Genomic DNA, 56807 nt, shown 5'->3' on the forward strand with positions numbered 1-56807 from the left:
TCGTGCCGCATTCGGTGAACCCGGCGCTGGAGGCGCCGACCTCGCCGTGGTCGCGCAGCAGGTTCACGTAGAAGTTCGCCGCCTTGGTGAACTCCGGGCTAGTCAGCTTCGCGTTCCAGTCCTTGTCGAACCATTGCGCGCCGAAGGTGTTCGCGACCGTGGTGAACGGCGCGAGGCTCTCGCCCCAGCCCGGCTTGCCGCGCAGGCAGATCCCGGAGATGCCCGCCTGCTTGTCGTCGAGTTTCGCGGCGAAATCGGCGATCTGCTGCCACGTCGGATGCGCCGGCATGTCCAGCCCGGCCTTCTGGAACAGGTCCTTGCGGTAGACCACAAAGGACGATTCGCCGTAGAACGGCACCGCGTACATCTGGTTCTCGTACGACAGCGACTGCCGGATGCTCGGGATGAAGTCGGCCTCGTCGTATCCCGGCGTCGCCTTCATGTGCGGTTCGAGGTTCTCCAGCCAGCCGTTGGCCGCCCACTGCGGAGCCTCGTAATTGCTGATCATCACCACGTCGAACTCGCCCCCCTGGGTGGCGGTGGACGCGGTGATCTTCGCCCTGGCCTCGTTTTCCGGCAGGGAAACGAATTTGAGCTTGATCCCGGGGTTGGCCTGCTCGAACTCGCCCTTGAGCGAGATGGCGTCCTTCATCTGCGGATTGGACACGATCGCGACGACCAGTGTCCGCCCGCCGGTGCCGAGCGCCCCGGCTCCGGCGCATCCCGTCACTAACAACGCTGTCGCGGCAAGGAGGCACAGGAGTTTACGCACGGCCGCCACCTCCGGGCAGCACCTGGATCTTGAGGCCGGACCCGCTGCGCATCTTCGCCAGCGCCTCCGGGTACTGCTCCAGCGGCAGAGTGTCGGTGATCAGCGCTTCGGTGTCGATGTAGCCGTTCGCGACGAGGTCGAGCGCGTTGCCGTAGCTGTTCAGCACGGCCATCGAGCCGACGATGGTGATTTCGTCGTTGTAAATGCGGAACGGCGAGAGCGCGACGCGTGCTTCGGCCGGAGCGACGCCGAAGACGAGCAACCGGCCACCGCGGTGCAGCGCGTTGAAAGCCGCCTCGATCGCGGGTGCCGCGCCGGTGCAGTCCACGGCGGCGTCGAAGCGTTCGTCGTCCAATTCGGACACGTCGGAGGCGACCGCGGTCGCGCCGAGATCAGTCGCCCGAGGAAGCCGTGCCGCATTGCGGTCGACCATCGTCACGTGTGCGCCCGCGCGAATCAGGAGCTGCTGCATGATCAGGCCCATCGTGCCCGCGCCGACCACGAGGAAGCGTTCGCCCGCCTCCACGCCGATCCGGCGCACGCCGTGCACCGCGCAGGAAACGGGTTCGACCAGCGCGCCCTGTTCCCAGGTCATCGAGTCGGGCATCTGGTAGCAGGTGTCGGCGGGCACCGCGACGTACTCGGCGAAGGCGCCGTTGACGGTGTCGCCGGTCGCGTTCCAGTTCGCGCAGAGATTGCCGTGCCCGGACCGGCACGGGGTGCAGTATCCGCAGTAGATCGACGGGTCGACCGCGACCCGGTCGCCGACCTTCCACTCGGCGGGCACGTCCGCGCCGAGTTCGACGATCTCCCCGGAGAACTCGTGCCCGGGGACGATGGGATACGGGGTCGGCGGGAAATGCCCGTCGGCGATGTGCAGGTCCGTGCCGCAGATCCCGCAGGCACCCACCTTCACGACGACCTGGCGCTCCCCGGGCTTCGGATCGGGAACCTCGCCGACCCGGATCTCCCCGGGCCGGTCCACGATCGCGGCGCGCATGCGTCATCACCTTCCAAGATGCTCGTTTGAGCGATTTTGACTTATGCCGTAGGTAAGATGCGTAGGCATTAGAGGCCGCTGCCTGCGGATCCGTCAACCGGCAAAGCTCATTTTTGCGCTATCCTGCTCATGTGAGCAGGAAAAAGGGGCCACTACCGCTGACCGAAACGCTGCTGCTGGCGACCATGGCCAGGCGGTTCTACGTGCAGGGCGCCTCGAAGCTGGAGATCGCCGACGAGTTCGGCATGAGCCGGTTCAAGGTCGCGCGGATGCTGGACACGGCGCTCGAGTCCGGGCTGGTGCGGATCGAGTTCGACCTGCCAGCGCCGATCGACGTCGACCTGTCCGACGACATCCGCCGCGCCTACCGGCTGGACCGCGTGCTCGTGCTCGAACGAGCATCCGAAAAGGAGCCGAGGGAGGTCGTCCGCAAGCAGGTCGGGGCGCTGGCCGCCCGGCTGCTGGAGGAGATCGCGACCCCGGACGATGTCATCGGGCTGTCCTGGGCGCGGTCGGTCAACGCGATGACCGAGGCGATCCGGACCCTGCCGCGCTGCCCGATCGTGCAGTTGTGCGGGGTGCAGGCCGGAATGGACATGCGCGGCCGTTCGGTGGAGACGGTCAGCCGCGTGACCTCGGTGTCCGGCGGCGATTCGTACCCGATCTTCGGCCCGCTCGTGCTGCCCGACCGGAGGACCACCGAGATCCTGCGGCACCAGCCGGGCATCGCGGAAACGTTCGCCCAGTTCGGGAAACTCACCAAAGCCGTGGTGAGCATCGGTTCGTGGGAGGCCGGTGAGTCCACCGTGTACGACGCGCTGGACGAGGCCGAACGCGCCGCTATCGCCGCCCGGGGCGCGACCGCCGAGGTCGCCGCGCGGCTGTTCGACTCGGACGGCAACTCGCTCGGCACCGGGCTGGCACACCACGTGCTGGCGATCAGCCACGAGGAGCTGATGGCAGTCCCCGAGGTGATCGCGATCGGTTACAGCAGGCCGAAAGCCGAAGCGGTGGACGCCGTACTGCGGTCCGGGCTGGTGTCGACGCTGGTCACCGACGCCGCGGCGGCCGTACCGCTGCTGGAACTGGCGCGGGCCAGGCCACTGCCCTCGTGAGTGCTGGCACCGGTTAGAACCGGCATTGCCACTCGCGACACCCGAGCCTGGGCCTCCACCACCCGATCCCCGTACTCCGCCGCCCACCTTCCGAAGCCCTCGATCGGCCCGAGGAAACTCACCCCCAGCTCCGTCAGCCGGTACGCCCCCTCCGCGCGCTCGACGAGCCCGTCGCGTTCCAGCTTGCGCACCGCCTCGGTGAGCACCTTCGCGCTGATCCCGCCGATGCGCGTGCGCAGTTCGCCGTGCCGCAGCGGGCCGTTCTTCAGCGCCCACAGCACAACTGGATGCCAGGTGTTCGCCACCAGGTCGAACGCGAGCCGGGTGCGGCAGTCGGCGATGAACTCCATGGTTACCTTTCGGTTCCTGCCGTGGTCCATAACGTCGCGTCCGTACAACCACGCGACGACAGGAGACCTTCCCATGCGCATCGCTCTCTTCGGCACCGGCGGCATGGCTTCCGCCCTCGGCAGCCAATGGACCCGGCACGACCTGACCGTTTCCGGCCGCTCCCCCGCCAGCGCTGCCGCCTTGGCAACCGAACTCGGCGCCGAGGTCGCGGACTGGGCCGACGCCGCGGCCCGAGCGGAAGCCATCCTGCTGGCCGTCCCCACCACCGCCCTCGAAGCCCTGCTCACCCCGCTCGACCTCACCGGCAAAGTCCTCATCGACTGCACCAACACCCCCGGCGCGACCGGCGAACCCGTGGCCGCCCGGATTGCCGGATACGCCCCCGGCGCGTCGGTGGTGAAGGCGTTCAACCTCGCCCACGTGGACGTCTGGCGCATGACTCCGCCGCTGTTCGAGGGCCGTCCGCTCGGGGTTCCGCTGTGTGGCGCTCCGGACGCCGTCGCCGTGGCAACGGAGCTGGTCCAAGACCTCGGTTGCATTCCCCTGCCCGCCGGCGGCCTGGAGCGAGCCGCCCTGCTGGAAGCTGCCGCCGGACTGGCGATCGGCTTGTGGGTCGACGGCTTAGATGCGCGTTCCATGCTCATGAGCGCCTGAATCGCCCTATCCTGGCTGGGTGCCCACAGGTGGATCAGCGATAGTCGTCGGCGGCGGAATCGGCGGCCTGGCCGCGGCCATCGGATTGTCGCGGGTCGGCTGGCAGGTCACGGTCCTCGAACGCCTGCCCGGCGAACTGGACGACGCCGGTTCCGGCATTTCCCTGGCCGCCAACGGCGTCCGAGCGCTGGACGCGTTAGGAGCCGGCGACGCACTCCGCGCCGCCGGCCGCTTCCAGCGCACGGTCAGCACCCGCAACCCGCGCGGAGCCTGGCTGGCCCGCATGGACGGAGCCGAACTCGAACGCGTCGCCGGAACACCGATCGTCGGCATCGCGCGGTACGAACTGCATCGGTTGTTGCGTTCTTTGCTGCCCTCGCCGGTGGTGCGAGCCGAGGTCACCGCCGCCGAGGGCAGCACCGTGGTCACTTCATCCGGCCGCCACGAAGCTGACGTGGTCATCGCCGCTGATGGCGTCAACAGCCTGCTGCGCAAGCACTTCTTTCCCTCGCACCCAGGACCTGTCCACAGTGGATCTTCGGTCGTCCGGGCCATCACCGCGCAACCGGTCGAACTGTCCTCTTCGGACTTCAACCTCACCTGGGGCCGCGGAGTCGAGTTCGGCCACATCGCCGTGGCGGACGGCCGAGCCGAATGGCACGCGGTGTTGACTGTTCCACCAGGCACCCGATACCCGGATCCACTGGCCGAAATGCGCCGCCGCTTCGGCCCCTGGCACGAACCGATCACCGCGTTGCTCGACGCGACCGACCCGGAATCCGTGCTGCACCACGATGTCTACGAGCTGGTGACCCCGCTGCCGTCCTATGTGTCCGGTCGCGTCGCCTTTCTCGGAGATGCCGCACACGCGATGCGACCAAATCTCGGCCAAGGTGCCTGCCAGGCGTTGGAAGACGCTGTGACACTGGCTCACGCTCTCTCGTCCGCGGACCTCGACACCGCACTCGCCCGGTACGACGCCGAACGCCGCCCGCGCAGTCAAGCCGTTGCCCGCGCTGCTCGGCAAACCGGCCGGATGGGCCAGCAGTTGACGAACCCCGTCGGGATCGCGGTGCGGAATGCGATGTTCCGCGCCATGCCGACATCGGTGATGGCCCGGTCGATGCTGCGCTACACCCGTTGGCAGCCGCCTAAGCTGCATTCCTGATCCTGGCCGAGTAAAACGACGAAGGGCCGCCGAACATGATCGTCCAGTGGTGCGTGAAAGGGCTGCACCTGGAGAGCGATGAGAAGGCGAAAGGACTGATCGACAACCACGGCGGCCTCCTCTGCAACTGGTGGCGGAAAGTGGGCAGAATCCGCCCCAGTCAAGTCAGGGACAAGCTGACGGCCACGGCACTCGACCGGCACATCAATCACTTCGACGAACTTGACCCGGTCACCCGAGTTCCCTTCAGCGAGGACAGCCCCTTCATCTCGCTAACATCCGGCACCGTGGAGCGCGACGCCTTCGCCGCCACGAATCATGTGCGGCGGGCACGCGACACCGCTCTGTGGTTCGGCACTGAATACGGTAAGCACGAGTTCGCCTACCTGTACACCTGCTGGGTGCTGCTCGCCCCGAGACCGGCTGTGGAAGTCGAAGGAGTCGCCGAGGAGGTACGTGATCTCAACGCCTACCGGCGGTACTCCGCGTATCAAACCGAAGGCGAAGTGACCGCCAAGATCATGGTTCCCGGCAATCAGATCAAGTCGTGCGAAAAGTGGGAGCTGAACCGCTCGAAGAAGGCCTTCCACCGGACGTTGGTCCATCCGAATCCACGATTCACCGAGCCCGAGGCGCTGAGCAATGTCCGGGAGCTGATCTGAAATGAACGGCGAAGACCTGCAAGCGCTCGGCCTCTCCATCGGGCAAGTGCGCAGTGCGGCCAAGTTTCACGAGGCCTGCGCGCAAACCTCGCTCACCGAACTGAGAACGATCGCACGCCAATCTCAGCCCGCTGAACAAGAGCGCCTCAACGACATCCAGTTCATGCTTCGAGCTAACGCGGCCAGCGCACTGCGCGAGGCCGCGCAGTGGCGACTGCTCCTGAGTCCCGCGAGCGCGCTGTCCCGCCTCAGCCAAGCCGGTGCGCTCTTCCAAGCACTCGGGCAACCGTTCGGGTATTACCTGAAATCGATGGCGGGATCCCTTGACAAGCAAGACCCGGGCCGGATCAGCGACCTGATGTACGTGATGTACGCCGAGCTGACCGGAGAGCCCCTGGACCTGCCAGAGTTCCTCGGCATTTCTGAAATCCGGGCACACCCTCAACAACAGGCCTACTTGATCGTCACCGCAAGCAGCCTAGAAACAAGGACGGCCCGACAATTCACGCAGGCCGCCGCGCGCCGGTCTCCCCACCGCTCCGGCGTCATCCCTGTCGGAAGCCTGGGCACCCCGATCGCCAAGTACTGGTCAGTCGCCAGCCATCTCCTCGGCGGAGAGCCGGATGACGCGTTCGCCATCGCCAGGCTTCTCCACTCGATGTGCCGGGTGTACGGCGAAACGATGGAGATGGCCCGGTCCAACGAGTACTTGTGGACGAATGCCTCGGCCCCGGTAGACGTCGCCGACCTCGATATCTCCGGTCTGACCGCCTTCTCCGTCCGACGGTTCGGTCCCTCGACGATGGCAGACATGTTCGCGGAGACCGGTCGACTCGATCCGCTCGCCCGCATACCCCTGGACCTCGGAGTATCCCTCGCCCGGCTGAACCCTAGCGATCAGGAGTAGCCGAAATGGACACGAACATTGTCATCCTGATCCTCGGCGTACTCGTCGTGGCCGGTGTCCTGGTGCTGCTGTGGCGAGGCCAGAAAGGCACCCGGCCGAGCACCCTCAAGCTCTCCCTGGCCGACATCTTCAAAATGGATCTGTCCCTGTCCCCGCAAAACACGGCACAGGCACAGGAAGACATCAGCGAGGCCGAGAAGACCAAGCCCGCTCAAAGCTCCCCGCGCGCACTTCCCGAACTGGGAGCGACGAGCGCGCTGGCCCGGGTGCTCTGGATCGACGACCATCCGGCCAACAACGTCTACGAAACCCTCGCGCTGGAGCGTCTCGGAAAGCTCGTCACCGCGGCGACCACCAGCGCGGCCGCGCGCATTTACCTCAGCCGGATGGACTTCGCCGCCGTCGTCACCAACCTCGGCCGCGACGACGACCCGGAGGCGGGCACCCGGTTCATCCAGGAACTCCGGTCCGCGGGCAATCGGATTCCGGTCGTGGTCTACACCGCGAACGCCAGTTCCAGCGCCGCAGCCGCCGCGAAGGCCGCGGGCGCGGACGCGGTGGTCGATCTCCCGCATCTTCTTGTCCAGGACATCGAAACCCGAGTCACGAGCAGCCGACGGAAGCACTGAATGCGCGCCGAGCGGCCTAGGCCCTCAGAGCTGGTTGACGTCCACGATCCGCACCACCGCGCTGCCCACCTCGTCCGAGGCGCGCAAATCGACCTCCGCGCTGATTCCCCAGTCATGGTCGCCGGCCGGATCGTCGAAGATCTGCCGGACCCGCCACACATCCGGCTCCTGCTCGATCAGCAGCAAAGCCGGGCCGCGCGCGTCCGGGCCGATTCCGAGGGAATCGTGTTCGTCGAAGTAGTCCTCGATCGCGTCTTCCCAGGCGTCCGCGTCCCAGCCAGAGGCGGCGTCCAGCGAGCCCAGTTCGTCGTACGCCCGGCGCGAAGCCAGCTCCACGCGGCGGAACAACTCGTTGCGCACCAGCACCCGGAACGCCCGCTCGTTGCGCGTGACCGCGGGCGGTTCGGCCGGCGGGCGATGCGACACCGGGCCTTCCTCGTCCGGATGCCGCAGCGCTTCCCATTCGTCCAGCAGGCTCGAGTCGACCTGGCGCACCAATTCGCCGAGCCATTCGATGAGGTCCTGCAGCGGTTCGGTCTTCGCCTCGTCCGGCACCGTGTGCCGCAACGCGTCGTAGGTGTCGGCGAGATAGCGCAGCACCAGGCCTTCGGAACGCGCGAGCTGATAAAAGCCCACGTATTCCACGAAGTTCATCGCGCGCTCGTACATATCGCGCACCACCGACTTCGGCGACAGCTCGTAATCCGCCACCCACGGATGTCCAGCGCGATACGACTGGTAAGCCGCGTTGAGCAGTTCCTCCAACGGTTTCGGGTACGTGACGGACTCGAGAAGCTCCATCCGTTCGTCGTACTCGATCCCGTCGGCCTTCATCGCCTGCACGGCCTCGCCGCGAGCCTTGAACTGCTGCTGCGACAGCACCGGCCGCGGATTGTCCACTGTGGATTCCACAATGGACACGACGTCCAGCGCGTACGACGGGGACTCCATGTCCAGCAGCTCGATCGCGGCCAGTGCGAACGGCGAAAGCGGCTGGTTCAACGCGAAATCGAACTGCAGGTCCACCGTCAGGCGGACAATGCGCCCCTCGGCATCGGGTTCGGGGAGCTTCTCCACGACACCGGCGGCGAGCAGCGAACGGTAGATCTCGATCGCCCGCAGGATCAGCTTCCGCTGCGTCGGACGGTCCGAATGGTTGTCCTCCAGCAGATGCCGCATCGCGTCGAACGCGTTGCCCGGCCGGGAAATCACGTTCAGCAGCATCGAGTGGCTGACCTGGAAGCTGGACGTGAGCGGCTCCGGATCGGCCGCGATCAGCCGGTCGAACGTGCTCTCGGTCCAGTTGACGAAGCCCTCCGGCGCTTTCTTCCGGACGATCTTCTTTTTCTTCTTCGGGTCGTCGCCCGCTTTCTCCAGCGCCTTCGCGTTCTCCACCACGTGATCCGGAGCCTGCACGACCACGTAACCGTCGGTGTCGTACCCGGCCCGGCCCGCGCGTCCGGCGATCTGGTGGAACTCGCGCGCCTTCAGATGCCGCTGGCGCACACCGTCGTACTTAGTCAGCGCCGAGAACACCACGGTCCGGATCGGCACGTTGATGCCGACGCCGAGAGTGTCCGTCCCGCAGATCACCTTCAGCAGCCCGGACTGCGCCAGCGTTTCGACCAGCCGCCGGTACTTCGGCAGCATGCCCGCGTGGTGCACGCCGATGCCGTGCCGCACGAGCCGCGAGAGCGTCTTGCCGAATCCGGCGGAGAACCGGAAGTCGCCGAGCAGGTCGGCGATCGCTTCCTTCTCCGCCTTGGTGGTGACGTTGATGCTCATCAGCGTCTGCGCCCGTTCGATGGCCGCGGCCTGCGAGAAATGGACGACATACACCGGCGCCTGGCCGCCGTTGAGCAGCTCGGACATCGTTTCGTGCAGCGGCGTGAGCGCGTACCGGAAGGTGAGCGGCACCGGCCGCTGCGCCGAAGTGACCACCGCGGTCGGCCGTCCGGTCCGCCGGGTCAGGTCCTTTTCGAAGAACGAAACGTCGCCGAGCGTGGCCGACATGAGCACGAACTGCGCGTTCGGCAGTTCGATCAGCGGGACCTGCCACGCCCAGCCGCGGTCCGGTTCCGAGTAGAAGTGGAACTCGTCCGCGACGACCTGGCCGACCGGGGCGCCGGCGCCGTCGCGCAACGCGATGTTCGCCAAGATTTCCGCGGTGCAGCAGATGATCGGCGCGTCCGCGTTGACGCTCGAATCGCCGGTCATCATGCCGACCTGATCAGCCCCGAAGATCTCGATGAGCTGGAAGAACTTCTCCGAGACCAGCGCTTTGATGGGCGCGGTGTAAAAACTGCGTTTGCCGTGTGCGAGCGCGGTGAAGTGCGCGCCGACCGCGACGAGGCTTTTGCCGGAGCCGGTCGGCGTCGACAGGATGACGTTGGCCCCGGAGACGACCTCGATCACCGCCTCCTCCTGCGCCGGGTACAGCTCGATGCCCCGTTCCGCCGTCCACGTCGTGAAGGCTTCGAACAGGGCATCTGCGTCGGGATCCGCTGGCAGGAGGTCGGTGAGAGTCATCGTGCCGCCCATCGTGCCATCCCCGTGCCGCCCGCAGGTGCAGGGGAGATCGCGGGTGCTTGCCCTAACCCGTAGGCTTCCGGTACCGCGCGCTGCCGGAGGGGACGGAAAGGCGGGCGCGCACACGGGCGGTACTCGCGGAGGATTCGGCAATGGCACAGGACATCATCCCGATCGAGCTCGGGCTGCCGCAGGGCGACGTGGTCACCCTCTGGGCCCCGCGGTGGCGGGAGGACGGCGAGGAGTGGGAAGCGTTCCTCGGCGACGAGGACGACCTGTACGCCTTCCCGGACGCCGCGCACCTAGCCGCCTTCGTGCGCACGGCCGAGCAGCACGACCTGCTCGACCACCCGGCGTGGGACGCGGTGCCCGCGCTGAACGTGCCCGAGCTGATCCCGGACGACGACCACTCGTACGACCTCGTCGGCGTGCCCGAACTGGTCGCCGAGGAGCCGGACTCGTGGACGATCGGCGAACTGGCCGAGATCGTCGGCATCGTGCGTTCGCTCGCCGACGTGTGCGAGCTGGACGAGGTGCACGAGGTGCTCGACGCCTACGAGGGCTTCTCGCTGCTGGAGCAGGGCCGGCTGCCGTTCACCGGGCGCGAGGGCGAAGCGCTGTGGAACGACCTGTCGAAGGCCGTCTCCGAGAAGTGGGACACCGTGCTCGACGCGATCGACAACCTGGTGACGGTGCCGGAGGTCGACGCCGCGGTGCTGGAGCAGACCGCCGAAGAGCTGGCCGCCTTCCACGAGGAATCCGCCGAGGCGGAGGCCGGTGAAGAGGACGGCGGGCCGGAAGACCTCGAAGCGGTCGACGCCGAGGACGAGGACGCCGAGGACGAGCCGGTCGGCTTCTGGGGCGAGGTCGGCATCGACCCGATCAAGATCGTCACCTCCGGCGCGGAGTACTACACGCTGCGCTGCTACCTCGACGACAAGCCGGTGTTCCTCGGCAACGAGGGCGAGATCGACGTGTTCAGCTCGCCGAAGGCGCTGCTCAAGGCGATCAAGGCGGGTGACGAGCTCGCCGACACCGACCTCGCCGGGGTGTCCACTTGGGACGAGGTGCGCGAGAAGGCGGCGGCAGGCGAGCTCGAGATCGAGGTCGACACCGACAACACCTACGTCTTCCCCGGCCTCGACGAGGACATCGCCGAGGGCCCGGAGTCGATCGACCCGACCCAGCTGGAACTGGCCGTCGAGCTGATCACCGACGCCGCCGAATGGGCTGGCGACGACACCGTCGAAACCGCGCTGGCGGCCAACGAAAGCCTCGGCTGGCTGGTGTCGTTCGTGCTGCGGCCGGACCCGAGCCGGCTCGAGCCGAGCGCTCCGTTCGACACCGAGCAGAGCGCCTGGCGCAAGCTGGTCGAGGACTTCGAGAACCGCCTCACGGTGGTCTGAACCTCTGAGACCTGCTAGAGGGCGTCGAACACGCTCTCGGCCGAGTCACCGGCGGAGAACATCTTCCAGGCGACGCCGGCGATCGCATCCGGATCCAGGGTGTGACCGCCGGCGTCGCCGTATTTTTCCCGCTGCGAGACGACCATCCGGTGAATGTCGCCGCGTTCGACCAGACCGCCGATGATCAGGCTGCCCGCGTACACGCCGGTGCCGGCCAGCCCCTCGTGCAGTGTCCGCGCGTAGTTCCGCAGCGCCGCTGACGACACCGCGAGCGCGCCGAGCGCGGGCATCGGCCGCACCGCGCTGAGCCCGCCGGCGAACAGGAATCCGCCGCTGCCGCGTTCCAGCATGCCCGGCAGCAGTTTGCCCACCACCTCGACCGCCGGATACACCCAGCTCATCGCCTTCTCGACGGCTTCGGCGGTCGCGTCGGTGATGTCCGTAGGCATGCTGTCCGGTTCGATCGCGGCGGGGCCGTAGTAGGCGACGTCGATGACCCCGAACCGTTCGGTGATTTTGTCGAGTGTCGCTCCGATTCCGTTCCGGACGTCGCCGGCGAACGCTTCCGCGTTGTCGAGTTCGGCCAGGTAGGCCGGGTGCCGCTCAGCGGTACGCGAAACGAGCGCGACGTTGTATCCCTCCCCAGCGAACCGGCGTGCCATGGACATTCCGAGGCCGGGTCCGACTCCGAGAACGACAGCGGTCGGGCGAGTGGTCATGACTTGGCTTCCTTCCCCAGCGATAAGTCGAGGGCACCCTCGACTTTGCTCGCCAAGCTACCACAAAACCCGAGGGCGGCCTCGACTTTGTACGATGGGACCCATGGCCACCGGATCGAAGCCGTTGCGCGCGGATGCCGCCCGCAACCGCGACAAGCTGCTGGCCGCCGCGACGCGCGCGTTCGGCGAGCACGGCCTCGACGCGCCGCTGGAGCAGATCGCCCGCAGCGCCGGGGTCAGCATCGGCACGCTGTACGCGCACTTCCCGACCCGGGACGCCTTTGTCGACGCGATCCTGCCCGCGCAGATCGCCGCGCTGGACGAACTGGCGACGAAGGCGTTAGCGGAACCTGACCCGTGGCAGGGGTTCACCGAGTTCCTCGACGGGCTATTCGCCTTGCAGGCCAAGGATCACGGCCTCAACGACGCACTCGCCCGGCGGATGCCGTTGAGCCCGGCCGTGCTGGAGGCGTGCCACGCCGGGTTCGTACACGCGGCGCGAGTTTTGGACCGGGCGAAGGAATCCGGTCAGCTGCGCGCGGATTTCGAGCCAGAGGATCTCGCCCCGCTGGTTTCCGCGATGTCGCCGCTGATCCATGAACCGACGGCAACCTGGCGGCGGCATTTGGCGTTCTTCCTCGACGGGCTCAAGGTCTCGTGAGTGGCAATCCCGGTTCTAACCGGGATTGCCACTCACGACCCCTACCCCTCCGCACTTTCCGCCCGCACCGGCACCAACCCTATTGCCAGCAGCGGGAAAATCGCCGCCACGCAATACGCCAGCGCATACCGGCTGTCCCCGATCACCAAGCCCAGCAACGGCGGCGTCGCCGACGCGGCGATGTTCTGCGCGGTGTTCTGCGTCCCCATCGCGCGACCCGACCATGCGACCCCGGCCAGCTCAGCCGATGCCGTAAAGCCAAGACCGTTGTCCGCCACCGTGATCACCGCCGCCAGCACGAGCGCGGCCAGCACCAGCCAGAGCCAAGTCGCGTCCCCGACCGCGACCAGCAGCATCACGACCACACTCGCGACGGCGAGCTGCCGCATCGGCCGCAACCGGCTGCCGACGCGGTCCGACCAATACCCCGACGCCAGCCGCCCGAGCGCGCCGAGCACCTGCGCCACCGCGACGAACACCCCGGCCTGCGCAGCGGTCCACTGATGCTGCGACACCAGATACACCGGCGCGAACGCGGACACCGCGAACTGCGGCACCACCAACAGCGCGCTCGCGCCGTGCACACGCCACAGCCACGGCTTGCGATACGGCGACGGCGGCCGCTCCCTCTTCGCCGCGCGCGGCGGCCGCGGCGGGTCCACAACGAACAGCGCCACCAAGAGCGCCACGCCGACCGCCAGCACGGCGGGGAGCAGCATCGCCGCCTGGAACCCCCACTGCGCGGCCAGCGGCGGCAGCCCGAGCGCGGCCACTCCGACCCCCAGCGGCTGCGCCGTCTGCCGGATCCCCATCGCGACGCCGCGCTCGGATTTCGCGAACCAGCCCATCACGACCCGGCCGCTCGCCGCGTTCACCGAAGCCGTGCACGCACCGGCTACGAGAAACACTCCAAAGAGAAGTCCGACCGGGTGGTGCCACAGGGCGGCGTACACGAGGAGTAACCCCGATACGCCCAGGCCCAGCGCCATGATGAGGCGCTCGCCGTAACGGTCCGCAGCCGCGCCCCACGCGATGAGCGTGAGCAGCAGGCCGATGCTCGGCGCGGCGACGACCGTGCCCGCCTGCGCCAGCGTCAAATGGTCGGCCTCGCGCATGGCGGGCACGAGAAACGGCAGCCCGTAAAGGAACGAGCAGCTGGCGGTCTGCGCGGCGAGACCGAGCGCAAGGATCAGCCACCGCCGCGAGCCGCCTTTTTGCCGCACCTGCTCCCCGGTCTCGACCTGCGCCATTCCGTCCACCGTCTCATTAGTTGAGAAGTATGTCTTACATAGTGAACGATAGTTGGCATGGCTAACGAACGCAACCGCCTTTCGGGGCGGCCGCGTCCGAAGGGCCGGGGCTCAGCTGAGCGCCGCGTACCCGGGTTTAACGACCTTCTCGATCAGCTCGAGCCGCTCGTCGAAATCGAGGAACGCGGATTTCATGGCGTTGATCGTGAACCAGCGGAAGTCGTCGAGGCCGAAGCCGAACGTCTCGGCCAGCGCGGCGAATTCACTGGTCATCGTGCAGCCGCTCATCAGCCGGTTGTCGGTGTTGACGGTGACGCGGAAGCGCAGCCGGGCGAGCAGGCCGATGGGATGCTCGGCCAGCGACGGCACGGTTCCGGTCTGGACATTCGACGAGGGGCAGATCTCCAGCGGGATCCGCCGGTCCCGGACGTAGCCCGCCAACCGTCCAAGATGGACATTTCCGTCGGCGTCGGCGGTGATGTCCTCGACGATCCGGACGCCGTGCCCGAGCCGTTCCGCACCGCAGTACTGGATTGCCTCGCCGATCGACGGAAGTCCGAACGCTTCGCCGGCATGAATAGTGAAGTGTGCATTGTTCCGGCGCAAATAGTCGAATGCGTCCAGATTTCGGGTGGGCGGGAATCCGTCCTCCGGTCCGGCGATGTCGAATCCGGCCACCCCGGCGTCGCGGTAGCGCACCGCGAGTTCGGCGATCTCGAGCGCGCGGGCGTGCTGGCGCATCCCGCACAACAGCGTCCGCACCCGGATCCGCCCGCCGCCCGCGGCTACCCTCCGCATCCCTTCCGCGAAACCCTCTTGGACAGCCTCAACCACTGCATCGAGTGACAGCCCGCGTTCCACGAACAGCTCCGGCGCGTACCGCAGCTCGGCGTAGACGACCCCGTCCGCGGCCAGGTCTTCCACTGCTTCAGCGGCAACCCTGACCAGCGCTTCCTCCGTTTGCATGACCCCACACGTATGGGCGAACGTCTCGAGATACGACACGAGGGAACCGGAGTCCGCCGCGGCGCGGAACCAGCGGCCCAGTTCGTCCGGATCCGTCGCGGGAAGGTCCCGGTAGCCGAGATTCTCGGCGAGTTCGGCCACCGTGCCGGGGCGCAACCCGCCGTCGAGGTGATCGTGGAGCAGGACCTTGGGGGCGCGGCGCAGGATCTCCGCGCTCAACGGGGTTACGTCCGACATGCTCCAACGGTAGCCTCGCTGTCATTCCCCTACCTGGCCGTAACCGAGAGCACCGGAACAACCCTCTGCTCAGCACTGTGCGCAAGGAATCGGCCATCCGGGTGGCGCGCCCCTTATCCGCGTTCCCCGGGGGCCATACGCACAGCAATTTTCTTCATCGATAAGCTCGGGTCAGTCCCTTCCATTTTCCCCGCCGACGAAGGACACCGCAGTGACCACTGACAACCACATTGCCGCTCCGTCGTTCGACCGGATGCGCAACATGCTGGTGCGCGCGGCCGAGGTTCGTGAGAGCGAGCAGCAGCAGATCTTCGACGCGCTCGACGACATCTACGCCCGGCTCGCGCCGGTGGACTCCCTGGGCGCGGTGCGCAAGCGGCTGTCGGAACTGCCGGACCGGACCGAGGTCGGGGTGCTGGCGGAACGCCTCGACGAGGCGATGACGCGGCTGGAGTCCCAGGACAACGCGATCGCCGCGCTCACGCACGCGGTGGAGAGCATCGTCGACAAGCTGGCGAAGCCCTTCGCCCAGCTCGACGGACGCCTCGACGGCGTGGCGGCGCGGTTCGAGGGCGTCGCGGGCCGGATGGACGGGCTCGAGGACAAGCTGCAGAACATCCACCGCCGCCTCGACGAGCTGGGCGGGCACCTGGACAAGCAGGACGCGAAGCTCGAATCGCTGCCGCAGGCGACGCAGGGCCCGATCCGCGACCGGATCGAGATGGCCGAGACGTCGCTGCGCGAGCGGATCGAGACCACGGACCAGGAACTGCGCTCGCGCGTGGACGAACTGGACCGCGCGACGAAGGAACGCATCGCGACCGCGACCGACGCGCTGAAGAGCGCGGTCTCCGACACCGGCGAGATGATCGACCCGGCCGCGCGGCTGGACTCGGTGGGCACGAAGCTCGAAACGATCACCCAGCGTCTCGACGACCTGTCCAGCCGCATCGACAAGGTCGAGGACGACGTCACCGGCCGCATCGGCGACCTGGACGGCTCGGTCCGCAGCGGTCTGTCGAAGGTCGAAGGCACGCTGTCGAAGCAGCCGGACACCGACGCGGTCGACTCGCTGGTGCGCCGCAGCAACGACGAATCCGTGCGCCGCATCGGCGGCCAGCTGGACGAAGCGATGGCGACCTTCGCGGAACTCATGCTCGGCGGCGGACCCGCGGTGCAGCAGATCGCCCCGCCGCCGCCCGCCCCGCGGCAGCCGCGCCGCAGCTCGCGGAACGGGCGTTCGCCCAAGGCCGCTGACGCCAAGGCGAAGGCCGGCGGCGACTCGGACGAGTCGACTGACTGACGCTCTTTGCACGAAGCCCCCGTCCGGGATCCGGACGGGGGCTTCGTCGTTCAAGGCGTCAAGGCCGAACCGTGTCCAGCACGATCCCCGTCGCAGCAGGTGCCTCCGCACCCACCGAGAACCCGCCTTCCAAAGCAGCAAGAGCAGCAGGCAAGGCATCCGGAGTGTCCGTGTGCAGTTCCAGCAACGGCTCCCCCTCCACCACCGCGTCGCCTGGCTTCGCGTGGCACAGGATTCCCGCCGCGGCCTGCACCGGGTCTTCCTTCCGCGCCCGACCGGCCCCGAGCCGCCAAGCCGCGACGCCCACCGCGTAGGCGTCCAGTGAGGTCAGCACCCCCGAAGCAGGCGCCGGGACGACGTGCACCGTAGAAGGACGCGGCAACTCAGCCGAGGGATCCCCGCCCTGTGCGGCGATCATCCGGGCCCACACTTCGTAAGCCTCACCGGACGCCAGCACCTCGGCCGGATCGACGGAAATGCCCGCCAACGCCAGCATCTCCCGAGCCAGCGCCACCGTCAGTGCAACGACGTCAGCGGGGCCGCCACCGCGGAGGACCTCAACCGCCTCGGCAACCTCCACCGCGTTCCCGACGGCCCGGCCGAGCGGCGTGCTCATGTCGGTGATCAACGCGGTGCAAGCCACCCCGTGCGCGGTGCCGATGTCCACGAGCGTCCGCGCCAGCAGTTGCGCGTCCGGCACGGTCTTCATGAACGCCCCGGAGCCGGCCTTCACATCCAGCACCAGCCCCGAAGCGCCTTCGGCGATCTTCTTGCTCATGATCGAGCTGGCGATCAACGGCACCGACTCGACCGTCGACGTGACGTCCCGCAGCGCATAAAGCTTCTTGTCCGCCGGAGCCAACCCCTCGGTCGCCGCGCAGACCACGGCGCCGACTGAGTTCAGCTGCGCCGCGATCTCGTCCAGAGACAAAGCCGCGCGCCAACCGGGAATCGACTCCAGTTTGTCCAGCGTCCCGCCGGTGTGGCCGAGCCCGCGACCGGACAGCTGCGGCACCGCGGCACCGCACGCGGCGACCAGCGGAGCCAGCGGCAAGGTGATCTTGTCCCCGACTCCGCCGGTCGAGTGCTTGTCCACGGTCGGGCGCGCGACATCCAGCGAAAGCCGCGAGCCCGAGTCGATCATCGCGCCGGTCCAGCGCGCGATCTCGCCGTCGTCCATGCCACGCAAGAAAATCGCCATGGCCAGCGCGGCCATCTGCTCTTCCGCGACCGCTCCGTGGGTATAGGCGTCGACGACCCAGTCGATCTGTTCGTCACTCAGCTGCCCGCCGTCCCGCTTGGTCCGGATGACGTCTACCGCAGTGAAAGTCATGGCAGATCCTCCGGCCCGAACGCGTCCGGCAGCACCTCCGACATCGGCAGCACTCCGCGAGGAGTGTCGACCAGGCAAGAGGAACCGCCGAGCTCGAACAGGATCTGCCGGCACCGTCCACAAGGCATCAACAGCTCACCCGCACCGCTACGGCAAGCCACCGCAACCAAACGGCCGCCGCCGGACAGTCGCAATTGTCCGGCCATTGTGCACTCGGCGCACAAACCCAAGCCGTACGAAGCGTTTTCGACGTTGCACCCGGTCACCTGCCGGCCATCGTCCACAATGGCCGCCACGCCGACATGCAGTCCCGAATAAGGCGCATAAGCGTGCGAAGCAGCCGAAACCGCGGCCGCGCGCAACGCTTCCCAGTCCACTTCGGACATCAGTCGCCCTCACCTCGCCGATACTGCGCACCATCCGCCTTCGGCGGCCGAAGTCGTTGCGACGCAACGGCTAGCACGATCAGCGTCACGAAGTGCGCGGTGTACGGGATCAAGTCGCTCGGCAGCGTGTCGTTGGTCCAGTAGATCGCGTACAGAATCCCAGCGCCGACGACGCCGAGCGCAGCCGCGATCCAGCGCTTCCGGATCAGCTGCACGATCACGATGATCGCCAGCAGAATGACCGCGCCGTACAGCAGCGCCAGCACCGCGTCGCCACCACCGGCGAGTTGCAGACCGTCGGAGTACCCGAACAACGCGGCACCGCCGAGCAGCCCGCCCGGTCGCCAGTTGCCGAAGATCATCGCGGCCAGGCCGATGTACCCGCGGCCGTTCGTCTGGTTTTCCAGGTAGTCCGCCCCGCCCTTGAGCAGCACCAGCGAGGCGCCGCCCATGCCCGCGAACCCGCCGGAGATCAGCACGCCGACGTACTTGTAGCGGTACACGTTCACGCCGAGCGACTCGGCCGCGACCGGGTTCTCGCCGCACGAACGCAGCCGCAGGCCGAACCGCGTGCGCCAGAGAATCCAGTAGCTCACCGGGATCAGCACGATCGCGATCATGGTCAGCGGCGCGACTCCGGTCACCAGCCCGCGCAGAATGCCCGCGACATCGGACAATCCGACGCGCTGCTGGTCTTCCAGCGACCCCAGCCAGTCCGACAGCCCGGCCGCCGAATAGGTGTCGAATTTCGGCACCGGCGGCGACTGGCGCGGGTTGCCCGACAGCGGTTCGAAAATCAGGTTCGCCAGATACTTCGCGACGCCGAGCCCGAGCAGGTTGATCGCGACACCGGAGACGATGTGGTTGACGTTGAACGTCACCGTCGCCACCGCGTGCAGCAGTCCGCCCAGCGCGCCGAACGCGATCGCGGCCAGCAGGCCGACCCACGCGCCGCCGTAATAAGCGCCCCAGGCCGCACCCCAGGTGCCGAGGATCATCATGCCTTCGAGGCCGATGTTGATCACGCCCACGCGCTCGGCCCACAGCCCGCCCAGCGCACACAGCAGGATCGGCAGCGCCAGCCGCAGCGCGGTCGACGCGGTGTTGCTGGACGTCAGCGCCGAAACACCGGTTGCGTACGACGCGGTCGACATGACCGCGATCGCGACCACGGCCCAGATCACGCCGCGCAGCCAGCCGGGGATCCGCGGCCGCTTGCGCTTGATCGGCATCGGCGTCCCGGACTCCGGACCCGGCCGGGAGAACTCCGTCGTGGTGGTCACACCGCACCGCCTTCCGCGACCGAGGCGCCCTTGCGGCCGTTGCCGGCGAGCGCCCTGCCCACCCTGCGCTGTTCCGCGGCGAGGTCGGCCCGGCGCACGATCTCGTACGCCACGACGACCGAGAGCACGATGATGCCCTGCATGATCGTCGCGATCTCCTTGGACACGTTGATCTGCTCCAGCGACACCGCGGAGGTGTCCAGGAACGCCCACAGCAGCGCGCCGAACGCGATGCCGCCGGGGTGGTTGCGGCCGAGCAGCGCGACCGCGATGCCGGTGAAGCCGTACATCTGGGTCGCGGTGATGCCGTAGCTGTAGTCACGGCCGAGCAGTTCCGGCATGGCGACCAGACCGGCCACCGCACCGGACAGCAGCATCGCGATGAGCGTCATCTTCTTCGCGCTCACGCCACCGGCCGCGGCCGCCGTCGCGGACTCGCCGCTCGCCTTCAGCTCGAAGCCGAACCGGGTGCGGTTCAGCATGAACCAGTACGCGCCGCCGATCACGATCGCGATGAACACGAACCCGAACAGCGTGCCCGACCCCAGCGGGATGCCCGGGATCCGGCCGGACGGCGCGATCACCCTGGTCCCGATGTTGTTGCCGGTCTGCACGCCGAACTGGTCGGCGTTGATCAGGAACGCGATGATGCCCGCGACGATCGAGTTCAGCATGATCGTCGAGATGACCTCGCTGACGCCGCGGGTCACCTTGAGCACCGCCGGGATCGTCGCGTACAGCGCCCCGGAAACGATGGCCACCAGCAAGATCACGATGGTGTGGATGACCGGCGGCAGCTGCAGCGCCCCGCCGATGATCGCGGCGACCACCGCGGCGAACCGGTACTGGCCCTCGACGCCGATGTTGAACAGGTTCATCTGGAACCCGATCGCCACCGCGAGGCCGGACAGGTAGTACACCGTCGCGAGGTTCACCGTGTCGACCGCGGTGGAACCCTTGAACAGCTGGCCGATCATCGTCCCGTACGCCTGCAATGGGTCGGCACCGGAGATGACGAGCGCGATCGCGGACAGGATCACTGCGAACGCGATCGCGAGCAGAGGCGGCAACAGCCGCGTGCGCCACGAACTCATGAGTCTTCACCTTCTTCGGCGCCGGTCATGGCGGAACCGAGTTCCTGCGGGGTGACGGTGGCCGGGTTCGCCTCGCTCACGAGCCGCCCGCGCAGCATCACGCGAATGGTGTCGGACAACCCGATCAGCTCGTCGAGGTCCGCGGAAATCAGCAGCACGGCGAGGCCGTCGGCACGTGCCTGGCGGATCTGCTCCCAGATCAGCGCCTGCGCGCCGACGTCGACGCCGCGCGTCGGATGCGAAGCGATCAGCAGCACCGGGTTGCCGGACAGCTCGCGCCCGACGATCAGCTTCTGCTGGTTGCCGCCGGACAGCGCGGCGGCCGGAACGTCGATGCCGGGCGTGCGGACGTCGTACTCGCGCACGATCCGTTCGGTGTCCTCGCGCGCGCCCGCGATGTTGAGCAGTTGCCCGCCGGACACCGGTTCCCGCGTCTGGTAGCCGAGAATCCGGTTGACCCACAACGGTTGCGTGAGCAGCAGGCTGTGCCGCGTGCGGTCCTCGGCGATGTAGCCGATGCCCGCCTCGCGCCGCGCCAGCGTGCCCAGCTTGACCAGGTCGTGCGTCTCGCCGTCCGGCGGCGTCAGCTCGATGTGGCCGCCGCTCGCCTTGCGCATCCCCATGATCGTCTCGACCAGTTCGGTCTGGCCGTTGCCCTCGACGCCCGCGATGCCGAGCACCTCGCCCGCGTGCACGGTGAAGGAGATGTCGTCGAGCACGTTGCGCTCGGACCCCTCGGCGGACAGCCGCAGCTCGCGTACCCGCAGAACCTCGCGGTCGGTCACCGTCGACTCGCGCGTCTCCGGGCTCGGCAGCTCCGAACCGACCATCATCTCGGCCAGCTCGCGGCTGGTGATCTTCTTCGGATCCGCGGTGCCGACCGTGGTGCCGCGCCGGATCACGGTGACCGTGTCGGCGATCGCGCGCACCTCGTCGAGCTTGTGCGAGATGAAGAGGAAGGTGTAGCCGTCGGCCTGCATTTCGCGGACGGTCGTGAACAGCGCGTCCACTTCCTGCGGCACGAGCACGGCGGTCGGCTCGTCGAGAATGATGATTTTCGCGCCGCGGTAAAGGACTTTGACGATCTCGACGCGCTGCCGGTCGGCGACGCCGAGTTCCTCCAGCAGCGTGTCCGGCTTCGCGTGCAGCCCGGTCCGCTTCGACAGTTCCGCCAAACGCGCTCGCGCCGCGCGGCCGATGCCGTGCAGTGCCTCCGCGCCGAGGAACACGTTTTCCGCGACGGTCAGATTGTCGGCGAGCATGAAGTGCTGGTGCACCATGCCGATTCCGGCGCGGATGGCGTCCTGCGGGTTGCGCAGTCTCACCTCGCCGCCGTTGATGGCGATGCTGCCCTCGTCGGGCTGCTGCATCCCGTACAGGATCTTCATCAGGGTCGACTTGCCCGCGCCGTTCTCGCCGCACAGCGCGTGCACCTCGCCCGCCGCCACGGTGAGGTTCACGTCGGAGTTCGCGACGACGCCGGGGAACCGTTTGGTGATCCCGGTCAGCTGGACGGCCGGCACGCCCCGGTCGGGGACGGCTTCGGCCTCGATCTCGGTCATCGGAGGGGACATCCCGTTCTGTCGGAAACGCGTGAGGGCCCGGAAGGAAGATCCTTCCGAGCCCTGCCGCGTCATGAGCGTTACTTGGCCGGCTTGTCCGAAACCTTGATGGCACCGGAGACGATCTGGGCCTTGTACCCGTCGAGCACGTCCTTGATGTCGTCGACCTTGCCGCCGGAGGTCGAGTAGCCGACCCCGTCGGACTTGAGGTCGAAGCGCTTCGGCACCGTGCTCAGGTCGCCCTTCGCGACGGCCTGGAGGTACTCGAAGACCGCGACGTCGACGCGCTTGATCATCGAGGTGATGATGATGTCCTTGTCGGCGGCGACCGTCTTCTGGTTGTACTGGTCGGAGTCGACGCCGATGGCCAGCGCGTTGTTCTGCTTCGCCGCGTCGAACACGCCCTTACCGGAGGCGCCGGCAGCGTGGTAGACGACGTCCGCGCCGCGGGAGATCTCCGCGGCCGCCTTCGCGTTGCCCTTCGGCGGGTCCTGGAAACCGGAGAAGTCGCCGGCGGGCGTCAGGTACTCGTCCTCGATCTTGATCTTGCTCGAAACGGCCTTCGCGCCCTGCAGGAAGCCGGCCTCGAACTTCTGGATCAGCGGGGTGTTCACGCCGCCGACGAAGCCGACGTGGCACTTCTTGCTCTTGTACGCGGCGGCGACGCCGGCCAGGAACGAGCCCTGCTCCTCGGCGAAGACCAGCGGCGTGACGTTCGGGAGGCTGATCGAGTCGTCGTCGACGATCGCGAACTTGGTGTTCGGGTACTTGGTGGCGACGGCCTTGACCGACTGCGCGTACGCGAAACCGACCGCGACGATCGGGTTCAGGCCCTGCTGCGCCATCTGCTCGAGCCGCTGCTGCTTGGCGGCTTCGCTCTCGCTCGCGCTCGCGGTGCTCTCGTTCACGGTCGGGACGCCCAGGTCGGACTTCGCCCGGTCGGTGCCCGCGGCGGCCGCGTCGTTGAAGGAAGCGTCACCGCGACCGCCGACGTCGAAGGCCAGGCCGACCTTGAGCTTGCTGCCGTCGACCTTGCCCGAGGCGGCGCTGCTGCTCGTGGCGGCGGCAGGCGCGGCGGGCGGCTTCGGGGCGGTGATGCAGTTCGAGCCCGCGTTGCCGTCCGAACCGGACGCGTTGTTCTTGCTTCCCCCGGTGTCCTTCGCGCACCCGGCCAGTGCAAGCACCCCAGCCATGGTCGCGGCGGCCAGCGCGGTTCCACGCATGCGACGCAACGTGTGTCTCCCTCCCCGCTGATCCAGCGGACGATCCAGGAACGGCCCGGTCACGGTCGCCGGGCTCAACTGGCAGACCGTACCCAACCGCCGGGTAACCGCCATAGGAACGGCACGCTACGTAACACAAACGTTTACTCGGAGGGTCGATCCGCGACCAATCCGGCGCCGACCGTGATCAAGAGCCGCCTCCCTGCCCGCCGCGATCACTCACCGTGGCCTCGCTTTCGCCCGGGAAACGTCCGTGAAGGACTCCTTGAGGGAATCCGATTCCCGGAAGGAGTCCTTCACGGCCAGCTCAGACGTGCTCCAGACCACACGTCCGAGTGGTCTGGCGTGGTCACCGGTGTCTGGTCTGTCACAGAGAGGAACCCGGAGGTGAGCCGCGCGTATGGGTCGGGTCTAGCATCCATGCATCCACGCTCGATGGCCCCTGATCTCGGCACCGTCGCCGGAGTTGTCCCCAGTGGACCGACCCCGGCCGCGGGTGCGGACCTCACCGGTCACCCGGGCACGACAGTCATGACGTTGGAGGCCGTTCACCGATGTCCACCACGGCGAGCACTGCCACCGAAAGCGGGGCAGGAGCTAGCGATCGGGCGGGTGCCTCACGCCGGCAGGGAACTTTCTACCGGGGCGACCCCGGCATGTGGTCCTGGGTGCTGCACCGCATCACCGGCGTGCTGACCTTTTTCTTCCTGTTCGTGCACGTGCTCGACACCGCGCTCGTGCGCGTGTCGCCGAACACCTACGACCAGGTCATCGAGACGTACAAGACGCCGATCGTGAACCTGCTCGAGGTCGGCCTTGTCGGCGCGGTGCTGTTCCACGCGCTCAACGGGCTTCGCGTCCTGCTGGTCGACTTCTGGGCCAAGGGCCCGAAGTACCAGAAGACGATGCTCTGGGTCATCGGCGTCGTGTGGGTGGTCGTGATGGTTCCGGGTGCGTTCTTCATGCTGAAGCGCACCGTCGAGACGCTTTTCGGGGGTGCCTGATCCCATGGCCGACGCTCTGATCCTCGACAAGCCGCGCTCGCCGCGGCGCCCGTCCGCCCGGCGCAGCAACTTCGAGCTCTACAGCTGGCTGTTCATGCGCATTTCCGGGCTCGCGCTGATCATCCTGGTGCTGGGCCACCTGTTCATCATGAACATCCTCGACGGCGGCGTGCACCGCATCAACTGGGGCTTCGTCGCCGGCCGCTGGGCCTCGCCGTTCTGGCAGTTCTGGGACCTGGCGATGCTGTGGCTCGCCGAGATCCACGGCGGCAACGGGCTGCGCACGATCATCGACGACTACGCGCGCAAGGACTCCACCCGGTTCTGGCTGAAGATCCTGCTCTACGTCTCGATGGTGCTCATCCTGGCCGTCGGCACGATGGTGATCTTCACGTTCGACCCCGAGATGCCTGCCTCCTAAGGGCGCACCCACCACTAGCTAGCGGAGTCTTTCCCTATGCAGTTCCACAAGTACGACGTGGTGATCGTCGGCGCGGGCGGCGCCGGCATGCGCGCGGCCATCGAATCCGGTCAGCGCGCCCGCACCGCGGTCCTCACCAAGCTGTACCCGACCCGGTCCCACACCGGCGCGGCCCAGGGCGGCATGTGCGCCGCGCTGGCGAACGTCGAAGAGGACAACTGGGAATGGCACACCTTCGACACCGTCAAGGGCGGTGACTACCTGGTCGACCAGGACGCCGCGGAGATCATGGCCAAGGAGGCCATCGACGCCGTCCTCGACCTGGAGAAGATGGGCCTTCCGTTCAACCGGACGCCCGAGGGCAAGATCGACCAGCGCCGGTTCGGCGGGCACACCCGCGACCACGGCAAGGCCGCGGTGCGCCGCGCCTGCTACGCCGCGGACCGCACCGGGCACATGATTCTCCAGACGCTGTACCAAAACTGCGTCAAGCACGGCACCGAGTTCTTCAACGAGTTCTACGTGCTCGACCTGGTCCTGTCCGAGGGCGAGGACGGCAACCCGATCGCGTCGGGCGTGGTCGCCTACGAGCTGGCCACCGGCGAACTGCACGTGTTCCAGGCGAAGTCGATCGTGTTCGCCACCGGCGGCGCGGGCAAGATCTTCAAGACCACCTCGAACGCGCACACCCTCACCGGCGACGGCCTCGGCATCATCTTCCGCAAGGGCCTTCCGCTGGAGGACATGGAGTTCTTCCAGTTCCACCCGACCGGCCTGGCCGGCCTGGGCATCCTGATCTCCGAGGCGGTGCGCGGCGAGGGCGGCATCCTCCGCAACGCCGACGGCGAGCGGTTCATGGAGCGCTACGCCCCCACCATCAAGGACCTCGCGCCGCGCGACATCGTCGCCCGGTCGATGGTCCAGGAGGTGCTGCAGGGCCGCGGCTGCGGGCCGAACAAGGACTACGTCGTCCTCGACGTGACCCACCTCCCGGTCGAGGTCCTCGAGACCAAGCTGCCGGACATCACCGAGTTCTCCCGCACCTACCTGGGCGTCGACCCGGTCAAGGAGCCGGTGCCGGTGTTCCCGACGTGCCACTACGTCATGGGCGGCATCCCGACGAACATCCACGGCGAGGCGCTGCGCGACAACGAGCACGTCATCCCGGGCCTGTACGCCGCGGGCGAGGTCGCCTGCGTGTCGGTGCACGGTTCGAACCGGCTGGGCACGAACTCGCTGCTGGACATCAACGTGTTCGGCCGCCGCGCGGGCATCGCCGCCGCGGAGTACGCGCTGGCGCACGAGCACGTCGAGCTGCCGGAGAACCCGACCACCCTGGTCGAGGAACAGCTGGAACTGCTGCTGTCGGAACACGGCGACGAGCGCGTCGCCGACATCCGCAAGGAAATGCAGCAGACGATGGACTCGCACGCGTCGGTGTACCGCACCGAGGACACGCTGAAGCAGGCGCTGACCGACATCCAGGCGCTCAAGGAGCGCTACCAGCGGATCACCGTGGCGGACAAGGGCAAGCGGTACAACACCGACCTGCTCGAGGCCGTCGAGCTCGGCTTCCTGCTGGAGCTGGCCGAGGTGCTGGTCGTCGGCGCGATCGCGCGCAAGGAGTCCCGCGGCGGCCACGCCCGCGAGGACTACCCGAACCGCGACGACACGAACTTCATGCGGCACACCATGGCCTACAAGCAGGGCGAGGGGCTGTCGGCCGACATCCGGCTCGACTACAAGCCGGTCACCTTCACCCGCTACGAACCGATGGAGCGGAAGTACTGATGACGACGGCCACCCCTGAAGCGCCTTCCTCCAAGGCGTCCGACGAGCACACGCCGATCCAGGTCACGCTGAAGATCCTGCGGTTCAACCCGGAGGTCGACCAGGAGCCGCACTGGGAGTCCTACGACGTCCCGGCGCAGCCGACCGACCGCGTGCTGAACCTGCTGTTCTACGTCAAGGACTACATCGACGGCACGTTCTCCTTCCGCCGCTCGTGCGCGCACGGCGTGTGCGGTTCGGACGCGATGCAGATCAACGGGATCAACCGGTTGGCCTGCAAGGTGCTGCTGAAGGACCTGCTCGAGAAGAACGGCAAGAAGACCGAGATCACCATCGCCCCGATCAAGGGCCTGACGACGTTGAAGGACCTCTACGTCGACATGGACCCGTTCTTCGAGGCGTACCGGGCGATCAAGCCGTACCTGATCACCTACGGCAACGAGCCGACCCGCGAGCGGATCCAGTCCCAGGCCGACCGCAACCGGTTCGACGACACCACCAAGTGCATCCTGTGCGCCTGCTGCACGTCGTCCTGCCCGGTCTACTGGAACGACGGCTCGTACTTCGGCCCGGCGGCGATCGTCAACGCCCACCGCTTCATCTTCGACTCCCGCGACGAGGGCGCCGAAGAGCGGCTGGACATCCTGAACGACGGCGAGGGCGTGTGGCGCTGCCGCACGACGTTCAACTGCACCGACGCCTGCCCGCGCGGCATCCAGGTGACCAAGGCGATCCAGGAAGTCAAACGCGCGCTCCTCTTCAAGCGCGTCTGATCTTTAGCCAGGAAAGCGGCCCTCGCCCCGAGCAGTCGGGACGAGGGCCGCTTTTTGGTGCTGCGTCAGTGAACTGCGTCCAGCGCGTTGACCAGGCCGCGCCCGTAATACGAGTTGTTTCGCGCCGAGCCGGAGCACGCCGACACATCACAAGCCACCGGATCCGCCTCCGCGGTAAGCAAAGCCGTCAAAGCACGCGGCGGCGCGTTCCGATGCGTAGACGCCAACAACGCAGCAACCCCAGCCACGTGCGGTGAAGCCATCGAGGTGCCGCACTTAGTGCCGTAAGCACCGTTGAAGATCGTCGACAGCGGGCATCCCGCCCCTTCCCCGGCAGGCGGCATCTGCCCCGAATCCCCGCCCGGTGCGGTGACGGTGACCGAGCCGTAGTTGGAGTAGTAAGCCTTCGTCCCCGCGTAACCAACCGCGGACACTGTCACCACACCGTCGATCGCCTTCGGCAGGATGCCGCACGAAGAATCAATCTTGTGTGGACGGTTCGGGTCCACAGTCTGCTTCGTGACGTCGAAGCCCGAGTTGCCCGCGGCAGCGATGTTGAGAGTCCCGCGCTGCGTCGAGTAAGTGACAGCGCGCCGTACGGCCTCGTACGCGGCAGCGTCGCCCGCCTCGTTGCGGCAGTAGAACATTCCGGGGTCGATGTAGTAGCTGTTGTTCGTCACCTGGAAACCGTGCTGTGCGGCCCAGACAAAGCCGCAGACGGCTGCCTCCGGGAAGATGTAGCCGTCGTCGTTCACCACCTTCACCGACGCCAGCCGCACGCCCGGCGCGATGCCGGTGAAGCCGCGTGACGGGTCCTTGCCCGCGATGGTGCCTGCGACGTGCGTGCCGTGGTCGGAGTTCGTCGGGGCCCAGGCGGAAGCGTCAGGTGCGCCGGTGACACAGCCGGTTGAAGACTGCGCGTCTACCGCGTGCGCGAGCGCGGGGTGCTTGGCATCGATGCCGGAATCCAGCACGCCGACGGTGACCGACCGCGAACCGGGGTTGATCTTGTTCGCCTCGGGAGCGTGAATGGCCCGCATGTCCCACTGCTGAGTCGACAAATCGTCACCGGCGGCGACGCTCTCCGTCTGCTCCAGCATTCCGATCGCGGAGCGCAATCCGGCGCGGGCGGCGGCCTTCGCGGCGACGTCCTTGCCCGCCGAGTACGCCCGCTTCACGCCGAGCCGATCGGCGAAGTCCGCGTTGCGCGAGCTGGCTACCGCGACGCCGATCTCCGGGTAGTACGCGATCCGCTTGCCGCATTTGGCGGTCAGCTCCGCGTCGACCGAACGCTGCTTCTCGCCCGGTTGGTACAGCACGACGTAGCTGTACTGCTTGCTGGCGGTGTCGCACGACGGCGCGGGCGCGGCGAACGCGGGCACGGCCACCGCACCGGCAGCGACGCCGGCTACCGCGACCGGGACGAGCAATCGACGTAAACGGGACATTTAGCCTCCATGGTCGGTCGCCCGAAACTAAGCCAGCCCGGACGCGCCCCGCCACCGACCAAAGGACTCATCCCCGCATCAGGTGTTCGCGCGCTCCTTCGAGGTCGCCCGGATGCCGCGCCAGCCGAGCACCCCGATCGCGGTGCCGAGTACGAACGAGACCACAGTCAGCACCGCGTGCACGATGAAGTACCCAGTGGGTGAACCGTCGGCCGCCCACGACTGGTTGCTGGCCCACAGATTCTTGGCGAACGTGATCCAGATGATCCAGGACCAGATGCCGAAAGCGAACAAGGCCATCGCTGTACCTCGTGAAATGCGCATGTCTCGAGTATGCCGCCGGACCATCGGCGCTAGATTGCGTGGGTGCACCCCGCTTTCGCCCGGTCGCTGCGAGCATTCGCCGCGACACTCGCCGCAGCCCTCGCAGTCGTCGCCGCGCCCGTCGCCCTCGCCGCACCGGCGCTGGCGGAGCAATGCACCGAACACGCCGCGCCGCCGCCGCCAGTGGACACCTCGGAGAAGCCGAAGCCGGGCCAGACCGTCCCGCCGCCGCTTCCGGTGCCCGCCCAGCCGGTCGGCGGCGACCGCTTGGGCGGCTGCGGCCCGATCCTGCCGCCGGGCGCGCCCGCGCTGCCTCCTGGCGACACCTCGGCGTCGTGGGTCCTCCAGGATCTCGACACCGGTGCGGTCGTCGCGGCGAAGGACCCGCACGCGCGCGAGCGGCCGGCGTCGCTGATCAAGACGCTGCTGGCGCTGGTGGTGGTCACCGAGCTCAAGCCGGACCAGGTCATCGTCCCGACGAAGGAGGACGCCGAGCAGGAGTGCACCTGCGTCGGCATCACCGCGGGCGGGCACTACACGGTCGACCAGCTGCTGCACGGCCTGCTTATGCACTCGGGCAACGACGTGGCGCACGCCTTCGCGACGGCGCTGGGCGGCGTCGACGCGGCAGTCGCCAAGATGAACGCGCTCGCGGCCCGCATCGGCGCCACGGACACTCGCGCGGCGACCCCGTCCGGCCTCGACGGGCCGGGCATGTCGACCTCGGCGTACGACCTGAGCCTGGTCTTCCACTACGCGATGAAGCAGCCGGAGTTCGCCAAGGCGGTCGCGACGAAGACGTACACGATCCCGGCGATCGACGGGAAGCCGCCGATCCCGGTGTTCAACGACAACAAGCTGCTCGGCGTTTATCCCGGTTTCCTCGGCGGGAAGACCGGCTTCACGGACGACGCGCGGCACACGTACGTCGGCGGCGCGGAACGCGACGGCCACCGCCTCGCGATCGTGATGATGCGGGCCGAACAGCGCCCGACGAAGGTGGTCGACCAGGCGGCGAAGCTGCTCGACTACGGCTTCGCGCTGGAGAAGAACGGCGCGCAGCCGGTCGGTCAGATCGCCTACCAGCCGCTGAGCTCCGACGCCGCCCCGATGTCGGACAAGGAAGTCACCCCCGCGGGCGCGACGACCGCGGCGGCGCAGAAACCGGACCCGTTCGGCGCCACCGGCTGGGTGCTGACCGTGGTGGTGCTCGTGATCATCGTGGCCGGGTTTGTCATCAGCTATCAGCGGAAGCGCAACGTCCGCTCGTGACGACCACGGAAAAGGGCCTCCTTGATTCGCTCAAGGAGGCCCTTTTCCGTCTCAGCCCTTTCGCCTGCCCAGCCAGGCCAGCAGCGCACCAGCGCTGAACGCGCCCGCCACGGAGCCGAGCCCGAGCCCGTGCTGCACCGTCACCCGCGGCTCCAGCAACACCGGAGCGGGCGGCTGCACGACGCGTCGCTGGTTCTCCCGCGCGGTCGCCGTCCAGGCTGTCACCAGCAGCAGGAAGCGCGACACCAGGTTCGCGAACACCAGCAACCCGATCACCGGCCCGAACAGCGCGAACGACGGCGATTTCGTGACGCTCGCCAGATAAACCGTCGCGACCTGCTGCAGGATCACGAACCCGACAGACGCGATAATCGCGCCCTTGACCGCGCTCCGCAGCGCGACGTGCTCCCGCGGCAGCCGGGCGATCACCCACAGGAAAACCAGCGCGTTGGCGATCAGGCTGAGCACGATCGTCGCGACGTGCAGCAGGAACTTCGCCCACCCCTGGCCTTCCAGCCCGACCAGCTTCAGCAGCAGTTCGCCGACGCCGCTGCCCGCCGCGGTGAGCGCGAACGACACGATCAGCGCCAGCCCGAGCCCGAGCAGCGACAGCAGGTCCTTGATCGTCCGGCCGACGAACGGTTCCGTTTTCTTCTCCTGGCCCCACTGCGCGGTGAGCGCGTCGCGGAGGTTGCCCATCCAGCCCACGCCGGAGTAGAGCGCCAGCAGCAGCCCGAAGACCCCGATGCCGCTGCCGGACTTCAGCGCGGTGTCGGTGATGCTCTTGACCAGGTCGCGCAGGCCCTCTGGGACCGAAGTATCGATCCCGTGCGTGATCTGGGCGATCACCGCTTCGTTGTGCCCGAGCACCATGCCGACGATCGCGAACGCCACCATGAAGATCGGGATCACCGACAGCACGCTGAAGTACGTGATCGCCGCCGCGTAATGGTTGCCGTAGTTTTCGTTGAAGGAGTCGTTGGCGCGGATCAGGTGATCCAGCCACGGGTACTTCCGCCGCAGCCGGGGCAGCAGCTTTTCCTTGTCACCGGTCTCTTTCGCCACCGGAAAACGCTAACCACAGCAACCAGGCCCCGCAACGCGAGCGTGCCCGCGCGGTTACTGCTCGTGGAAGGCGGAGATCATCTTCTGGGCGGCGGGCACCAGCAGCCGGGTCGCGTCCGCACCGCTGATGCCGTCCGGTGCGGCGTTGTGGTCGGCGAGGTAGAGCTTGAACACGAAGCGGCCCTTGCGGAACAGCACCTCGCCGTGGGCCTGGCCCTTGCTGTGCACCTGCCCCTCGTCCCCGACCTGGGCGGGCGCGGACTGGCCGTCGTTCGGCGCGGAGCCGAGATAACTCTTCGCCGCTTCTTCGCTGAGGAAGCTGATCGCGGTCAGGTGCAGAGCGCGCCGATCGATGCCGTTGTCGTGACCGGTGCCTCGCTCGCAGTCGATCTGCACGTAGTTGTGCTGGGTGCTGTTGGTCATGATCATGTCGCCGACGGCGGTGCCGGGGGTTTCGGCGACCATCGGCGAAGCCTCGGTGCCGATCGCCGGGGTCACCGCGTCGGGCGTGAGCATCGGACAAGGCTGCGCGACCGATTTCGGGAATGCCGCGCTGTCGTAATCGATGACGTTCGCCCCGGCCGGCGCGCTCACCTGCTTCGCGAAGTTCTCGGCGACCTTCTTGCCGAGTTCCTGCAGCTTGCCCGCGCTCTTGCCGGCCTTCAGCTCGAAGTCCAAGTCGACCAGCGTGTCTCCCAGGACCAGCACGGCGTCCCCGGAAGCGTCCGACGGGCTGTCCGTCTTGCGGCGCTTGGAGAAGATCTTCACCGGACCGACGGTCAGGCTGGGGTCCGCGTCGTCGAGGTAGGGCTTGGTGTTCACGGTCGGCACGTAGGCCGGCTGGGACACCGCGACCGCCAACCGCTCCTGTGTTTGATTGCCCTGGTTGTCTTCCAGGCTGTACACACAGTGATTCACGCCCGAGGTCAGTGCCTTGGCGTAGGTGTTTTCGGACGACCGCAGCGGTCCCGAACCGTCGCCGACCAGGTAGCGGCGCTCGAAGGTGGCCCCGTTCGGGTCCGGCCGCGATTCGGCTCGGATCCCCAACGCGACAAGGTCCCCGATGGTCAGCAGGTTGCACGCCTGGATCACCGGCTTGCCGCCGATCTGCACCGCTTGCGGGTTCGGCTTTTCCTTGATCGGAGCGGGGTCCGGATACTGCGAGTTCGCATAACCCGGCCGCTGCACGGTCTGGCCGTCGCCGTTCGGGTCCTTCGCGTTCTCACCGTCCGATCCGGACATTCCGCTGCACGACGTGACCAGAAACAGCGTCGCGACACTGATCGGCCACAACCCAGTTGTGAATTTCACGCTATTTCGTCCCCCCCGGACTTTGTTGTATATGCCTCGTTCAGCCGGCAGGCAGGAACCCGATCCGCTCGTAGACCGACGCGAGCGTGGCCGACGCGACCTCGCGCGCCCGGTGCGCACCCGCAGCGAGGATCCGGTCCAGCTCGGCGACATCGTCCAAGTAGGACTGGACGCTCTCCTGCAGCGGCGTGACCCAGTCGACGAGCACCTCGGCGAGGTCCTTCTTGAGATCGCCGTAACCCTTGCCTTCGTAGGCGGTTTCGAGCTCGGCGACGGTGCGTTCGGTCAGCGCGGAGTAAATCGTGAGCAGGTTGGAGACGCCTGCCTTCTCCTCACGGTCGAAGCGCACCTCACGGCCGGTGTCGGTGACCGCGGAACGGATCTTCTTCGCCGAGCGCTTCGGGTCCTCGAGCAATTCGATGAGCCCGTTGCCGGTCGCCGCCGACTTGCTCATCTTCGCCGTCGGTTCTTGCAGGTCGTAGATCTTCGCGGTGTCCTTGACGATGAACGGCTCCGGCATGACGAACGTCTTGCCGAACCGGCTGTTGAACCGCTGCGCGAGGTTGCGGGTGAGCTCGAGATGCTGCCGCTGGTCCTCGCCGACCGGCACCGCGTTCGTCTGGTACAGCAGGATGTCCGCGGCCATCAGGACCGGGTAGGTGAACAGGCCGACGCTCGCGTGGTCGCTGCCCTGCTTGGCGGCCTTGTCCTTGAACTGGGTCATCCGCCCGGCCTCGCCGAAGCCGGTCTGGCATTCGAGCACCCAGCTCAGCTGAGCGTGCTCGGGCACGTGGCTCTGCACGAACAGCGCGCTGCGCGCCGGGTCGACCCCGATGGCGAGCAGTTGCGCGGCCGACCGCCGCGTCCGCTCGAGCAGCACCTTGGGGTCCTGCTCGACGGTGATCGCGTGCAGGTCGACGACGCAGTAGAAGGTCTCGTGGGTGTCCTGCAGCCGCACCCACTGGCGCAGGGCGCCCAGGTAGTTGCCGAGGTGGAAGGAGTCGGCTGTCGGCTGGATCCCGGAAAGCACCCGCAGGCGCCCGTTCTGTTCGTCGGACACGCCGAGATTCTTTCAGGCTGCGGAGGAGCCCCTGCCGCGGGCCCGGGGGTTCGCGGGACGGACGGGCAGACCGGACGTTTTGACAGCGTCGGTCCGGGTATCTGCCTTCGGGAGGAGCTGGTGCCGGAGAGATTCAGGGGTGTGGGAGTGCAGCTCAGATGGCCGATGTCGCTACGGCCTGGAAGTGGTTCAGCGCCGAACTCGCGGTGCGGAGGAACGGCGGAGACGAGTGGTGGCGGGGTGGCTCATTGGCGATATAACCGCCGATCCAGCAGCGCGGACGGCTGTGGAGGCCGCCAAGGTGGTGCGCTGGCTATTCAGCCGCCGAACCCGTGGTGCGAAAACAGCGGAACCCGCCGCGTGGTCAGCCTGGAGCCAGGAAGATCTGCGGCCGGACAGCCGGCCAGCTGACTAGGACTGCCGCAGGTTGAGCGCGGCCGGAGCCGGCTCCAGCGGCCGGGTCGGCTCCTCTTCGAGGGCCCCGGCGGCAGCGACCGCCTCAATCGCCTTCGCGCGTGCCTTGCGCCGCTGCCGGACGACGCCCAGCGCCATTCCGATGACGCCGAAACCCACCGCGACCAGGCCGACCGGTCCGAGCATCCCGAATCCGGTCGACGTCGTTTCCGCCCGGACGACGTTGTCGTCGGCGAACGCCGCGGCACCCGTCCCGACGGCCGTGACCAGGATCGTCGCCAGCACCGCCAGGACTCGTCCGCCCGCAACGGCCAGGGCACGGCTGCCGCGGACAACACCACGACCGTCCCGCGTCGCGCCGCGAACCGGAGCCAGCTCGGCCGCCCCCGATGGGGTGACGGACGAGCGAAGCGCTGGACGGCCAAGAGCCAGCGTGGACCGTGTCACGAACCGGCCTGGGTTGCGCACCGGAGTGCCTCCCGCGAGGTGACTGTTCTGAGCGAGCGTCTCACCCGTAAGGATGAGTTCTCGACGTGCTACTGGTCAGAAAACTACCGAGCGTGTCAAGACCTGTCGGATCTGATCAACTCGGGTGCCGAGGCTAGCGCCCACTCGGGGAGTAACCGAGGCCACCCCTGCCGTCTCGGTGTCGTCGGTGGTCAGCGCCGTGCGCCAGGCGCGGAACCACGCACAGTGTCCTCGGACCCCGGCAAACCGGGCAGAATCACCCTGCAGAACAAACCCGAACTACCCTCAGCAGGCTATTCACCCACTAGTCACCAGCAGGACAACCAGGCTCAGTCCGGGAACGGCACGTCGTACGTCGCGGTGACCGGCGCGTGGTCCGACCAGCGCTGGTCGTAGGACTCTGCCCGTTCGACCATTACCGACGTCACCTTCTCGGCCAGACCGGGCGTCGCCAGCTGGCAGTCGATGCGCCAGCCCGAGTCGTTGTCGAACGCCTTGCCCCGGTAGGACCACCACGTGTACGGCCCGGGGCCCTCGGGGTCGAGACGACGCTGGACGTCGGCGTAGCCCGCCTCGTAGACGCGGCCCATCCACTCGCGTTCCTCGGGAAGGAAGCCGGAGTTCTTCTGGTTGCCGCGCCAGTTCTTGAGGTCGACGGTGTCGTAGGCGATGTTCCAGTCGCCCACCACGACGACCTCGCGGCCCTCCGCGGCCGCCTTCGCGCGCAGCTCGACCAGGTACGGCAGGAACGCGGCCATGAAGCGTTCCTTCTCGTCTTGCCGCTCGGTGCCGACGTCGCCGCTCGGCAGGTACAGGCTCGCCACCACCACGCCGGGCAGGTGCATTTCCAGGTACCGCCCGCTGTCCTCGAACTCGGGCTCGCCGAATCCGGTGCGCACCTCGTCCGGCTCGACGCGGCTGTACAGCGAGACCCCGTTGCGCCCCTTCGCGACCGAAGGCGCGTGCGCGGCGAACCACCCCTCCGGCGCGACGACGGACGCGGGCAGTTGCGCGGCCTCAGCCCGCACTTCCTGACACGCGACGACATCCGCCTCGGTGGCGGCCAGCCACTCGACGAAGCCCTTCTTGACGGCGGCCCGGAGGCCATTGACGTTGACAGTGGAGACGATCAGCACCCCGCGCACGCTACCCGCCGGGTCCGACAATTTTCCGCGCACGGCAGGTCCGGCGAGGTCCAGAATGACCGCCATGCCTCGCTTGACCGTCCTCGGCAGCTGCGGCGCCTGGCCGGAACCCGGCCGCGCGTGCGCCGGATTCCTGCTGTCCCACGAGGATTTCCACGTCGCACTCGACCTCGGCTACGGAGCCGCCTCGCGGCTCTTCCAGCACGTCCCCGCCGACCGGCTCGACGCGGTCGTCGTCACGCACGAGCACCCGGACCACCTCGCGGACGTCAGCGCGCTCGGCCGGGCCCGCTACAACACGACCGACCGCAAGCTCCCGCTGCACTGCACGCCCGGCGCCGTGCGCCGGCTAGCCGCGATGGAGCCCAGTCCGGCCCCCGACGAGAACTTCGACCTGCACGACCTTGGCCCCGAGACCGATCTCGGCCCGTTCCGCCTCACCACCGCACTGCTGCCGCACCACGTGCCGAATTACGGAGTCCGGCTCACCACACCCGGCTACACCCTCGCCTACACGGGCGACACCGGTCCCGCTCCGCAACTGACCGACCTGGCCCGCGACGCCGACGTCCTCGTCTGCGAAGCGACCCGGCAAGGCACACCCCCGGACGGTCCCCGCCTCCTGATGACCGCCGCGGAAGCAGGCCGACTCGCCTCCGCGGCGAATGTCCGGACGTTGTTGCTCACACATTTCTGGCCCGGTTCCGACCGCGCGGTTTCGGTAGCCGAAGCCCGCGCCGAGTTCTCCGGGGAAGTACTCGCGGCGGAAGAAGGACTCATGCTGAATCACGCATAATCGCGAGTTCCGCGAAACAAACGCGATCACCGTTCACGCTGAACGCTTTCGCCTCGGTGGCCGCCCGGCGCAAAAGAGCAAACCGAACCGGAGCAGTCGCCGCAAAGGCATCCGGCAATCGCGAACGCACCGAGCCGGACGGACGCATCGGTTCAACCGACCAGCGGCATTCCCGCTTGGACCGCCGCAGTCGTCCCACCACATGGGACGAACCAGCGAACAATCACCGGACCCGATGGCCTGCCCCGAACCCAGCTCAGCATCCGCTCGGTCCCAGGGGAACCACGCGCCGCAGCAAACCCGGCAACCACGCGAACCTAAGCGCCGCAACGGACTCCGCGCGCACCAACGTCAGCACACCAACTGCTCAACACCCATGCCGAGCACCAATACGAAACAGACTCAGCACTTGGCCCCGGGAACCGGCTTCACGAAGCTGTCCGCGACCCACTTGCCGTCGGCGATCTTCCGGAACCCGTTCTGCACCACGGGTTGCGCGTCGAATTCCGCGCCGCGCAAGTACTTCCCGACGACCTTCCCGTTGCCCGCGGCGGTTTCCCGCGCGTTGAGCACGTCGGCGGTCACCGAGACCTTGCAGCCGGTCGGGGATCCCTGCGCATCGGCCTGGCCTTTCTGGCCGAACGCGTAGATGACCACGACCGCAGCGATGACTCCGATAATAATCAGTGTCTTCTTGGGCAAACCCAGAATCACGGCCGCTCCTCAGTCGCGAAAAACCCCTCGTCCAGAGTAGGCAGTCCGACCGTGCCCGGACAGGTTCCCGACCCCATTCCACCCGTAGGTGCCAATCCTGTCACCGACACAACACGAAGAGTGACAAAAAGAGAAGGGCACCTCGGAAGACTCCTCCGAGGTGCCCTTCTCTCAACCGGCTAAAGAAAGATCAGCCCTGCGCGATCTTCTTGGCCAGGTTCTCGTCCAGCGTCGCGAGGAAGTCCTCGGTCGTCTGCCATTCCTGGTCCTTGCCGACCAGCAGCGCGAGGTCCTTGGTCATCTTGCCGCCCTCGACGGTGTCGACGACGACCTGCTCCAGCTTGTTCGCGAAGCCGATGAGCTCCGAGTTGCCGTCCAGCTTGCCGCGGTGCTCGAGGCCGCGGGTCCACGCGTAGATCGAGGCGATCGGGTTCGTGGAGGTCGGCTTGCCCTGCTGGTGCTGGCGGTAGTGCCGGGTGACCGTGCCGTGCGCGGCCTCGGCCTCGACGGTCTTGCCGTCCGGCGTGCGCAGCACCGAGGTCATCAGGCCGAGCGAACCGAAGCCCTGCGCGACGGTGTCGGACTGGACGTCGCCGTCGTAGTTCTTGCACGCCCAGACGTAGCCGCCCTCCCACTTGAGCGACGCGGCGACCATGTCGTCGATCAGCCGGTGCTCGTAGGTGATGCCCTTGGCGTCGAAGTCCGACTTGAACTCGGTCTCGAAGATCTCCTGGAACACGTCCTTGAACATGCCGTCGTAGGCCTTGAGGATCGTGTTCTTGGTGGAGAGGTAGACCGGGTACTCGCGGTCGAGGCCGTACTGCAGCGACGCGCGCGCGAAGTCCTCGATCGACTTGCGGTAGTTGTACATCCCCATCGCGACGCCGCCGCCCTCGGGGAAGTTCGCGACCTGGAACTCCATCGGCTCGGAGCCGTCTTCGGGGGTGTAGGTCATCGTCAGGGTGCCCGGGCCGGGGACCTTGAAGTTGGTGGCCTTGTACTGGTCGCCGTGCGCGTGGCGGCCGATGATGATCGGCTTGGTCCAGCCGGGTACCAGCCGGGGCACGTTGCGCATGACGATCGGCTCGCGGAAGATCACGCCGCCGAGGATGTTGCGGATGGTCCCGTTCGGGGACACCCACATCTTCTTGAGGCCGAACTCCTCCACGCGCGCCTCGTCGGGCGTGATCGTGGCGCACTTGACGCCGACGCCGTGCTGCTTGATGGCGTTGGCGGCGTCGACCGTGATCTGGTCGTCGGTGCGGTCCCGCTCCTCGATGCCCAGGTCGTAGTAGTCCAGGTTGACGTCCAGGTACGGGTGGATCAGCTTGTCCTTGATGAACTGCCAAATGATGCGGGTCATCTCGTCGCCGTCGAGTTCGACAACGGTGCCCTGGACCTTGATCTTGGCCATGAGCAGCGGTGCTCCTTCCGCGGATCTTCGCGTTCGCTTCTTCGCTCTCCGATAGCGGTACAAGCGTACTGCTTAACAGAGCTGGATGGTTCCAGAAGTGGTCGGAATCAAGTCTCTACCACCCTTGACCGGCCCTGCCGACCGGGCACGATTGCGGAACCGGCCGGACCGGGCGGCCGTCCCATCGCGGCAAGCACCGCACTGGGAGGTCCCGCCATGTCATACCCCGAGCCCTACGCCGTTTATCCCCCCGCGGGCGGACCGGTCGCGGCCCCGGCGGAAAGCCGGGCCGTGGCACGGGTGCTCAGCGGGCTGTGCGGGCTCGTCCTCACCCCGGTCGCGCTCGGGCTGCTGGCCTACGGCAGCTACCGGCACCAGCGGCAGATCGCGGCTTCGTTCGCCGAACACGGGGACGCCCTCGGCATCACGTTGATGGCGACGGGCGCGGTCCTGCTGTTCGGGATCGCCGTGCTCGGCGCGTGGTCGGGAACCGGACCGGTCGCGGGCGGACTGGTGTGGGGCCTGGTTCCGGGCGTGCTCACGCTGGTGTCGCCGCGCTCGGCGTTCGATCTGCTCGACCTGCTGCCGCGCGGCGAGATGACCGTGGCCGTGGTCGGGTGGATGTCCTCCGGCGCGCTGCTCGGCACCGGGTTCCTGCTGCTCGGCACGGGTCTGGCGGCACGGCTGGCGCGACGGCGCAGGTAGCGGCGGGACGGCGCGGGCCCGGTGAGACTATTTGCAGATGGGATTGTTCACCGTAGCCGAGGCCCGCACCGAACTCGCCCGGTTGCTTCCCGTGCTCGCCGAGCTGATCCGGGTCCGCGCCGACGCCGCCGAGCTCGCCGCTTCCCTGCGGCCGGGCGGACGGGACACCAGCCTCGGCGGCCTGCCGGAGTGGAAGGCCGCGCAGGCGAGGCTGGACGACCTGATGACCGCGATCCAGGCGACCGGGGCCGAACTGAAGGGGTTCGCCCCGCTGCTGGTGGACTTCCCGGCCTCGCTCGACGGCGACGACGTTCTGTTGTGCTGGCTCGAAGGCGACCGCGAACTGTCCTGGTACCACCGGGCCGACCTCGGTTTCGCCGGCCGCCGCCGCTTGCCCGGATAATCACTGGTCAACCGCACTACGGTGGCTAGGTGAGCACACTTTTCGACGCCGACGCGGCGGGATACGACGAGGACACCTTCCACCCGTATGTGGCAGAGCAGCTGATCGGCGGTCTTGCCCCGAAGCCCGGCCTGCTGGTCGACGTCGCCGCGGGAACCGGCGCGGCGGCCTTCGCGGCACTGCGGCTGGAACCGGCCGAGGTCTTCGCGATCGACCTCTCCCCCGCGATGATCGAGATCGCCCGCGCCAAGGCCGCCGACCGCGACCCGGACGGCCGGATCACCTGGCAGGTCGGCTCCGCGGTCCCGCTGCCGATCGGCGACGGCGAGGCCGACGCGGTCGTCTGCGCGTCCGCACTGCACTTCCTGGGCGCGCGCGCCTTGACCGACTGGCGGCGAGTGCTGCGCCCGGGCGGGAAGCTGGCGTTCAGCGTGGTGTCGTCGGAGCGGTTCAAGCCGACTGGCAAGTTCGCTGACGTGTTCCCGCGAGACCTGCGCGTCCCGGGCACCCTCGAGGAAGCCGCCGCGCTGGCCACCGACGCCGGATTCAGCTCGGCGACGGCACAGCACGTGACGCTCGATCAGGGCGACCGGGTACGGCAGGTCTTCGCGGTTTTCGCGGAGGCCTAACGGTCGAACTGCACCTCCGCCGCCCGCCCGGGCCCCGCGAAATGCGACGAAGCCCGGCGTCGCGAGCTGCGGCGAATCCTGCGGCCGGACAGCGGTGTTCGAGTAAGCCCCCTCGTGCAGCTGCTGTCCGGCAGGCGCGCTGAGTTCCAGCCGGGCCCACTTCGACCGCGTAAGCGCCTTCGTCCGAGGTGTAGCCGGATTCCCTGCGCCGCGGCGGAAAATCCCCCATTCAGCCGTGCAGCTGAGCACCCTTGAGGATCTTGTCCACCGCGTTCTTCGGCCCGTGCACGGCCATCCCCGCCAACGCCAGTTTCTCCGCCGGCACCGCACGCACCGCGGCGCGATTGTCGACGTCATTGCCGGTCTGGAACAGCTCGTCGGTGAAGATCGAGAACCGCAGACCCCGCGAGAGCGCGCGGCTGTGCGCCAGTGCGAGCGTCTCGGCGGTGCCGGCGAACACGAGTACCGGCTGGCGGAACATCGGCAGGTACTCGGTGTCGTCGGCGTCGAGGTAGGGCTCGCCGATCAGTTCCGGCGTCGTGTGGGCCACGCCGCTCACCAGGAACGCCGTGACGTTCAGCCGTTGCCACGAGGCCAGGTCGTCCCGCAGCAGCACGGCGATCTTCGTGTCGAATCGGTTCATGCGGGACAGCATCGGCTCGGCGCCGCGTGCGGGTCTTGTACGTTTTGAACATGACGGTGTCGGCCTGGCGTCCTTCGGTGCCCGGAATCGCCGAGGCGTTCCACGCCCGGTTCACCGACCACGCCTACCCCGCGCACACGCACGACACGTGGACGCTGCTGATCGTCGACGACGGCGCGATCAGCTACGACCTCGACCGGCACCACCACGGCGCGCTCGGCACGGCCGTCACGCTGCTGCCGCCGAACGTCGCGCACGACGGGCGCGCCGCGACCAGCCAGGGCTTCCGCAAACGCGTGCTCTACCTCGACGCCGACGTCCTCGGCGACGACCTGATCGGGGCCGCCGTCGACCAGCCGAGCCTGCCGGATCCGTTGCTGCGCACCAGAATCCACCAGCTGCACCAGTCGCTCGCCGAACCGCTGGAAGCCGAAAGCCGCCTAGCCCTGGTCGCCCAGCGGCTGCGCACCCACCTCGGCCGCCCGGCGATCACGCCGCCCGACCGCAGCCTGGCCGACGACCTTCGCGACCTCCTGGACGAACGCCTGCCCGATTCCCTGACCCTGGCCGACGCCTCCGAGGTACTAGGCGCGCACCCGGTCCACCTGGTCCGCGCGTTCGGCCGCCGTTTCGGGCTGCCGCCGCACCGGTACGTCACCAGCCGCCGCGTCGACCACGCCCGCCGCCTCCTGCTCGACGGAACCCCGCCCGCCGCCGTCGCCACGACCGCCGGGTTCACCGACCAGGCCCACCTGACCCGCCACTTCCGCCGCTACCTCGGCACCACCCCGGCCCGCTTCGCACGCGGCTGACCGGGCGGTTTGTGCGAAGATGGCGCCATGCTGCGCGAACTGCACCTGACCGGCGACCCGGCGGCCGACAAGCTGCTCAACGACGACCCGTTCGCCCTGCTCACCGGGATGCTCTTGGACCAGCAGTACCCGATGGAGCACGCCTTCGCGGGCCCGCGGAAGATCGCCGACCGGATGGACGGCTTCGATCTACGCAAGATCGCCGCGACGGACGTCGACAAGTTCGTCGAGATGTGCGTCGTGCCGCCCGCGATCCACCGCTACGGCGGCTCGATGGCACGCCGGGTGCACGCGCTCGCGTTGCACATCATCGAGAACTACGACGGCCGCACCGAGGGCATCTGGCTGGACGGCCGCCCCAAGCCGGACGGCGAAGAGGTGCTCAAGCGACTCAAGGCACTGCCCGGGTTCGGCGAGCAGAAGGCGAAGATCTTCCTGGCACTGCTGGGCAAACAGCGCGGCGTCGCTCCGAAGGGCTGGCGCGAGGCTGCCGGTGCCTACGGAGATCGCGGCTCTCGTCGGTCCATTGCGGACGTGACGGACGCGAAGACGCTCGGCGAGGTGCGCGCGTTCAAGAAGGCCGCGAAGGCCGCCGCCAAGGCGAACTGACTCAGCTCCGCGCGAACCAGACCACGTCCGGTTCCCCGCGCGGCACCGGAATCTCCACTACGTCCACCTCGGCGAACCGCTCCCGCAGCCGAGCCGTGAACCCCGGTGCCGCGCCCGCGCTCCACACCGCCAGCACCCCGTCCGGACTCAGCAGCTGAGACAGCCGTTCCAGGCCGGAATCGGCGTACAGCGAGGCATTCCCCTCGGTGACCGTCCACTCTGGACCGTTGTCGATGTCCAGGCACAGCGCGTCGAAAGTCTCGCTCGTCGTCCGCAGCCACTCCACCAGGTCCGCCTCGACGATCGTCACCCGCGGATCGTCCAATGCCGCACCGTGGACTTCGCGCAGCGGACCGGTGCGGTTCCAGGCGATCACGGCAGGTTCGCGTTCCACCACGACCACGGAGCCGACCGCGGCGTGATCCAGCGCGGCACGCAGCGAGAATCCGACGCCGAGGCCGCCGATCAGCACTCGCGCGCCAGAAGCGAGCCGGTCGGCCGCTCCGGTCACGAGCAGCCGCTCCGACTCGCCGTTGCGGGTGTCCATCAGGAACATCCCGTTTTCGATCACCTCGAACTCGGCGCCGTCGCGCCGCAGCACCAATTCGCCGCCGTGCCCTGGCACGGTTTCCAGTACCTCTGCCACGCCCGGCAGCTTCTCAGACCGCGACCTCTTCGCGGACCTCAGCCCGCTTCCGCGCGCCCCAGAAGAACACGACCACCAGCATCGCCGCGGCGGCGAGGATCGCGGCGATCTCCGGCAGCACGGTCGGTCCGGCCGAGGTCAGCACCGCACCGCCGACGATGCCGGACAACCCGACGCCGAGATAGATCGCCGAGGCGTTGAGCGACAGCGCGAGACCGGCGTGCCCCGGCGACAGCTCGATGAGCCGATGCTGCACCGGCGGGCTGAACGACCAGTTCGCCACGCCCCACACGAACAACGTGATCCCGGCCCCGACGACGGTCGTCGCGGTGAACGGCAACAGCACCATCACGGCGGTGAACCCGACGAGGATGACCAGCAGCGGCCTGCGCGGGCCCCACTTGTCGGCCGCGCGGCCACCGGCGAAGTTGCCGATCGCGCCGCCGATGCCGTAGCAGAACAGCAGCACCGTGATCGTCCCGCCGGAAACGCCGGCGGTGGCCGTCAAGACCGGCGACACCAGCGTGTAGACCATGAACGCGGCGAGGCAGGCGAGCGTGGTGGTGACCAGCAGCGCGACGACCCGCTTGTCCCGGGCGACCGCGAACCGCTCGGCGAGCCCGACCACCGGCGGCGGCGCGACCGTCGGCAGCGCGACCCGCACCCCGATCGCACCGAGCAGCGAAAGGATGCCGACGAACAGGAACGCGCCCTCGTAGCCGAACTGCTGGGAGATCACGCTGCCCAGCGGAACGCCGAAGATCAACGCGATGGTGAGTCCCCCGAACACCAGCGAAACGGCCCGCCCACGACGTTCCGGCGTGGTCAGCTCGGCCGCGACGGCAGTGGCGGCCGGGGTGTAGACGGCAGCCCCGATCGCCGTGACGACCCGCGCGATCAGCAGCGTGGTGTACCCCGGCGCGACGGCCGCGAAGACGTTCCCGACCGCGGCCACCGCGAGCGCGGCGACCAGCAGCGTGCGCCGTTCCCACCGCCCAGTGGCGGCAGCGAACAACGGCGAGCCCACCGCGTACGCGATGGCGAACGAAGTGACGAGCTGCGCCGCGGCCGTCGCGGAGATGTGCAGCTCGGAGGTCAATGCCGGCAACAGCCCGGCCACGATGTAGCCGCTGGTGCCGACGCCGAAGGCCCCGAACGCGAGCACCGAGTTCCGGGCCGCCGCCGAGGACGAGACGCTGGACATGAATGTTCCCCCAAGGAAACCTGAACGGATAGTTCGACGAACGTCGTAGTTCGATGACGACCGTACACGGACCCGCCGACAATTTCGACAGGCGTCGTACTATGGACTCATGCCCGCCTCTGTGCCCCTGCCGCCGCTCGCCTATCCGGACCGCGAGGAGATCACGGTCGAAGCGGTGCTGCGCGCACTCGCCGACCCGGTCAGGCTGGCGATGGTCCGGCAGCTGGCGAACTCCGAAACGGAGATCTCGTGCAGCGCTTTCGAGGTGCCGGTGACCAAGTCCACACTCACCCATCACCTCGCGACACTGCGCCAGGCCGGGGTGATCGCCGGCCGCCAGGAAGGCACCACCCGGTACAACTCGTTGCGCCGCAACGATCTCGACGCACTGTTCCCCGGCCTGCTCGACGGCGTGCTGGCCGCGCCCCGCTGAGCGGTCGCGCTACGTGGCGGGCCTCACCCGAATACCGGGATGACAAGGCCGCCCTCCATCGGTTCAACTAGAGCGAGACAGCACGACGACGTCGGGGCTGTCTAGTTTTTTGCCCACGTTCTAAAGCGCTTCAGAAGCCTGTGCCCCAGGCGCTGAGCAATCGTTTTCTCCAGGAAGGGAGAGCCGTGCCCATCGCGTTGCTCGCGCTCGCCGTCGGCGCCTTCGGCATCGGTACCACCGAGTTCGTGATGATGGGTGTGCTGCCCCTGACCGCCGCGGACTTCCACATCGACATCCCGTCCGCGGGCTACTTCATCTCCGCCTACGCGCTCGGCGTGGTGATCGGCGCGCCGCTGCTCACCGCGCTGGCCGTCCGGCTGCCGCGCAAAACGATGCTGCTGGCGATGATGGGCCTGTTCACGGTCGGCAACGCGCTGTTCGCGCTCTCCCCGAACCAGGACTTCGGGATCGCGTTCCGGTTCCTCGCCGGCCTGCCGCACGGCGCGTTCTTCGGCGCGGGCGCGGTCGTCGCGTCCAGCCTCGCGCAGCCGGGCCAGCGCGCGAAGGCCGTGTCGATGATGTTCATGGGCCTGACGCTGGCGAACGTCATCGGCGTCCCGCTCGGCACGCTGCTCGGCCAGCAGGTCGGCTGGCGCGCGACGTTCGGCGTCGTCGCGGTGATCGGCCTGCTCGCCATCGCCGCCATCGCGAAACTGGTGCCGCACCAGGGCCGCCCGGCCGACCCGTCGATCCGCGGCGAACTCGGCGCGTTCCGCCGCCCGCAGGTGTGGCTGGCGCTGGCGATCGTGATGTTCGGCCTCGGCGGCGTCTTCGCCTGCATGTCCTACATCGCGCCGATGCTGACCGACGTCGCCGGATACTCGCCGGCCAATGTCACGGTGCTGCTTTCGCTGGCCGGGGTCGGCATGACGATCGGCAACTACCTCGGCGGACGGCTCGCGGACAAGGCGCTGATGCCGAGCCTGTACGTCGCGCTGCTCGCGCTCGCGACCGTGCTTTCGATCTTCACCGTGACCGCGCAGGGCAAGGTCGGCGCGGCGGTCACGATCTTCTTCGTGGGTGTCGCGGGCTTCATGATCGGCCCGATGATGCAGGCGCGGATCATGGAGAAGGCGGGCGGCACGCCGTCGCTGGTCTCGGCCGCGGTGCAGTCGGCGTTCAACATCGCCAACTCGATCGGCGCGTACCTCGGCGGCCTGGTCATCGCGGGCGGACTCGGCCTGCTGGCCCCGAACTGGGTCGGCGCGCTGCTGGCCGTGCTCGGCGTGTCGATCGCCGCGGTGTCCGGGCTGCTGGACCGGCGCGAGGCGCGAGTCGAAAAGGAACTCGCGCTCGCGTCCTGACCGGTTAGGACGAGGCGTCGAACGGGCCGCCGACGATCGACAGCGCGATGTAGAGCACCGCGGCGCACAACGCGCTGTAGGTGAGGATGTCGACGACCTTGCCGCGAATCGCGAGCAGCCCGGCGCGCTCCTCCGGCAGCACCGCACGCAGCGCCCCGGCCACGAACAGGGCTACGCCGACCAGCACCGCACCCTCGCGCCAGTGGTACTGCAGCGCCCGCACCACGGCCGCCGCCAGCAGCAGCATGATCACCGCGAACGGCACGTGGACGAGCCAGGGACGATCGCCGCGGTGCCGTTGCCCGGTCATCGCCATCAGCGGGCGGCCGCGCGTTCCGCAGCCTCGACCACGTTGGTGACCAGCATCGCCCGCGTCATCGGGCCCACGCCGCCGGGGTTCGGCGACAGCCAGCCGGCCACCTCGGCGACCGCCGGGTCGACGTCGCCGGTGAGCTTGCCCTCGACGTGCGAAACGCCGACGTCCAGCACCGCCGCGCCGGGCTTGACCATGTCCGGCTTGATGATCCCGGGCACGCCCGCCGCGGCGATCACGATGTCCGCGCGGCGCACCTCGGCGGCCAGGTCACGGGTGCCGGTGTGGCAAAGCGTGACGGTGGAGTTTTCGCTGCGCCGGGTGAGCAGCAGACCGAGCGTGCGGCCGACGGTGATCCCGCGGCCGACCACGGTGACCTGCGCGCCGTTCAGCTCGACGCCGTGCCGCTTGAGCAACTCGATGATTCCGTAAGGGGTGCACGGCAGCGCGCCCGCTTCGCCGAGCACGAGCCGGCCGAGGCTGATCGGCGCGAGTCCGTCTGCGTCCTTCTCCGGGTCGATGCGCTCCAGGACGCGGTTCGCGTCGAGGTGCTTCGGCAGCGGCAGCTGGACGAGGTAGCCGTGGCAGGCCGGGTCCGCGTTCAGCTCGTCGATGACGGCCTCGAGCTTCTCCTGCGAGATGTCCGCGGGCAGGTCGCGGCGGATCGAGTTGACGCCGATCTTCGCGCTGTCCGCGTGCTTCATCTTCACGTAGGAGTGGGAACCGGGGTCGTCGCCGACCAGCACCGTGCCCAGCCCAGGGGTGATCCCCTGCTCCGCGAGCGCGGCCACGCGCGGGCGCAGCTCTGCGAAAATGGCGTTCTTCGTGGCCTTGCCGTCGAGAATCTTCGCCGTCACGGCGGCCATTGTCGCAGAGCCGCCGGAGACTGCCGGTCAGGAGTGGGTGCTGCACTCTGTGTGTCCACGACACCACCCGATCGGCCCGCGCGTCTTCCGTCGAATCAGCCGTCCCGGGTCTTAAGCTGGAGAGGCTCCACCGCATCACCCACCCTGGCGTGTGACCCGTGCCATATCGCGTCCGCCGAGGTCAGCGGGCACGTCCACCGGCCCGAGGGTGGCAAAAGCCCTATGCGGGGTGCGTTCGCGCGCGCGAACAGTCAAAATGTTCTCTGTGGCACAACCGACGACGCAGCTGAACGCGACGGAGCAGGACACTCTGGTCAAGCAGATCGGACTGGCCCTGCTGCGCGCCGCCCCGCGCGACTGGCGCAAAGTCTCCGCGGAGTACCGAGCCGTCGGCAGGTACCACGAGCTGACCGGCGAGATCGTGCTCGAGGACGGCTCCGCACAGGAATGGATCGCGACGCACGACATCGCGACCCTGTTCGGGAGACTCCGCGCAGGCATGTACCGCGACGGCCGCGGCACCTGGTTCAACGCGCGCTACCAGCTGGACCACCCTTCGAGCTACAACCTCGAATACAACCGCGACGAGCCGCAATGGCACCTCGCGCCGCCGCCCCAGGCGTACTCCGACGAGCTGCGCATGTTCCCGCGCACCGAGGAGAACGTGCCCGAGTGGCTGATCCGCCGCATGTCCGGCCTCGGTCCCGAACAGCCCGGACCGCACTTCCGCATCGCCCGGATCTTCGACACCATCGGCCCGGCTGGCCGCCCGGTCATCAACCGTCCTGATCTGGACGTCGACGAGCAAGACCGGCTGCTGGACTATCTGGACCACGCCCCCGTCGTGGTCCAGGACCGCGGCTACGACATCGACCGTCTCGCCCAGACTCCCGAAGCGACGGTCCCGGTCGCCTTCCACAGCGACGGCCACTGGATTTGGCCAGCCGCGGTGAACTTCTACCTCCGCACGTACGGCGTCTCGCCGGAAGCGGATCTGATCGAGCACATCCGGGCGAACGCGTTCCAGCTTCCGCAGGTGGACGAGCTGACCCTGCAGGGTGCGGCCGCGTACCTCACTCGCGGGAGCCAGACTCCGCAGCAACGCCCCGCTCCTGGCGGCGGTCCTGGTGGGCCTGGGGCGGGCGGGCCTGGGGCCGGTGGTCCTGGCGCTGGCGGGCCCGGTTCCGCCGGGCCCGGTTCCGGCGGTCCAGGCGCTGGCGGGCCCGGTTCCGGCGGTCTTGGTGGCCCGTCCGGCGCCGGCGCTGGCAGCCCCGGTGCCGGTGGTCCTGGCGCTGGCGGTCTCGGCTCTGGCGGTCCTGGCGCCGGTGGCCCTGGCGCGGGTGGTCCCGGCTCCGGCGGTCCTGGCGGTCCCGGTTCTGGTGGCCCCGGCGGCCCGGGCGCGGCTGGTGGGCCAGGCGGTACTGGAGTTCCGGGCAGCCCTGGCGGACCTAATGGTCCCGGCGGCGCAGGCAGTGCCGGCGGCCCTGGCACGGGCGGCCCGAACGGCGTCGGCGGACCTGGCTCCGGTGGCGCTGGCGGATTCGATGCCAACGGAACGGGATCCGGAGTCCCCAACGCAGACGCCCCCGGTTCCGGCTCTGGCGGCCCCAGCGCGGCCGGAGTCGGCGCAGCCGCCGCGGGACTCGGCGCAGCCGGTCTCGGAGCGGCCGCACTCGGCGCGGCAAGCGGCTCCGGCAGCCACGACAACTTCCGCCCTGCCGACGACTTCGCCGGCCCCGACTCCGGCAGGCCCGGCGGCCCCAGTGCCCCCGGCCCGGACCGACGCGGCCCAGCCGAAGAATTCGACAACCGCAACCCCAGTACTCCCGGCCGGCCGGACAGCCCCGACAGCTTCCACCCCGCCGACGAGTACGACAGGCCCGGTTCAGCCGCTGGCCCAGAAGGCACCTTCCACCCGGCAGACGACTTCAGCAGGCCCGGTTCAGACCGGCCAGAGGACACCTTCCACCAGGCTGACGAGTACGGCAGGCCTGGCCCAGCCGATCGGCCGGAGAGTGCCTTCCACCCGGCCGAGGAATTCAGCAGGCCCGGCGGACCGGACGCTCCCGGATCCAACGAGTTCGACTCGGCGGACGAGTTCGGCGGCCCCGGTCCCCGCAGGCCCGGCGGACCAGGTGCCCCCAGCGCCGACCGGCGCGGCCCAGCCGAAGAATTCGACAACCGCGACTCCGGCACGAGCGGCCGGCCGGACAGCTTCCGCCCGGCCGACGAATTCGGCGGTCCCGACGCAACGGACGGCCCCGGCTTCGCCGACCGCGGCGGCTCAGAAGACCACTTCGAGCCCGACCGCGGTGGCTCGGACCGGCGCGACAGGCCTGGTCAGCAGGGTGCCGCGGGCGGTCCCCAGGGCACGCGAGGCTCCGGACCGGACAGCCCTGGCGGGTCGCACGGACTGGGCGCAACAGCTGCGGCGGCAGGAGCAGCGGGAGTCGCGGGAGCCGCAGCGAGCGGCGCTCACTCCGAATCCGGCCACGCGCACGAGGCTGGTTACGACGAGCACCCCGACGCGTCCGGCTACGACGACCAGGCCCACGACGCTGCCGGTTATGCCGAGCACGGCTACGACCAGCAAGGCCACTCCGACGCTGCCTACGACCAGCACGGCCAGGCAGCCGGTTACCCGGAGGACTACGACCGGCAAGACCACGGCGAAGGCCAGCGCGGCCACGCGGATGGTTACGACCAGCACGACGAGGGTTACGACGAGTCCGCCCACGACGGCTACCGCAACCCCGCACCGCACGGCGACTACGACGACGCACCGCACGGCGGATACGAAGCCGAGTCGTACGACGACCAGCACGGGTACGAGGACGCCGCATCCCACGAGGCCGGTGCTTACGCCGAGCCGCACGGGTACGACGAAGCTGCCGGTCAGCACGGCCACGACGAAGCGGGCTACGACGAACCCGCGCACCACGTCGACGACCGCAACCGCGACGCGGCGGACTACGAAGCCCACGGGTACGACGACCACGCCGACGCGCACGGGAGCAAGGTCCCCGGCGTCGGCGCGTTCGAGCAGCCCGCTGCTCCGAACACGGAGGGCGGGCTGGTCGGCGCGGATGGCCTCATCGGTGCCGACGGGCTCATCGGCGCGGACAACTCCGCCGAAGAACCCGCCCCGAACCGGCACAACGCCGAGCCGGACACAGGTCGGCGCGGTGCGGCACCGGACGACAGCCGTCCTGGTGACCAGGAGGGTGGCCGTCGGCGAGCGCAGTCGGACGCCGAAGCGGACGACAGCCGCCGGGAAGACGCGCGGCTGAACGCCGAGGACAGCGGACGGCGCGGTGCCGAACCCGGCAGCCAGGCCGAGCCCGCGGACGAGCACGGCAGTCATGTCGGCGCAGCCGCGGCCGGAGTCGCCGCGGCCGGTGGGCTGGCCGCGGCCGGGCTCGCCGCCGCCGCGCACGGCCGGAGTCGCGAGAAGGAGGCCGAGGGTCGCCACGGCACCGCGCCGGAGCGTCCTGCGGAGCCGCCGTTCGAGCAGGACTTCGACGGCGCGCAGTACGACCGCTACGACGACGGCCACTACGACGACGAAGACCACACCGACGTCCACCACGACCTCGTCCCCAGCCGCAACGGCGCCGGTCCGGGCCACCCGGCCGACGACGAGGACGACACGGACGTTCACCCGCCGGTCGACGCCGGGCACGACGAGCCGGTGCTCTTCACCCACGGCAACGAACCGTCCCGCGACGACGACGAGCAGCGTGCCGAACTGTTCACGCACTCCAGTGGTTACGAGGACGACAACCGCCGCGAGGCCGAGTACGACGCGGGCCCGCCGACCGCGATGATCATGCCGGGATCCGAGATCCCCGGCGGGCTCCCGGTGCCGGAGATGCCGGTGCCTCCGCCGTCCGGCGGGCGGCGCGCGGCTCGGGAGCAGGCCGAACCGGCTCCGGTCGCGCGGCGGGAACAGCCCGCTCAGCCGGAACTGGCCGAACTGCAGGCGAAGCTCGACGAGCTGAACGTGCCCGAGGCCGCGTACCGGCTCGGCGGCCCCACCGAACGCGGGTGGAGCGTCGAGCAGGTGGGCGAAGGCTGGCGCGTCGGCTGGTACGACGGCGAGCTGATCAACCCGGCGGTATTCGGCGACGCGGAGGACGCCGCGGCGTTCATGCTCGGCAAGGTGCTGCTGTACCCCGACGGGTACGTCGCGGCGGCAGCCCCCGCACCGGCTGAGCAGCCAGTCGCGGACGCGCCGAAGCCGCCGGTGGTGGCGACGTTGTCGCCGGAGGTCGCGACGGGTTCGTTCCCGGTCCGGCCGCGCGAGAACGTGCCGCCGCAGGAGCAGACCGCGTTCACGCCTGCCGATCAGCTGCTGGCCGACGACGAACCGCCTGCCCGGCAGACCCCGCCGCCAGCCCCGCCGACGCAGGTCGCGGCACCGGTGAGCCCGCCGACCCAGGTGGCTCCCCCGGTCAGTGCCCCGCCGACGCAGATCGCCTCGCCGGTCAGCGCACCGCCCACCCAGGTCGCGCCGCCGGTCAGCCCGCCGCCTCGGCGGGAACCGCCGGTGCGGCGCGAGGAACCGGTGCGCGCCAACGGAACCGGCGGCAGCGGGCAGTGGCCGATCGCGCCGCTGTCCGGGGAACCGCCGCTGACCCTGTTCCGCGGCAAGGAACTGCGCGAACTGCCCGCGGGCAGCGAACTGGACCGCTTCGGCGGTCCGAACGGCAACCTGACCTACGCGGCGGGCACCCCGTTCGAGGAGCGTTCGCTGGTCCCGGAGTGGGTGAACCGGCCCTACCACGTGTACCGCGTGCAGCGGCCGCTCGAAACGCTGGCCGGGGTCGCGATCCCGTGGTTCAACCAGCCGGGCGGCGGGTCGGCGTACCTGCTTCCGGCGAGTATCGAAGAACTGCTCGCCGAGGGCGACCTGATCGAACTCGACCCGGGCGAACCGCCGATCGACTGACGACGCGGAAAAGGGGCGGGGCCAGCGAGCTTCGCCCCTTTTTCGTGCCCGGAAGCGCGTTACTTGACGACCAGGCCATTGGCCGCGGCGAACGCCACCGCCAGTTCGACGTCCACGTACGCGCCGCGCAAGTCCGCCTGCACCAGCCCGTTCGCATCGACCGCCGCGCCGCGCAGGTCGGCTCCGGGAAACTTCGTGCCGATCATCCGGGACCCGGACAGATCCGTGCCCCGCAGATCGGAATCCGTCAGATCCGCCTCGTTGAGGTTCACTTCCCGCATCCGCAGACCGGACAGGTCCAGTTTCCGCAGCCGGCCGCGTGCGAACGACGCCAGCGACAGATCGCATTCGGTCAGCGCGATCCCGGCGTACCGGCAGTCCACAAAGGACGAACCAAGCAACGAGCACGACGACCATCGGCTGTCGGCGAGCACCGAACGGTCGAACGTGCAGGAGCGGAACGCCGACGCGTCGTGCCGCGAACCGGCGAGATCGACCTTGGTGAAGTCGCAGTTGTCGAAGGTGCAGCCGCGGGTGCGCAGATCGCGCAGGTCCGCTTCGGTGAAGTCGCAACCCACGAACTGGCGTTTTTCCCACCACTGGCCGGAAAGTCGTGCTTCGGTGTAGTCCTCGCCGGTCTCCGTCACCCGGACAGGATGACATCAGCCCCGGCGCCGGCTTTTCGACGGGGTGGCTGCGAGCCGATGAAAGGCGTGTGTCCACGAACTGTCCGCCGGTCATCGGAAGTCCCGCGATTTCGTGGGGATCCGCAGCCTCAGCTGCTCCAGTTTCTGCGCGCGCACGCTCGCGACGCCGTCCGCTTTTTCGAGCACTCCGTGCACCAGCAGCGCCGCGCTGCCCCGCGCGATCCGGTGGAACCGTTGCCACAGCCCGAGTGTGCAGATCACGTTCACCATGCCGGTTTCGTCCTCGATGTTCAGGAACGTGACTCCACCGGCAGTCGCCGGCCGCTGGCGGTGCGTGACCGCTCCCCCGACCAGCACTCGCTCCCCGTCGGACCGGTCCAGCAGCTGGTCGGCGGTGATGACCCCGAGCGCGTCGAGGCGGTCGCGGATGAACTCCGTCGGGTAGCTGTCCGGCGAGATCCCGGTGGCCCAGACATCCGCGGCGGCGACGTCGAGCCCGTCCATTCCGGGCAGCATCGGCGCGTCCACGCCGACTCCGGTGCCGGGCAGTTTCTCCGGCCGGTCCTGCGCGACCGCGCCCGCGGACCACAACGCCTGCCGCCGATCCGGACCGAACGCGCTGAACGCGCCCGCGGTGGCCAGTGCTTCCAGCTGCGGTGTGGTGAGCCGGACGCGCCTGCCGAGGTCGGACATGCTCTCGTACCGGCCGTTCGCCTGCCGCTCCGCCACGATCTCCTTGGCCAGCGTTTCGCCGATCATCCGGACGGTGCTGAGCCCGCCGCGTACCGCGTGGAGTTTTCCGTTGTCCGGCAACGCTTCCAAGGTCGCGTGCGGGAGACTCAGGTTGATGTCCGGGCCGAGCGTGGGGACGCCGTGCCGGCGCGCGTCCGCCACCAGCGACTGCGGCGAGTAGAACCCCATCGGCTGCGCTCGCAACAGGCCAGCGCAGAACGCGTCGGGGTGGTAGTGCTTGAAGTACGCGCTCGCGAACACCAGATGCGCGAAGCTCAGCGCATGGCTTTCCGGGAAGCCGAAGTTGGCGAAGGCCTTGAGCTTCTGGAAGATTTTCTCCGCCAGCTCCGCGTCCACCTTGTTGGCGATGGCTCCGTCGAGGAACCGCTTGTGCAGCCGTTCCATCTTCCGCTGCGACCGTTTCGACCCCATCGCGTGCCGAAGCTGGTCGGCCTCGGCCGGGGTGAAGTTCGCGACGTCCAGGGCGATCTGCATCATCTGCTCCTGAAACAGCGGCACTCCCAGCGTTTTCTCCAGCGCTTTCTCCAGCAGCGGGTGGTCGTAATCCCACTTCTCGCGCCCTTGCTTGCGGCGGATGTACGGGTGCACCGAACCGCCTTGGATCGGACCGGGGCGGATCAACGCGACTTCCACGGCCAGATCGTAGAATTTCGTCGGCCGCAACCGCGGCAACGTCGCCAGCTGGGCCCGGCTTTCCACCTGGAACACGCCGATCGCGTCGGCGCGGCAGAGCATCTCGTAGATGTTCTCGTCGGTGAGGTCCAGCTCGGCGAGATCGATCTCCTCGCCCTTGTATTCCTTGACCAGGTCGAGCATGTAGTGCAACGCGGAAAGCATGCCGAGCCCGAGCAGATCGAACTTCACCAGCCCGACCGCGGCGCAATCCTCCTTCTCCCACTGCAGAACGCTGCGGTTTTCCATCCGCGCCCATTCGACCGGGCACACCTGGCTCACCGGTTCCCGGCACATCACCATGCCGCCGGAGTGGATGCCGAGGTGCCGCGGGAAGTCTTCGAGGGCGAAGGCGAGCTGCACGACGTCGTTCGGGATGTCGTGGTCGTGGTCCTTTTCCGTGCTGCGCAAAGCACCCCAGCGGTCGATTTGCTTGCTCCACGCGTCTTGCTGTCCCGGCGAGTAGCCGAGCGCCCTGGCGGCGTCGCGGATCGCCGAGCGGGCGCGGTAGGTGATCACGTTCGCCACTTGTGCGGCGTTGAGCCTGCCGTGTTTGCCGTAGACGTACTGGATCGCCTCCTCGCGCCGGTCGGACTCGATGTCGATGTCGATGTCCGGATAGCCGTCTCGGTCAGGCGCGAGGAACCGTTCGAAGAGCAGGTGGTACTCGATGGGATCGACCTTGGTGATCTCAAGCGCGTAGCAGACCGCCGAGTTGGCCGCGGAACCCCTTCCCTGGCACAGAATGTCGTTCTCCCGGCAGAATCGCGCGATGTCCCAGACGATCAGGAAGTACCCGGGGAACTCGAGTTTCTCGATCACCTCCATCTCGTGCTTGATCTGCTGCCAGGCCTTGTCCGCGTGGTCCTTGCCCGAGTAGCGCTTCTCGAAGCCCTTCTTGACGAGGTTTCGCAGGTGCGTGGTCTCGGTCTCGCCGTCCGGCACGTCGAACGGCGGCAGCTCCGGCGCGAGCAGCTTCAGCGGGAAAGCGCATTCCATGCCCAGCAAGGCCGATCGCTGCACCGCGCCTGGGTACCGCTGGAAAATCTCCGCCATTTCATTGCCAGAGCGCAAGAACGCGGCGGCGTCGCCGGGCAGCCAGCCTTCCAGGTCGTCGATGCTGCGCCGGGCGCGGATGGCGGCGACGGCGTCCGCGAGCCGGCCTCGTTCCGGGCGAGCGTAATGCGCGGCGGTGGTCGCGACGGTGGGCAGCTTGAGTTCGCCGGCCATCTCGGTCAGCAGGTCGTTGTGCGTGCTGTCGAGCGGCTGGCCGTGGTCGATCAATTCGACGTAGACCTGGGTTTGGCCGAAGAGGTCGACGAGCCGGCGCAGTTCGGCGAACGCGGCGTCCGGGCCTTCGCGCACCAACGCCGAACGCACGGATCCCTTGCGGCAGCCGGTAAGCACCGCGCATTTTCCCGCGACTTCCTCCGCCACCGCGGACAAGTCGTAGATCGGGCGGCCTTTTTCGGCTCGCTCCGCGTCTTCGTCTTCGTGGCCGCGCAACTGTCCGGCGGTGATCGCGCGGCACAAGCTGCGGTAGCCGTCGCTGCCTCGGGCCAGCAGCAGGAGATGTTCGCCTTCGGGGTCGGCGACGCCGTTTTGCGGCGCGGACAGCCCGAAGCTCAGCTCGGTGCCGAATACCGTTGCGACGCCTAGCTCTTTGGCCGCTTCGGCGAATCGGACCACCCCGTACATGCCGTCGTGATCGGTGAGCGCGATCGCGTCGAGCCGCAAGCGCGCGGCTTCCTCCACCAGTTCCTCGGGGTGGCTGGCGCCGTCGAGGAAACTGAAGTTGGAGTGGCAGTGCAGTTCGGCGTACGCCACTCGCGGCCCGGCTTCCAGGTCGCTGCGCGGCGGCGGGATGTCGGCGGGGCGGCGGTACGCCTCGCGTTTGCGTCCCCACGCGGGACTGTCGCCGTGGTCGCCGGGCGGCATCCCGCCCGACAGCGCCCGCGCGAGGTCCTTCCACGGGACCGGCGGGTTGTTCCAGCCCATCGTCAGTCCATCCGGGTCTCAGGCGATCGACGGGGTTCCGGGATCAGCAGCGCGACCGGCACCGGGTCGAACGGGCACGGCGGTTCGGCCGGGACACGGGGCACCGGCAGGTCGTGGTCCATCATGTGCGCATTCCTTTCGTTTTCTCCACCGGTTTTCGGTTTTCCCGGCCGGTTCAGTCGTAGCTTCCCTCCACTGTCCACACTGGATTTTCAGTTCCGGAGCAGAGGACGAGCACCGCCTCCGGTGCTTCGTTTTCCCCTGCCGCGAGCAGCAGTTGCAGCCGGGCTTGCTGCGGTCCGGTCGAACGACGGCCCGACGTGACCGGCCACGGACCGGCCCATCCGGTGATCGGCCGCGGCGGCCCGCCCGCGACGCACAGTCCGCTCGGCGGCGCGGTCAGCCGTTTGCGCGCGGTGAGACCGACTGGTCGTCCCTGCTCGTCGATAACCTGGACTGGCAACGGTTGTTCCAGCACCGTCGCCGGAGACGGGGACGGCAACCGGGCAGGCCACGTGGCGTCCGGCGG

53 protein-coding genes and 1 pseudogene (2 of these 54 running past the window's edge) are annotated in these 56807 nt (G+C 68.5%); 23 read left to right on the forward strand and 31 right to left on the reverse strand.

Annotated features, from left to right (window positions below):
• On the reverse strand, window positions 1-772 hold the 5' portion of the coding sequence (locus H4281_RS31560; RefSeq protein WP_182894534.1) for an ABC transporter substrate-binding protein. 569 nt of this gene lie to the left of the window's left edge; the window shows 772 of its 1341 coding nt (coding positions 1-772); it begins with the start codon at window positions 770-772; the stop codon falls past the left edge of the window.
• Window positions 765-1772, reverse strand: a complete 1008-nt coding sequence (locus H4281_RS31565; protein ID WP_182894535.1) for a zinc-dependent alcohol dehydrogenase family protein — start codon at window positions 1770-1772, stop codon at window positions 765-767. Before H4281_RS31565 ends, H4281_RS31560 begins: the two co-directional genes overlap by 8 nt.
• Window positions 1773-1957: 185 nt before the next feature.
• On the opposite strand from H4281_RS31565, the gene H4281_RS31570 reads away from it, so the two are divergent.
• The gene (locus H4281_RS31570; RefSeq protein ID WP_182894676.1) at window positions 1958-2887 is read left to right on the forward strand and encodes a sugar-binding transcriptional regulator; all 930 of its coding nucleotides are present in this window, start codon (window positions 1958-1960) and stop codon (window positions 2885-2887) included.
• 32 nt (window positions 2888-2919) lie between these two features.
• Here H4281_RS31570 and H4281_RS31575 read toward each other — a convergent pair.
• A pseudogene (locus tag H4281_RS31575) lies at window positions 2920-3237 on the reverse strand (winged helix-turn-helix transcriptional regulator); the annotation flags it as partial.
• Window positions 3238-3310: 73 nt separating this feature from the next.
• Here H4281_RS31575 and H4281_RS31580 point away from each other — a divergent pair.
• Genes H4281_RS31580 through H4281_RS31600 form a run of 5 tightly spaced genes read left to right on the forward strand, consistent with a single transcriptional unit; the run spans window position 3311 to window position 7258 of the window.
• Window positions 3311-3892, forward strand: coding sequence for an NADPH-dependent F420 reductase (locus tag H4281_RS31580; RefSeq protein ID WP_182894536.1), 582 nt, complete (start codon window positions 3311-3313; stop codon window positions 3890-3892).
• Window positions 3893-3911: 19 nt separating this feature from the next.
• Complete coding sequence (locus tag H4281_RS31585; protein WP_182894537.1) at window positions 3912-5060, forward strand: FAD-dependent monooxygenase; 1149 nt, start codon at window positions 3912-3914, stop codon at window positions 5058-5060.
• 35 nt (window positions 5061-5095) lie between these two features.
• Window positions 5096-5722: a hypothetical protein gene (locus tag H4281_RS31590; protein WP_182894538.1), complete on the forward strand. Its 627-nt coding sequence runs from the start codon at window positions 5096-5098 to the stop codon at window positions 5720-5722.
• 1 nt (window position 5723) lies between these two features.
• The gene (locus H4281_RS31595) at window positions 5724-6629 is read left to right on the forward strand and encodes a hypothetical protein (protein ID WP_182894539.1); all 906 of its coding nucleotides are present in this window, start codon (window positions 5724-5726) and stop codon (window positions 6627-6629) included.
• A 5-nt stretch (window positions 6630-6634) separates the two neighbouring features.
• Window positions 6635-7258: a response regulator gene (locus tag H4281_RS31600; protein WP_182894540.1), complete on the forward strand. Its 624-nt coding sequence runs from the start codon at window positions 6635-6637 to the stop codon at window positions 7256-7258.
• A gap of 24 nt (window positions 7259-7282) precedes the next feature.
• On the opposite strand, the gene H4281_RS31605 is transcribed toward H4281_RS31600, so the two are convergent.
• Window positions 7283-9787: a DEAD/DEAH box helicase gene (locus H4281_RS31605; protein ID WP_182894677.1), complete on the reverse strand. Its 2505-nt coding sequence runs from the start codon at window positions 9785-9787 to the stop codon at window positions 7283-7285.
• 152 nt (window positions 9788-9939) lie between these two features.
• Here H4281_RS31605 and H4281_RS31610 point away from each other — a divergent pair, with 152 nt between their 5' ends.
• The gene (locus H4281_RS31610) at window positions 9940-11193 is read left to right on the forward strand and encodes a SatS C-terminal domain-containing protein (RefSeq protein ID WP_182894541.1); all 1254 of its coding nucleotides are present in this window, start codon (window positions 9940-9942) and stop codon (window positions 11191-11193) included.
• A gap of 14 nt (window positions 11194-11207) precedes the next feature.
• On the opposite strand, the gene H4281_RS31615 is transcribed toward H4281_RS31610, so the two are convergent.
• Window positions 11208-11912 carry an SDR family NAD(P)-dependent oxidoreductase gene (locus H4281_RS31615; RefSeq protein ID WP_182894542.1) on the reverse strand — a complete coding sequence of 235 codons (705 nt, stop codon included), beginning with the start codon at window positions 11910-11912 and terminating at the stop codon, window positions 11208-11210.
• A 103-nt stretch (window positions 11913-12015) separates the two neighbouring features.
• Between H4281_RS31615 and H4281_RS31620 the strand changes: the two genes are divergently transcribed.
• Complete coding sequence (locus tag H4281_RS31620) at window positions 12016-12573, forward strand: TetR/AcrR family transcriptional regulator (RefSeq protein ID WP_220508099.1); 558 nt, start codon at window positions 12016-12018, stop codon at window positions 12571-12573.
• A gap of 41 nt (window positions 12574-12614) precedes the next feature.
• Here the strand turns inward: H4281_RS31620 and H4281_RS31625 are convergent, their stop codons facing one another.
• Complete coding sequence (locus H4281_RS31625; RefSeq protein WP_182894544.1) at window positions 12615-13823, reverse strand: MFS transporter; 1209 nt, start codon at window positions 13821-13823, stop codon at window positions 12615-12617.
• A gap of 111 nt (window positions 13824-13934) precedes the next feature.
• Entirely contained in the window at window positions 13935-15026 is a 1092-nt protein-coding gene (locus H4281_RS31630; protein WP_182894545.1) for an adenosine deaminase, read from the reverse strand.
• A gap of 211 nt (window positions 15027-15237) precedes the next feature.
• On the opposite strand from H4281_RS31630, the gene H4281_RS31635 reads away from it, so the two are divergent.
• Window positions 15238-16329, forward strand: coding sequence for a PA containing protein (locus H4281_RS31635; protein ID WP_134667572.1), 1092 nt, complete (start codon window positions 15238-15240; stop codon window positions 16327-16329).
• Window positions 16330-16387: 58 nt separating this feature from the next.
• Here the strand turns inward: H4281_RS31635 and H4281_RS31640 are convergent, their stop codons facing one another.
• From H4281_RS31640 to H4281_RS31665, 6 genes are all read right to left on the reverse strand, one after another.
• Window positions 16388-17662, reverse strand: coding sequence for a thymidine phosphorylase (locus H4281_RS31640; protein WP_182894546.1), 1275 nt, complete (start codon window positions 17660-17662; stop codon window positions 16388-16390).
• Complete coding sequence (locus H4281_RS31645) at window positions 17659-18048, reverse strand: cytidine deaminase (RefSeq protein ID WP_009072565.1); 390 nt, start codon at window positions 18046-18048, stop codon at window positions 17659-17661. Before H4281_RS31645 ends, H4281_RS31640 begins: the two co-directional genes overlap by 4 nt.
• Entirely contained in the window at window positions 18048-19280 is a 1233-nt protein-coding gene (locus H4281_RS31650) for an ABC transporter permease (protein ID WP_182894678.1), read from the reverse strand. The genes H4281_RS31645 and H4281_RS31650 overlap by 1 nt, the downstream gene beginning before the upstream one ends.
• Window positions 19281-19327: 47 nt before the next feature.
• Window positions 19328-20425 carry an ABC transporter permease gene (locus H4281_RS31655; RefSeq protein WP_182894547.1) on the reverse strand — a complete coding sequence of 366 codons (1098 nt, stop codon included), beginning with the start codon at window positions 20423-20425 and terminating at the stop codon, window positions 19328-19330.
• Window positions 20422-21987: an ABC transporter ATP-binding protein gene (locus H4281_RS31660; RefSeq protein WP_182894548.1), complete on the reverse strand. Its 1566-nt coding sequence runs from the start codon at window positions 21985-21987 to the stop codon at window positions 20422-20424. Before H4281_RS31660 ends, H4281_RS31655 begins: the two co-directional genes overlap by 4 nt.
• An 80-nt stretch (window positions 21988-22067) precedes the next feature.
• Window positions 22068-23210, reverse strand: a complete 1143-nt coding sequence (locus tag H4281_RS31665) for a BMP family lipoprotein (RefSeq protein WP_182894549.1) — start codon at window positions 23208-23210, stop codon at window positions 22068-22070.
• Between the two features lie 554 nt (window positions 23211-23764).
• Here H4281_RS31665 and sdhC point away from each other — a divergent pair.
• From sdhC to H4281_RS31685, 4 genes are read left to right on the forward strand one after another with little or no spacing between them, the layout of a single operon-like run.
• A complete protein-coding gene (gene sdhC / locus H4281_RS31670) occupies window positions 23765-24214 on the forward strand; it encodes a succinate dehydrogenase, cytochrome b556 subunit (RefSeq protein WP_078870582.1) in 450 nt (149 codons plus the stop codon).
• 4 nt (window positions 24215-24218) lie between these two features.
• Window positions 24219-24635, forward strand: coding sequence for a succinate dehydrogenase hydrophobic membrane anchor subunit (locus H4281_RS31675; protein WP_037816149.1), 417 nt, complete (start codon window positions 24219-24221; stop codon window positions 24633-24635).
• Between the two features lie 36 nt (window positions 24636-24671).
• Window positions 24672-26426 (forward strand): succinate dehydrogenase flavoprotein subunit, encoded by a 1755-nt coding sequence (sdhA, locus tag H4281_RS31680; protein ID WP_182894550.1) that lies wholly within the window; start codon window positions 24672-24674, stop codon window positions 26424-26426.
• Window positions 26426-27199, forward strand: coding sequence for a succinate dehydrogenase iron-sulfur subunit (locus H4281_RS31685; protein WP_037816151.1), 774 nt, complete (start codon window positions 26426-26428; stop codon window positions 27197-27199). Before sdhA ends, H4281_RS31685 begins: the two co-directional genes overlap by 1 nt.
• A gap of 65 nt (window positions 27200-27264) precedes the next feature.
• Here H4281_RS31685 and H4281_RS31690 read toward each other — a convergent pair whose 3' ends face one another.
• Together H4281_RS31690 and H4281_RS31695 are read right to left on the reverse strand one after the other, a co-directional pair.
• The gene (locus H4281_RS31690) at window positions 27265-28647 is read right to left on the reverse strand and encodes a S8 family peptidase (RefSeq protein WP_182894551.1); all 1383 of its coding nucleotides are present in this window, start codon (window positions 28645-28647) and stop codon (window positions 27265-27267) included.
• 78 nt (window positions 28648-28725) lie between these two features.
• A complete protein-coding gene (locus H4281_RS31695; protein WP_093575906.1) occupies window positions 28726-28971 on the reverse strand; it encodes an SCO4848 family membrane protein in 246 nt (81 codons plus the stop codon).
• 42 nt (window positions 28972-29013) lie between these two features.
• On the opposite strand from H4281_RS31695, the gene H4281_RS31700 reads away from it, so the two are divergent.
• Window positions 29014-30243 carry a D-alanyl-D-alanine carboxypeptidase family protein gene (locus H4281_RS31700; protein WP_182894552.1) on the forward strand — a complete coding sequence of 410 codons (1230 nt, stop codon included), beginning with the start codon at window positions 29014-29016 and terminating at the stop codon, window positions 30241-30243.
• 51 nt (window positions 30244-30294) lie between these two features.
• Here the strand turns inward: H4281_RS31700 and yhjD are convergent, their stop codons facing one another.
• From yhjD to H4281_RS31725, 5 genes are all read right to left on the reverse strand, one after another.
• Window positions 30295-31308 (reverse strand): inner membrane protein YhjD, encoded by a 1014-nt coding sequence (gene yhjD / locus H4281_RS31705; RefSeq protein ID WP_182894553.1) that lies wholly within the window; start codon window positions 31306-31308, stop codon window positions 30295-30297.
• 54 nt (window positions 31309-31362) lie between these two features.
• On the reverse strand, window positions 31363-32619 hold the full coding sequence (locus H4281_RS31710; protein ID WP_182894554.1) for a hypothetical protein: 1257 nt from the start codon (window positions 32617-32619) through the stop codon (window positions 31363-31365).
• A gap of 40 nt (window positions 32620-32659) precedes the next feature.
• Window positions 32660-33679: a tryptophan--tRNA ligase gene (trpS, locus tag H4281_RS31715; RefSeq protein WP_182894555.1), complete on the reverse strand. Its 1020-nt coding sequence runs from the start codon at window positions 33677-33679 to the stop codon at window positions 32660-32662.
• Window positions 33680-34090: 411 nt separating this feature from the next.
• Complete coding sequence (locus H4281_RS31720; RefSeq protein ID WP_237598000.1) at window positions 34091-34378, reverse strand: hypothetical protein; 288 nt, start codon at window positions 34376-34378, stop codon at window positions 34091-34093.
• A 512-nt stretch (window positions 34379-34890) separates the two neighbouring features.
• Window positions 34891-35706: an exodeoxyribonuclease III gene (locus H4281_RS31725; protein ID WP_182894679.1), complete on the reverse strand. Its 816-nt coding sequence runs from the start codon at window positions 35704-35706 to the stop codon at window positions 34891-34893.
• 64 nt (window positions 35707-35770) lie between these two features.
• Here H4281_RS31725 and H4281_RS31730 point away from each other — a divergent pair, with 64 nt between their 5' ends.
• Window positions 35771-36502 (forward strand): MBL fold metallo-hydrolase, encoded by a 732-nt coding sequence (locus H4281_RS31730; RefSeq protein WP_182894557.1) that lies wholly within the window; start codon window positions 35771-35773, stop codon window positions 36500-36502.
• A gap of 402 nt (window positions 36503-36904) precedes the next feature.
• Here the strand turns inward: H4281_RS31730 and H4281_RS31735 are convergent, their stop codons facing one another.
• Both H4281_RS31735 and H4281_RS31740 read right to left on the reverse strand, forming a co-directional pair.
• Window positions 36905-37216, reverse strand: coding sequence for an SH3 domain-containing protein (locus H4281_RS31735; protein ID WP_182894558.1), 312 nt, complete (start codon window positions 37214-37216; stop codon window positions 36905-36907).
• A gap of 190 nt (window positions 37217-37406) precedes the next feature.
• Window positions 37407-38630 (reverse strand): NADP-dependent isocitrate dehydrogenase, encoded by a 1224-nt coding sequence (locus tag H4281_RS31740; protein WP_037816160.1) that lies wholly within the window; start codon window positions 38628-38630, stop codon window positions 37407-37409.
• Window positions 38631-38846: 216 nt separating this feature from the next.
• On the opposite strand from H4281_RS31740, the gene H4281_RS31745 reads away from it, so the two are divergent.
• Genes H4281_RS31745 through H4281_RS31755 form a run of 3 tightly spaced genes read left to right on the forward strand, consistent with a single transcriptional unit; the run spans window position 38847 to window position 40367 of the window.
• The gene (locus H4281_RS31745) at window positions 38847-39335 is read left to right on the forward strand and encodes a hypothetical protein (protein WP_237597998.1); all 489 of its coding nucleotides are present in this window, start codon (window positions 38847-38849) and stop codon (window positions 39333-39335) included.
• Between the two features lie 37 nt (window positions 39336-39372).
• Window positions 39373-39738 carry a DUF2203 domain-containing protein gene (locus H4281_RS31750; RefSeq protein WP_037816161.1) on the forward strand — a complete coding sequence of 122 codons (366 nt, stop codon included), beginning with the start codon at window positions 39373-39375 and terminating at the stop codon, window positions 39736-39738.
• A gap of 29 nt (window positions 39739-39767) precedes the next feature.
• The gene (locus tag H4281_RS31755; RefSeq protein ID WP_182894559.1) at window positions 39768-40367 is read left to right on the forward strand and encodes a class I SAM-dependent methyltransferase; all 600 of its coding nucleotides are present in this window, start codon (window positions 39768-39770) and stop codon (window positions 40365-40367) included.
• 229 nt (window positions 40368-40596) lie between these two features.
• On the opposite strand, the gene H4281_RS31760 is transcribed toward H4281_RS31755, so the two are convergent.
• Complete coding sequence (locus H4281_RS31760) at window positions 40597-41010, reverse strand: DUF2000 domain-containing protein (protein ID WP_182894560.1); 414 nt, start codon at window positions 41008-41010, stop codon at window positions 40597-40599.
• 50 nt (window positions 41011-41060) lie between these two features.
• Here H4281_RS31760 and H4281_RS31765 point away from each other — a divergent pair, with 50 nt between their 5' ends.
• Together H4281_RS31765 and H4281_RS31770 are read left to right on the forward strand one after the other, a co-directional pair.
• The gene (locus H4281_RS31765) at window positions 41061-41822 is read left to right on the forward strand and encodes an AraC family transcriptional regulator (protein ID WP_182894561.1); all 762 of its coding nucleotides are present in this window, start codon (window positions 41061-41063) and stop codon (window positions 41820-41822) included.
• Window positions 41823-41849: 27 nt separating this feature from the next.
• On the forward strand, window positions 41850-42431 hold the full coding sequence (locus H4281_RS31770; protein ID WP_009072508.1) for an HhH-GPD-type base excision DNA repair protein: 582 nt from the start codon (window positions 41850-41852) through the stop codon (window positions 42429-42431).
• A gap of 1 nt (window position 42432) precedes the next feature.
• On the opposite strand, the gene H4281_RS31775 is transcribed toward H4281_RS31770, so the two are convergent.
• Both H4281_RS31775 and H4281_RS31780 read right to left on the reverse strand, forming a co-directional pair.
• Window positions 42433-43077 (reverse strand): spermine/spermidine synthase domain-containing protein, encoded by a 645-nt coding sequence (locus H4281_RS31775; protein WP_182894562.1) that lies wholly within the window; start codon window positions 43075-43077, stop codon window positions 42433-42435.
• 13 nt (window positions 43078-43090) lie between these two features.
• On the reverse strand, window positions 43091-44281 hold the full coding sequence (locus H4281_RS31780; RefSeq protein ID WP_182894563.1) for an MFS transporter: 1191 nt from the start codon (window positions 44279-44281) through the stop codon (window positions 43091-43093).
• 109 nt (window positions 44282-44390) lie between these two features.
• Here H4281_RS31780 and H4281_RS31785 point away from each other — a divergent pair, with 109 nt between their 5' ends.
• Together H4281_RS31785 and H4281_RS31790 are read left to right on the forward strand one after the other, a co-directional pair.
• Entirely contained in the window at window positions 44391-44714 is a 324-nt protein-coding gene (locus H4281_RS31785; RefSeq protein WP_182894564.1) for an ArsR/SmtB family transcription factor, read from the forward strand.
• 185 nt (window positions 44715-44899) lie between these two features.
• On the forward strand, window positions 44900-46078 hold the full coding sequence (locus H4281_RS31790; RefSeq protein WP_182894565.1) for an MFS transporter: 1179 nt from the start codon (window positions 44900-44902) through the stop codon (window positions 46076-46078).
• A gap of 4 nt (window positions 46079-46082) precedes the next feature.
• On the opposite strand, the gene H4281_RS31795 is transcribed toward H4281_RS31790, so the two are convergent.
• Window positions 46083-46394 (reverse strand): DUF3017 domain-containing protein, encoded by a 312-nt coding sequence (locus H4281_RS31795; RefSeq protein ID WP_182894566.1) that lies wholly within the window; start codon window positions 46392-46394, stop codon window positions 46083-46085.
• Window positions 46394-47248: a bifunctional methylenetetrahydrofolate dehydrogenase/methenyltetrahydrofolate cyclohydrolase gene (locus H4281_RS31800; protein ID WP_237597993.1), complete on the reverse strand. Its 855-nt coding sequence runs from the start codon at window positions 47246-47248 to the stop codon at window positions 46394-46396. Before H4281_RS31800 ends, H4281_RS31795 begins: the two co-directional genes overlap by 1 nt.
• A gap of 265 nt (window positions 47249-47513) precedes the next feature.
• On the opposite strand from H4281_RS31800, the gene H4281_RS45815 reads away from it, so the two are divergent.
• Window positions 47514-52208, forward strand: coding sequence for a glycohydrolase toxin TNT-related protein (locus H4281_RS45815; RefSeq protein ID WP_246412438.1), 4695 nt, complete (start codon window positions 47514-47516; stop codon window positions 52206-52208).
• 59 nt (window positions 52209-52267) lie between these two features.
• Here the strand turns inward: H4281_RS45815 and H4281_RS31815 are convergent, their stop codons facing one another.
• The 4 genes from H4281_RS31815 to H4281_RS31825 form a co-directional block, all read right to left on the reverse strand.
• On the reverse strand, window positions 52268-52855 hold the full coding sequence (locus H4281_RS31815) for a pentapeptide repeat-containing protein (protein WP_182894568.1): 588 nt from the start codon (window positions 52853-52855) through the stop codon (window positions 52268-52270).
• 90 nt (window positions 52856-52945) lie between these two features.
• Window positions 52946-56278 carry an error-prone DNA polymerase gene (locus tag H4281_RS31820; RefSeq protein WP_182894569.1) on the reverse strand — a complete coding sequence of 1111 codons (3333 nt, stop codon included), beginning with the start codon at window positions 56276-56278 and terminating at the stop codon, window positions 52946-52948.
• A 2-nt stretch (window positions 56279-56280) separates the two neighbouring features.
• Complete coding sequence (locus H4281_RS46380; protein ID WP_281390625.1) at window positions 56281-56403, reverse strand: hypothetical protein; 123 nt, start codon at window positions 56401-56403, stop codon at window positions 56281-56283.
• A 50-nt stretch (window positions 56404-56453) separates the two neighbouring features.
• Window positions 56454-56807: the 3' portion of a DNA polymerase Y family protein gene (locus tag H4281_RS31825; protein WP_182894682.1), read on the reverse strand. The gene runs 1233 nt beyond the window's last position; 354 of the gene's 1587 nt are visible here — the last part of the coding sequence; its start codon lies off the right edge, out of view; it ends in the stop codon at window positions 56454-56456.

It is taken from the genome of Amycolatopsis dendrobii (assembly GCF_014145675.1).
Classification (GTDB): Bacteria; Actinomycetota; Actinomycetes; order Mycobacteriales; family Pseudonocardiaceae; genus Amycolatopsis; species Amycolatopsis dendrobii.

What these genes read in the sequence shown, in the direction of transcription:
- H4281_RS31565 (WP_182894535.1), bottom strand. Translation starts at nt 1,772, where the DNA reads ATGCGCGCCGCGATCGTGGACCGGCCCGGGGAGATCCGGGTCGGCGAG.
- H4281_RS31570 (WP_182894676.1), top strand. Translation starts at nt 1,958, where the DNA reads ATGGCCAGGCGGTTCTACGTGCAGGGCGCCTCGAAGCTGGAGATCGCC.
- H4281_RS31580 (WP_182894536.1), top strand. Translation starts at nt 3,311, where the DNA reads ATGCGCATCGCTCTCTTCGGCACCGGCGGCATGGCTTCCGCCCTCGGC.
- H4281_RS31590 (WP_182894538.1), top strand. Translation starts at nt 5,096, where the DNA reads ATGATCGTCCAGTGGTGCGTGAAAGGGCTGCACCTGGAGAGCGATGAG.
- H4281_RS31595 (WP_182894539.1), top strand. Translation starts at nt 5,724, where the DNA reads ATGAACGGCGAAGACCTGCAAGCGCTCGGCCTCTCCATCGGGCAAGTG.
- H4281_RS31600 (WP_182894540.1), top strand. Translation starts at nt 6,635, where the DNA reads ATGGACACGAACATTGTCATCCTGATCCTCGGCGTACTCGTCGTGGCC.
- H4281_RS31605 (WP_182894677.1), bottom strand. Translation starts at nt 9,787, where the DNA reads ATGACTCTCACCGACCTCCTGCCAGCGGATCCCGACGCAGATGCCCTG.
- H4281_RS31610 (WP_182894541.1), top strand. Translation starts at nt 9,940, where the DNA reads ATGGCACAGGACATCATCCCGATCGAGCTCGGGCTGCCGCAGGGCGAC.
- H4281_RS31615 (WP_182894542.1), bottom strand. Translation starts at nt 11,912, where the DNA reads ATGACCACTCGCCCGACCGCTGTCGTTCTCGGAGTCGGACCCGGCCTC.
- H4281_RS31620 (WP_220508099.1), top strand. Translation starts at nt 12,016, where the DNA reads ATGGCCACCGGATCGAAGCCGTTGCGCGCGGATGCCGCCCGCAACCGC.
- H4281_RS31625 (WP_182894544.1), bottom strand. Translation starts at nt 13,823, where the DNA reads ATGGCGCAGGTCGAGACCGGGGAGCAGGTGCGGCAAAAAGGCGGCTCG.
- H4281_RS31630 (WP_182894545.1), bottom strand. Translation starts at nt 15,026, where the DNA reads ATGTCGGACGTAACCCCGTTGAGCGCGGAGATCCTGCGCCGCGCCCCC.
- H4281_RS31640 (WP_182894546.1), bottom strand. Translation starts at nt 17,662, where the DNA reads ATGACTTTCACTGCGGTAGACGTCATCCGGACCAAGCGGGACGGCGGG.
- H4281_RS31645 (WP_009072565.1), bottom strand. Translation starts at nt 18,048, where the DNA reads ATGTCCGAAGTGGACTGGGAAGCGTTGCGCGCGGCCGCGGTTTCGGCT.
- H4281_RS31650 (WP_182894678.1), bottom strand. Translation starts at nt 19,280, where the DNA reads ATGCCGATCAAGCGCAAGCGGCCGCGGATCCCCGGCTGGCTGCGCGGC.
- H4281_RS31655 (WP_182894547.1), bottom strand. Translation starts at nt 20,425, where the DNA reads ATGAGTTCGTGGCGCACGCGGCTGTTGCCGCCTCTGCTCGCGATCGCG.
- H4281_RS31660 (WP_182894548.1), bottom strand. Translation starts at nt 21,987, where the DNA reads ATGACCGAGATCGAGGCCGAAGCCGTCCCCGACCGGGGCGTGCCGGCC.
- H4281_RS31665 (WP_182894549.1), bottom strand. Translation starts at nt 23,210, where the DNA reads ATGCGTGGAACCGCGCTGGCCGCCGCGACCATGGCTGGGGTGCTTGCA.
- sdhC (WP_078870582.1), top strand. Translation starts at nt 23,765, where the DNA reads ATGTCCACCACGGCGAGCACTGCCACCGAAAGCGGGGCAGGAGCTAGC.
- H4281_RS31675 (WP_037816149.1), top strand. Translation starts at nt 24,219, where the DNA reads ATGGCCGACGCTCTGATCCTCGACAAGCCGCGCTCGCCGCGGCGCCCG.
- sdhA (WP_182894550.1), top strand. Translation starts at nt 24,672, where the DNA reads ATGCAGTTCCACAAGTACGACGTGGTGATCGTCGGCGCGGGCGGCGCC.
- H4281_RS31685 (WP_037816151.1), top strand. Translation starts at nt 26,426, where the DNA reads ATGACGACGGCCACCCCTGAAGCGCCTTCCTCCAAGGCGTCCGACGAG.
- H4281_RS31690 (WP_182894551.1), bottom strand. Translation starts at nt 28,647, where the DNA reads ATGTCCCGTTTACGTCGATTGCTCGTCCCGGTCGCGGTAGCCGGCGTC.
- H4281_RS31695 (WP_093575906.1), bottom strand. Translation starts at nt 28,971, where the DNA reads ATGCGCATTTCACGAGGTACAGCGATGGCCTTGTTCGCTTTCGGCATC.
- H4281_RS31730 (WP_182894557.1), top strand. Translation starts at nt 35,771, where the DNA reads ATGCCTCGCTTGACCGTCCTCGGCAGCTGCGGCGCCTGGCCGGAACCC.
- H4281_RS31740 (WP_037816160.1), bottom strand. Translation starts at nt 38,630, where the DNA reads ATGGCCAAGATCAAGGTCCAGGGCACCGTTGTCGAACTCGACGGCGAC.
- H4281_RS31745 (WP_237597998.1), top strand. Translation starts at nt 38,847, where the DNA reads ATGTCATACCCCGAGCCCTACGCCGTTTATCCCCCCGCGGGCGGACCG.
- H4281_RS31750 (WP_037816161.1), top strand. Translation starts at nt 39,373, where the DNA reads ATGGGATTGTTCACCGTAGCCGAGGCCCGCACCGAACTCGCCCGGTTG.
- H4281_RS31760 (WP_182894560.1), bottom strand. Translation starts at nt 41,010, where the DNA reads ATGAACCGATTCGACACGAAGATCGCCGTGCTGCTGCGGGACGACCTG.
- H4281_RS31765 (WP_182894561.1), top strand. Translation starts at nt 41,061, where the DNA reads ATGACGGTGTCGGCCTGGCGTCCTTCGGTGCCCGGAATCGCCGAGGCG.
- H4281_RS31770 (WP_009072508.1), top strand. Translation starts at nt 41,850, where the DNA reads ATGCTGCGCGAACTGCACCTGACCGGCGACCCGGCGGCCGACAAGCTG.
- H4281_RS31780 (WP_182894563.1), bottom strand. Translation starts at nt 44,281, where the DNA reads ATGTCCAGCGTCTCGTCCTCGGCGGCGGCCCGGAACTCGGTGCTCGCG.
- H4281_RS31785 (WP_182894564.1), top strand. Translation starts at nt 44,391, where the DNA reads ATGCCCGCCTCTGTGCCCCTGCCGCCGCTCGCCTATCCGGACCGCGAG.
- H4281_RS31795 (WP_182894566.1), bottom strand. Translation starts at nt 46,394, where the DNA reads ATGGCGATGACCGGGCAACGGCACCGCGGCGATCGTCCCTGGCTCGTC.
- H4281_RS45815 (WP_246412438.1), top strand. Translation starts at nt 47,514, where the DNA reads ATGTTCTCTGTGGCACAACCGACGACGCAGCTGAACGCGACGGAGCAG.
- H4281_RS31820 (WP_182894569.1), bottom strand. Translation starts at nt 56,278, where the DNA reads ATGGGCTGGAACAACCCGCCGGTCCCGTGGAAGGACCTCGCGCGGGCG.
- H4281_RS46380 (WP_281390625.1), bottom strand. Translation starts at nt 56,403, where the DNA reads ATGATGGACCACGACCTGCCGGTGCCCCGTGTCCCGGCCGAACCGCCG.